Here is a 56,471-nt window from a genome sequence, read left to right as displayed (position 1 = left end):
GATTTTTGCAAAATTTCTTCGCCAAGGCCTACCTGGCTGATAGCGATCCTTGCCCTTTCCTTTGCCTCGTCTTCCGATACGCCAAAGTTCATTGGCCCGAAGCAGATATCTTTATCGACCGTTTCCTCGAATAGCTGATGTTCAGGGAATTGGAAGACAATCCCGACCTTTTGGCGCACTGCCTTCAAGTTCTTTTCTTTTTTTCCACCCTGAATGGTTCGGTCTCCGATTGTGACTCTCCCCGATGTAGGTTGAAGCAGGCCGTTTAAATGCTGAAGGACAGTTGATTTGCCGGAGCCCGTATGGCCAATGATCGCCAAATAAGTGCCCGAGGGAATATCAAGCGTGACATCACTTACAGCCAGCTTTTCAAACGGGGTGCCTGCCTGGTACTTATACTCTATATCTTTGAGCGAGATGTCCATAATTCCGTCACCAACTCTTCTTCAGACAAATAATTTTTCGGCAGTTTTATCCCTCTTTCGGCTAACGCCTTCCCCATTTTAACAGCAAACGGAATATCGAGGCCGAGGGAAATAAGTTCTTCATCCAGCGCGAAGATTTCTTCCGGCGTACCTTCTCGGTAAACCGATCCCTTATTCATGACGATAATTCGGTCAGCTTTAGCGGCTTCATCAAGATCATGGGTTATTGAGATGACTGTCAAGGCTTTCTCCTCTTTCAACAGCCTCACGGTTTCAAGCACTTCTTCCCGTCCTCTTGGGTCAAGCATCGAGGTCGCTTCATCGAGAATAATAATCGATGGCCTGAGCGCCAAAACTCCGGCGATCGCTACCCGCTGCTTTTGCCCGCCGGAAAGATGGTGCGGCTCTTGGTTAAGAAATTGTTCCATTTTTACCTTTTCCAAAGCTTCCGGGACACGGACGGCCATCTCTTCCTGAGGGATGCCGTTGTTTTCCAAACCAAAAGCCACATCATCTTTTACTGTCGTCCCGACAAATTGGTTGTCCGGGTTTTGGAATACCATCCCTAGCATTTTTCGAATATCCCAGACAGTTTGTTCGCTGAGCGCCACTCCTCCTACCACAATGGTTCCGTTTTGCGGATATTGCAGCCCGTTCAATAGCCTGGCCAATGTGGACTTTCCAGATCCGTTATGCCCAACAATCGCCAGCCATTCTCCCTCGTAAACGTCAAAACTGACATCCTTGATGGCATATCGATCTGCATTGGTGTATTGAAACGACACATTCTCAAGGCTAATAATCGGTTTTTTCACCGGGCCTTCCTCCTCTCGGCTCACCTTTTCTCTCTCTGCTCTTTTTCTTTCCGTAAAAGCAAAAAAAGCCTGCACCCCGCCCCCCTTCAGATTAAAATCTGATGTACTACAGGGTTTCTTTTTGAGAAACGGGAGGGGTGCATGAGCTAGACGGGACAGGAAAAGAATGCAGCAGATTTTGCAAAGGGTTGTTGCATTCTTCCGTGAGTATAGGCCAATCCTGGCCATCCGGTTATCTTTTTGATATTCCTGCCCATCGTAACGCTCTTTTTGGCTTGTGCGGTTAAACTATTCATTTCCAACAGAAAGCGGGCACTACCGCTTTTCTTCTGTCCAGCTTCAGCGCCCAGCGGCTAGTGGACTTCGGTCTCCTCCTTACGATAAGTCAACATCGAATCGCTAGCGCTCTTCGTGTTTCCTTTATCTCGATCGGAGCCCTCCAGTCCATACGCCGCTGAACGGGCGCCTCAGCTTTTCTTTTAAAAAAGGCAAGAAACAAGTTTCATGAAACTGTCCCTTGCCTTCTACGCGGTGTATTAAACTAGCTCGATGATGACCATTGGTGCACCGTCGCCGCGGCGAGGACCAACTTTCATGATGCGAGTGTATCCACCTTGACGCTCTGTGTAACGAGGAGCGATATCAGCAAACAATTTTTGTAATGCATCTGTGTTGTTTTCAGCATCAGCTACTTCGTTACGGATGTAAGATGCTGCCTGGCGGCGTGCATGCAAATCTCCGCGCTTTCCAAGAGTGATCATCTTTTCTACAACAGAACGCAGTTCCTTCGCACGTGTTTCAGTAGTCTGGATACGTTCGTTAATGATTAGGTCAGTTGTAAGGTCACGAAGCATCGCTTTACGCTGTGCGCTTGTGCGGCCTAATTTCCTGTATGCCATGAAGGGTTCCCTCCTTTGTTGAAGTCAGTAAAGGCTTTGGTGGCTTTGCCGGACTAGTCGTCCTTACGCAATCCCAATCCAAGCTCTTCTAGTTTCGCTTTTACTTCCTCTAGCGATTTACGTCCCAGGTTGCGCACCTTCATCATATCTTCCTCGGTCTTGTTGGCAAGCTCCTGGACAGTATTGATTCCTGCGCGCTTGAGGCAGTTGTAAGAACGTACCGAAAGGTCGAGTTCTTCAATCGTCATTTCGAGGACTTTTTCTTTTTGGTCTTCTTCTTTTTCAATCATGATTTCGGCATTTTGGGCTTCATCGGTCAATCCGACAAAGATATTCAAATGCTCGGTCAAAATCTTCGCTCCGAATGCGATAGCTTCCTGGGGACCTGTGCTGCCGTCTGTCCATACATCCAATGTCAATTTATCGTAGTTGGTCATTTGCCCAACACGTGTATTTTCCACTTGGTAGGACACACGGGAAACCGGAGTATAGATCGAGTCAATCGGAATAACGCCGATCGGCTGGTCTTCTCTCTTATTCTGGTCAGCTGGCGTATAACCGCGTCCGCGCTTTGCAGTCAGCCTCATGCGAAGATGCCCGTTTGAACCTAATGTAGCAATATGGAGATCCGGGTTAAGGATTTCAACATCACTGTCATGGGTGATATCGCCCGCTTTGACCTGGCCCTCGCCTTTTACATCGATTTCAAGCGTTTTTTCTTCATCGGAGTATATTTTCAATGCGATTTTCTTAATGTTTAAGATAATGGATGTAACATCCTCAACGACGCCTTCAATTGTTGAAAACTCATGAAGTACACCATCTACCTGGATCGATGTAACCGCGGCACCTGGGAGTGATGATAGTAGGATACGACGTAAGGAGTTACCCAGAGTTGTACCATATCCACGCTCAAGTGGCTCTACGACGAACTTCCCGTATTTGGCATCATCGCTGATCTCAACCGTTTCGATTTTTGGTTTTTCTATTTCGATCATCAAATATACCCTCCTTCAAAACGTCGAAAACCCGGCCGGTCATTTCCCAACCGAAATTCCCCCTGTATTCGTCCCTGTTTGTGCACAACAATTGGAATATTGATTCTGCATGAACGAAAAATGGTATCATATCCCATTATAGACAGGGATACAATTTCTATACAGAAAAATTATACACGACGGCGTTTTGGCGGACGGCAACCATTATGCGGAACTGGAGTAACGTCTTTGATTGCTGTAACTTCAAGACCTGCAGCCTGAAGTGCGCGGATGGCAGCTTCACGTCCGGCGCCTGGGCCTTTTACAGTTACTTCAAGAGTTTTCAAACCATGCTCCATTGATGTTTTGGCAGCAGTTTCAGCAGCCATTTGCGCAGCGTATGGAGTGGATTTACGGGAACCCTTAAATCCAAGCGCACCTGCACTTGACCAGGAAATAGCATTACCATGAACATCAGTGATGGTAACAATCGTATTGTTGAATGTAGAGCGAATATGAGCGATACCGGATTCAATATTCTTTCTCACACGGCGTTTGCGAGTATTAGTTTTACGTGCCATTTGTAAGTACCTCCTTTACTGATTACTTCTTCTTGTTCGCTACAGTTTTACGTGGGCCTTTACGCGTACGGGCATTGTTCTTCGTGTTTTGTCCACGAACAGGCAGCCCACGGCGGTGGCGCAAACCACGGTAGCTTCCGATTTCCATCAGACGCTTAATGTTAAGGGAAACTTCACGGCGAAGATCGCCTTCTACCTTCAGCTTGTCGACGATTTCACGGATTTTGTTTAGTTCATCTTCTGTAAGATCGCGTACACGAGTGTTTTCAGAAACGCCCGCTTCAGCAAGGACCTTTTGTGCTGTATTTTTACCAATTCCATAGATGTAAGTTAAAGAGATAACCACACGCTTTTCACGCGGAATATCTACACCAGCAATACGTGCCATAAATATGGAGCACCTCCTTTATTATTAACCTTGTTTTTGTTTATGTTTAGGGTTTTCACAAATAACCATAACTTTTCCGCGTCTGCGGATAACTTTGCACTTTTCGCAGATCGGTTTTACAGATGGTCTGACTTTCATTATCCTAACCTCCTTAGCAGTACGGAGTGCAATCGGCTTATTTGAAGCGGTAGGTAATCCTGCCGCGAGTTAAGTCGTATGGGGATAGCTCCACTGTTACTTTATCGCCAGGCAGAATCCTGATGAAGTGCATACGGATCTTGCCTGATACGTGGGCAAGGATCGTATGGCCATTTTCCAATTCTACCTTAAACATGGCGTTCGGCAAAGTTTCAATTACCTTGCCTTCAATTTCAATTACATCATCTTTAGCCATCGAATTCGTCTCCCTTCTCTTCATCTGTCAGGCGTTCGTTAAAAAACCTTGTAAGTACGAAACGCAGCTTTCCGTTCGTCACGCTGCCTGTTTCCATGATACTGTCATAAACCTCCGGAGCTATGCGGTCCATCAGCTGGAGATGACGGAGATTCTTCCTCTTTGGACGGGTGTTTTTTCAGCTTCCCGCCATCAGCAACAAGAACAGAATGTTCATCAGCCAACTTTATAATTATAACATAATGGCCTGCGCAGCGTCCGCTTTTAACAAGAGCGATTTGCCCGGGAACAGGACGGGGATTTTCATCACAGTTTAGTGAGAATTTCAAAACCTTCCTCCGTAATGGCAATCGTATGTTCAAAATGGGCGCAGTTTTTGCCATCAGCAGTTACAACTGTCCAGTTATCAGCCAGTGTTTTTACATACCGGCTGCCCGCATTTACCATCGGTTCAACTGCCAGCACCATGCCAGGCTTGAGCCGAGGGCCTTTGTTAGGCGGTCCGTAATGCGGAACATGTGGTTCCTCATGTAAGTCTTGCCCGACACCGTGGCCTACATACTCGCGCACGACTGAAAAACCGTTTGCTTCCACATACACCTGAATTGCATGTGAGATATTTGTGAGACGTTCGCCTGGCTTAGCCTCTTCCAGCCCTGTATACAGGGACTGTTCCGTCACTTCCAACAGACGGGCGGTTTCCCCGTCTACTTCGCCGACCGGATAGGTCCAGGCTGAGTCACCGTGATAGCCGTTGTATTTGGCTCCGATATCGATGCTGATAATATCGCCCTCTTTTAAAATACGGCCTCCAGGTATTCCGTGCACAAGCTCCTCATTGACTGAAGCGCAAATGCTGCCAGTAAACCCATTGTAGCCTTTAAACGAAGGTATCGCATCGTGCCTCCGGATTACTTGTTCTGCAATGCGGTCCAACTCATTTGTGGTAATCCCCGGAACGATATGTTTCTTCAGTTCTTCATGGGTCAAAGCCACAATCCTGCCCGCTTCTCGCATGATTTTCAGCTCACGGGGCGTTTTGCAAATGATCATTACTTCAAGCCCCCAAGCAATGTCTGGATGTCAGCGAAAACCTCGGAGATATCACGCTGGCCATCGATATTGCGCAAGTACCCTTTTTCAATGTAAAAATCAAGCAGTGGCTTCGATTGCTTCATGTTCACGTCCAGCCTGTTCTGTACGGTTTCGGCATTGTCATCCGCCCTTTGGTACAATTCACCGCCACAGCGGTCGCACACTCCCTCAACTGCAGGAGGATTGAAAACAAGATGGTAGGTCGCTCCGCAGTTTTTACAAATGCGGCGTCCTGTCAGGCGTTCCATCAAAATGGACTTATCCACATCTATGTTGAGGACATAGTCAATTTTTTTGTTCAGACCATCCAGAATGCTTTCAAGCGCTTCAGCCTGGGGAACCGTCCTTGGGAACCCGTCGAGAAGAAAGCCTTTTTCACAGTCTTCCTTGCTTAGCCTTTCGCGAACAATGCCAATCGTCACTTCATCTGGGACAAGCGCCCCTTCATCCATGAATGCCTTTGCTTTCAGCCCCAATTCCGTACCTTCTTTCATTGCGGCACGGAACATATCTCCGGTTGAGATATGGGGGATTCCATACTGTTCTACGATTTTTTCCGCCTGAGTGCCTTTACCGGCACCAGGTAGACCCATTAACACTAAGTTCATGCAATTACCCCCTTGGGGATTAAGTGGTTTTAGGGAACGTATCGTCCCCAAAACCAACCTTACTTGATAAAGCCTTTGTAATGGCGTTTGACCAGCTGGGCTTCAAGTTGTTTCATTGTTTCAAGCGCGACGCCGACTACGATCAGCAGGCTTGTTCCGCCAATATGTGCGGACTGCGGCAGGTTTGCCACTTCAATGAAAACAATTGGAAGGACAGCGATCACTGCCAGGAAGATCGCTCCGACAAATGTCAGTCGATAGAGCACCCGCGTGAAGTATTCCTGTGTTGGCTTTCCAGGGCGGATTCCAGGGATATAGCCGCTTTGCTTTTGCAGGTTTTCAGCTGCCTGTTCCGGATTCACCTGGATAAACGCATAGAAATACGTAAACGCGATGATCAATCCTGCATATAGCGTCATCCCGATAGGATGGTTATAATCAAACACTCTCGTTATCCAAAGAGTCACGTCATTCGTTGGGAAGAATTGAGCGATTGTCCTTGGAGTAATGATGAATGATACTGCAAAAATGACCGGGATAACCCCTGCTGCGTTCACTTTCAATGGCATGTGGGTGGATTGGCCGCCAACCGGCATCCGTCCCGCAGTCATCCTTTTTGCGTATTGGATTGGAATTTTCCTTGTTGCCTGTTGGATGAAGATAACGCCAACAACGATGGCGATAACAGCCAGGGCAATAAGGATGACAGTTAGAATGCGGATGAACAGATCATCTTTCACATCCTGGAACTGTTGAATGTAAATTTGGTTGACAGTAGTCGGAATTCCGGCTGCAATTCCTGCGAAGATGATGATTGAGATCCCGTTACCGACMCCTTTTGCCGTGATTTGCTCACCGAGCCACATTAGAAAGGCTGTACCAGCTGTCAGGACTGTCGCGATCAGCAAGTACGTTCCGATTCCTGAGCTTTGAATCAACTGGCCTTGGGCCATGTTGTTAAACCCGTAAGACATGCCTAATGCCTGGATAAATCCAAGCACAATCGTGAAATAACGGGTGAATTGGGCAAGCTTCCTTCTTCCCGCATCTCCCTGCTTTGACCACTCTGTGAACTTCGGTACAACATCCATCTGCAAAAGCTGGATGATGATCGAAGCCGTGATATATGGCATAATGCCCATTGCGAGGATGGAGAAGTTTTGCAGAGCCCCGCCGCCAAATGTATTCAGCACGCCGAATACACTGAACTGGTCCTGGGCTTTTAGAATATCAGCATTGACATTTGGAACCGGAATAAAAGTTCCGATACGGAAGATTACTAACATCAAAAGGGTGAATAGAATTTTGCTCCTTATTTCACCCACGCGCATAAAATTGGAGATTGTCCGGAACATTAGATCACCTCAGTGTTTCCACCGGCAGCTTCGATTGCTTCCTTGGCAGCAGAGGAAAATTTATGAGCTTTTACAGTCAACTTTTTCTCAACGTTCCCTTTTGCAAGAATCTTGATTCCTGCTTTTTCGTTCTTAACCAAGCCTGCTTCGATAAGAAGTTCTGGAGTAACTTCTGTACCGTCTTCAAAGCTGTTAAGGACATCAAGGTTTACAATCGCGTATTCCTTGCGGTTGATGTTCGTGAAACCGCGTTTTGGCAAACGACGGAATAAAGGCGTTTGGCCACCTTCAAAACCTACACGCACACCGCCACCGGAACGGGCTTGTTGACCCTTGTGACCCTTACCTGCAGTTTTTCCGTTGCCGGATCCGATACCGCGGCCTTTACGCTTGCGGTCTTTGCGGGAGCCTTCTGCTGGCATTAATTCATGAAGTTTCATTTGGGCACCTCCTTAAGAAAGAATGAATCGTTTATTGTTCTTTAACCGAGACAAGGTGGGCAACCTTATTAAGCATTCCGCGGATAGCGGCGTTGTCCTGTTGCTCAACTGTCTGGTTCACTTTTCGCAAGCCAAGGGCCTTAACTGTTTCGCGCTGGTCCTCTGGACGGCCGATCACGCTTTTAGTGAGGGTAATTTGCAATTTGTTAGCCATTTGATTTCCCTCCCTTATCCTAGCAGTTCTTCTACTGATTTTCCGCGCAGCTTCGCAACATCTTCGGCACGCTTAAGTTGCTTGATGCCGTCAATAGTAGCGCGAACTACGTTGATTGGTGTATTTGTCCCAAGCGACTTGGAAAGAATGTCGGAAATCCCGGCAAGCTCAAGTACCGCACGGACAGGTCCGCCAGCGATAACTCCTGTACCTTCATATGCAGGCTTCAAAAGGATTTCACCAGCACCGAAGCGGCCGATAACCTGATGTGGAATAGTCGTTCCAACCATCGGTACGGCAACCAGGTTTTTCTTTGCATCTTCAATTGCTTTACGGATCGCATCAGGTACTTCCTGTGCTTTACCTGTGCCAAAGCCGACATGGCCATTTTTATCTCCTACTACGACAAGAGCAGTGAAACGGAAACGGCGTCCGCCTTTAACAACCTTCGCAACACGGTTGACCGTTACTACGCGTTCTTCAAGTTCAAGTTTGTTTGGATCAATGCGACGCATCTTTGTGTGTCCCTCCTTTGTCTATTAAAATTGCAAGCCGTTCTCGCGGGCAGCATCTGCAAGAGCCTGGACGCGGCCATGGTAGAGGTACCCTCCGCGGTCGAAGACTACCGAAGTGATGCCTTTTTCGACTCCGCGCTTCGCAATAAGTTCTCCGACTTTTTGCGCAGCTTCTGTGTTTCCGGTAACTTCAGTTCCGAAATCTTTATCCATTGTCGAAGCACTAGCGAGAGTAACTCCGTTCACATCGTCGATTAACTGAGCGTAAATGTGTTTGTTCGAACGAAACACATTCAGACGGGGACGGGCAGCTGTTCCGCTAAGCTTTGAACGGACGCGTGCATGTCTTTTCTTACGGCTCATGTTTTTATCAAGCTTCGTAATCATTTACGTCACTCCTTTCGTATTACTATGCGGCATTACTTACCTTTTTTACCTTCCTTACGGCGGACAACTTCGCCTTCATAGCGAATCCCTTTGCCTTTGTAAGGCTCTGGAGGACGGACGCCACGGATGTTTGCAGCAAGAGCTCCAACACGTTCTTTGTCGTAGCCTTTCACAATTACCTTTGTATTGGCAGGCACTTCAATTTCAAGTCCTTTTTCAGGCTCGATTTCGACCGGGTGGGAATATCCAACGTTAAGTACAAGCTTGCTACCTTGCTTGGAAGCACGGTAACCAACCCCTACAAGCTCCAATCCCTTTTCGAAGCCTTTGGAAACACCTTCAACCATGTTGGCGAGTACAGCGCGTGTAGTACCATGTAAGGCACGGATTTCCTTTGCATCGGAAGGGCGTGTAATCGTAACGGTGTTATCTTCTACAAGGATGCTGATTTCAGGGCTGAAAGAACGAACCAATTCGCCTTTAGGGCCCTTTACTGTAACAGTGTTATTATCTAGAGCAACCGTAACTCCTGCTGGAATTTCGATTGGTTTTTTTCCTATGCGAGACATTTAGTGCACCTCCATTCATTCAAAAACTTCTTACCAGACGTATGCGAGTACTTCTCCGCCGATTTGCTTTGCGCGGGCTTCTTTATCAGTAACGACACCTTGTGAAGTTGAAACAAGGGCGATTCCAAGGCCGTTCAGTACGCGAGGCACTTCTGTTGATTTTGCATAAACACGAAGGCCAGGCTTGGAAATCCTTTTAAGGCCGGTAATAACGCGCTCGTTGTTTGCACCGTACTTAAGGAAGATACGGATGATGCCCTGCTTATTGTCTTCAATCAGCTCAACATCACGCACGAAACCTTCACGCTTAAGGATTTCAGCGATTTCTTTCTTGATATTGGAAGCAGGTACTTCCAGCTTTTCATGGCGAACCATGTTCGCATTACGAATGCGGGTAAGCATATCTGCAATTGGATCTGTCATGACCATTATTTTTACCTCCTTCCCAGACTTGGGGTTTACCAGCTAGCTTTTTTAACACCAGGAATCTGGCCTTTGTATGCTAATTCACGGAAACAAATACGGCAAAGCTTAAATTTGCGGTATACAGAGTGTGGACGGCCACAACGTTCGCAGCGGGTATACTCTTGCACCTTATATTTAGGCGTGCGTTTTTGCTTCGCAATCATTGACTTTTTAGCCACGTTTTCGCCTCCCTTATTAATAGATTACTTCTGGAACGGCATTCCAAACTGAGTTAAAAGTTCACGTGCTTCTTCGTCAGTGTTGGCTGTCGTTACAATAACGATATCCATTCCACGGACCTTGCTTACTTTATCGTAATCAATTTCAGGGAAGATCAATTGTTCTTTCACACCAAGAGTGTAGTTGCCGCGGCCATCGAATGCTTTCTTGGAAATACCGCGGAAGTCGCGCACCCGTGGCAGAGAGACTGAAATTAATTTGTCCAGGAATTCGTACATACGCTCACCGCGCAAAGTAACTTTCGCTCCGATTGGCATACCTTCACGAAGGCGGAAGCCAGCGATAGACTTTTTAGCGCGAGTAACGACCGGCTTTTGGCCAGTAATGCTTGTAAGTTCTTCAACAGCATTGTCCAAGGCTTTTGCGTTTGCGACTGCATCGCCAACACCCATGTTAACAACGATTTTTTCTACTTTAGGAACCTGCATAACAGATTTATAGTTAAACTTGCTCACTAGAGCAGGAGTAATTTCTTTAACAAACTTTTCCTTTAGGCGGTTCATCTATTGTACCTCCCTTCTTTATGAACTATTTATCTAATACTTCACCGGATTTTGTTACGCGTACTTTTTTACCGTCAACAACTTTGTAGCCAACACGGCTAGGCTTTCCGGACTTGTCGATAGGCATAACGTTTGATACGTGTACAGGTGCTTCCTGGCTGCTGATGCCGCCCTGGGGATTCGCCTGGGAAGGTTTTGAATGCTTCTTGACGATATTGACTCCCTCTACGAGGACACGGTTTTGCTTCGGATAAGCTTCGAGGATTGTTCCTGTCTTGCCTTTATCCTTGCCAGAGATGACCATTACTTTGTCACCTTTTTTTACATGCATCTGTGCGCACCTCCTTAAAGGCATTTAAGATTGGTTTATTGCAAGTACTGCTAATTAAAGTACTTCTGGAGCAAGGGAAATGATTTTCATGAAATTGCTGTCGCGCAGTTCACGTGCAACCGGCCCAAATATACGCGTTCCGCGTGGGCTTTTGTCATCACGGATAATTACACATGCGTTTTCGTCAAACTTAATGTAAGTTCCGTCTGCACGGCGTGCACCGCTCTTAGTGCGTACGATAACTGCTTTAACAATATCACCTTTTTTAACAACGCCACCTGGTGTTGCTTGTTTCACTGTGCAGACGATCACATCGCCAATGCCGGCAGTTTTGCGGCCGGAGCCACCAAGCACTTTAATTGTCAGAACTTCACGGGCACCAGAGTTGTCAGCAACTTTTAAACGTGTTTCCTGTTGAATCATGCGTGTAACCTCCCTTCGGATGAAAGCTTATCCGAACAATTAAATAATAACTGCTTTTTCAATCACTTCTACAAGTCGGAAGCGTTTTGTAGCCGAAAGCGGGCGAGTTTCCATGATGCGTACAACATCACCAATCTTTGCTTGGTTCTGCTCATCATGCGCCTTAAACTTTTTAGAGTATTTAACGCGTTTACCATAAAGAGGATGCTTTTTGTGTGTCTCGACAAGAACAGTAACAGTCTTATCCATTTTGTCGGAAACCACGCGTCCGGTGTAAACTTTGCGTTGGTTGCGTTCGCTCATTAGGCGGACCTCCTCTCAATTATCGATTGTTAACGCCGATTTCTCTTTCACGGACAACAGTTTTCATGCGGGCGATCGACTTGCGCACTTCCCTGATGCGGGCAGTGTTTTCAAGCTGTCCAGTCGCCAATTGAAAGCGAAGGTTGAATAGTTCTTCTTTTAATGACTTGACTTTTTGTTCTAGTTCGGCAGTGGTTAGGTCACGAAGTTCATTAGCTTTCATTTGATTCACCACCAATTTCTTCTCGTTTTACAAACTTGCACTTAACAGGAAGTTTGTGCGCGGCAAGGCGAAGTGCCTCACGTGCGATCTCTTCTGAGACGCCGGCAATTTCGAACATGATCTTGCCAGGCTTTACAACTGCTACCCAGCCTTCAGGAGCACCTTTACCGGAACCCATCCGTACTTCAAGGGGCTTTGCAGTATATGGCTTGTGCGGGAAAATTTTGATCCAAACTTTACCGCCACGCTTCATGTAACGAGTCATCGCGATACGGGCAGATTCGATCTGGCGGTTCGTGATCCAGGAGGCTTCAGTTGCCTGCAAACCGAATTCACCAAAAGTTACTTCAGTTCCGCCTTTTGCTTGACCGCGCATTTTTCCACGGTGCACACGGCGGTATTTTACACGCTTAGGCAATAACATGATTATTTGCCTCCTTCCTCAGTTTTCTTCTTAGTTGGAAGGACCTCACCCTTGTAAATCCATACTTTTACGCCAAGCTTGCCGTAAGTAGTATCTGCTTCGGCAGTTGCATAGTCGATGTCTGCACGAAGTGTATGAAGGGGAACAGTTCCTTCGCTGTAGTGTTCAGAACGAGCGATATCTGCACCGCCAAGACGGCCGGATACCATTGTTTTGATACCTTTTGCTCCTGCACGCATAGCACGTTGGATAACTTGCTTCTGTGCACGGCGGAAAGATACACGGTTTTCTAGCTGGCGAGCGATGTTTTCGGCAACAAGCTTCGCATCGATGTCAGCTTTCTTGATTTCAAGGATATTAATGTGGACACGCTTGCCAGTAAGCTGGTTCAACGCTTTACGGAGCGCTTCAACTTCTGTACCGCCTTTACCGATTACCATACCTGGCTTCGCAGTGTGTACAGTAACGTTAACACGGTTTGCAGCGCGTTCGATTTCAACTTTGGATACAGACGCGTCTTTCAGGCGCTTCTGGATGTATTCACGAACTTTCAAGTCTTCATGAAGAAGATCTGCAAAGTCTTTACCTGCGTACCATTTGGATTCCCAATCACGAATGATGCCGATACGCAAACCAATTGGATTTACTTTTTGACCCACTAATTATCCCTCCTTCTTTTCTGATAGAACGATTGTGATGTGGCTCGTACGCTTGTTAATCGCGCTGGCACGGCCTTGTGCACGCGGGCGGAAACGCTTCAGTGTCGGCCCTTCGTCAACGTATGCTTGCTCAACCACAAGATTGTTAACGTCCATTTCATAGTTGTGTTCTGCATTTGCCATAGCAGACTTCAATACTTTTTCAACGATTGGAGAAGCAGCCTTTGGAGTCAAAGTTAAAATGGCTACCGCTTCGCCAACTTGCTTTCCTCGAATTAAATCTACGACTAAACGAGCTTTACGAGGAGCAATACGGACTGTTCTTGCAACAGCTTTAGCTTGCATGATGTGATGCCCTCCTCTCATTAACGTCTGGTTTTCTTATCGTCATTGCCATGGCCTTTATAAGCACGTGTCGGAGCGAATTCTCCAAGCTTGTGTCCTACCATGTCTTCAGTGACATATACTGGTACATGTTTCCGTCCATCGTACACAGCGATTGTGTGGCCAATGAATTGTGGGAAAATTGTTGAACGGCGTGACCAAGTTTTGATTACATGCTTGCTGTCAGCACCAAGGTTTTCGACCTTTTTAAGTAGATGATCATCAACAAAAGGTCCTTTTTTCAAACTGCGACCCATGTGGGTACCTCCCTTCGAGACCGTTCTACGGTTCGGTTTCTGAACCGTAGTTCAATCACGTTATTTTTTACGGCGTCGTACAATGAATTTATCGGACTTGTTCTTCTTTTTACGCGTTTTGCGTCCAAGAGTTGGCTTGCCCCATGGTGATACAGGTGATTTACGTCCGATTGGGGAACGTCCTTCACCACCACCGTGTGGGTGATCATTCGGGTTCATAACAGATCCGCGGACAGTTGGGCGCTTGCCTAACCAGCGGGAGCGTCCAGCTTTACCGATGTTGATCAGTTCATGCTGCTCGTTTCCAACCTGGCCGATAGAAGCACGGCATGTCGCAAGGATCATGCGGACTTCACCGGAGTTCAAACGTACAAGTACGTATTTGCCTTCTTTACCGAGAACCTGTGCAGATGTACCTGCGGAACGAACCAATTGTCCGCCTTTTCCAGGCTTAAGCTCGATGTTGTGGACAACTGTACCAACCGGGATATTAGCAAGTGGAAGTGCGTTCCCTATTTTGATATCAGCTTCTGGGCCGGACATTACTTCCATGCCAACCTTAAGGTTTTTAGGAGCAAGGATGTAACGCTTTTCCCCATCCACATAGTTGATTAGTGCAATGTTTGCTGAACGGTTTGGATCATATTCGATAGTGGCAACGCGTCCTGGAATGCCATCTTTATCGCGTTTAAAGTCGATTAGACGGTATTGACGCTTATGGCCGCCACCTTGATGACGAACAGTTAACTTACCTTGGTTATTACGGCCGCCCTTTCTTGTCAGCGGAGCCAACAAGGATTTCTCCGGGGTGCTAGTTGTGATTTCCGCGAAATCAGAAACTGTCATGCCGCGACGACCGTTAGAGGTAGGTTTGTACTTTTTAATCGCCATTTCTATTCCCTCCTCTTCTAGTTAAATTCTAGGATTCAAAAATTTCGATTTCTTTGCTGTCGGCAGTCAGCTTAACAATAGCCTTGCGGCGTTTGTTTGTGTATCCGCCAAACTTGCCCATGCGCTTGAATTTACCTTTGTAGTTCATGATGTTTACTTTCTCAACATCAACGCCAAAGATTTTTTCCACAGCGTCTTTTACTTGTGTTTTATTGGCTCTAACGTCAACTTCGAACGTGTATTTCTTCTCAGCCATCAAATCAGTAGAACGTTCGGTGATAACGGGGCGCTTAATAACATCGCGTGCATCCATTATGCAAGCACCTCCTCTACTTTTTCAACCGCTGCTTTGGTGATGATTAGCTTGTCATGGTTAAGGACATCCACGACATTGATGCCGTTGGCCGCTACTACAGTAACGCCAGGAATGTTCCTTGCAGACAATGCTACGTTTTCATCAAGGTCAGCAGTTACAACAAGTGCTTTCTTTTCTACGGAAAGTCCTTTTAGGACGTTCACGAAATCTTTTGTTTTTGGCCCTTCGAAAGCAAGGCTTTCAAGTACCACGATGTTTTCTTCAAGTACCTTTGTGGAAAGGGCTGACTTAATCGCAAGCCTGCGTACTTTCCTTGGCAATTTGTAGCTGTAGCTGCGTGGCACCGGACCGAAAACTGTACCGCCGCCTTTCCATTGTGGTGAGCGGATTGATCCCTGGCGCGCACGGCCTGTTCCTTTTTGTCTCCACGGCTTGCGTCCGCCGCCGGCTACTTCAGAACGAATTTTTGTTTTGTGTGTTCCCTGGCGCATTGAAGCCCTTTGCATCAGAATAGCTTCGAAAAGCACATGCTGGTTTGGCTCAATGCCGAAAACTGTATCATTAAGTTCGATTTCCCCAACTTGGGAACCGTTTTGGTTAAATAATGCTACTTTTGGCATTCCTTTGTTCCTCCTTTCTTAAGAAGTCCTATGCTTTTACCGCACTTTTAATTTTGATCATTGCTTTCCTGGCTCCAGGCACGTTGCCCTTTACAAGAAGCAGATTGCGCTCTGTATCTACTTTTACAATTTCAAGGTTTTGAACTGTAATTACTTCTCCACCCATGCGTCCTGGCAATGCTTTGCCTTTGAATACGCGGTTCGGGGCAACTGGTCCCATGGAACCTGGGCGGCGATGGTAGCGGGAACCGTGGGACATTGGGCCGCGGGATTGACCGTGGCGCTTGATAGAGCCCTGGAATCCTTTACCTTTCGATACTCCGGTAACATCCACGATGTCGCCTTCTGCAAAAATATCAACTTTGACTTCCTGACCAACTTCATATGCTGCCAAGTCTACTCCGCGGAATTCGCGAATGAAGCGCTTAGGAGCAGTGTTCGCTTTGGCAACATGCCCTTTTTCAGGCTTATTGGCAAGCTTTTCACGTTTGTCTTCAAAACCGATCTGGACAGCCTCATAACCGTCGTTTTCAACAGTCTTCTTTTGAAGGACAACGTTGGCAGCCGCCTCAATAACTGTTACAGGAATTAAATCGCCGTTTTCAGCAAACACTTGAGTCATACCAATCTTTCTTCCTAAGATTCCTTTGGTCATTCGTCACACCTCCTGAATAAGTTTATTTATGATGTTTATAGTTTGATTTCGATGTCTACGCCGGATGGCAGGTCTAAACGCATAAGTGAATCAACTGTTTGTGGAGTTGGGTTCACAATGTCGATCAGACGCTTGTGTGTTCGCATCTCGAATTGCTCACGGGAATCCTTGTACTTGTGGACCGCACGAAGGATCGTGTAAACCGTCTTTTCAGTCGGAAGCGGAATCGGGCCAGACACTGCAGCACCTGAACGCTTGGCTGTTTCAACGATTTTCTCTGCGGACTGATCCAGAATCCTGTGATCATACGCTTTTAAACGGATACGAATTTTTTGTTTTGCCATTATTTTTCCCTCCTTTTCGCCTATTTTGAAAATAGACATTCTCCGTGAAAATCTCCTGCACACTCGCCATGGCAAAGCGGCCGGGTGTGTCAGCAACCTCTCACATCATCGCAGTCAAAGACCAACATTGTCTATTATACATAAAACATCACTCAAACGCAATAACATTCAAGTGTTTTTTATGTTTTGCGCACTTTTACTATTATAGCGGCATGGTACGGTGATTGCAATGTTTTCTTTTATTTTATAGTCCGTTGTAAAACTGAAAGTTATTTTGGAAAGTTCCAGCTTTTTCTCGTTTCCTGTTTACATTATTATAGAAGGAACTCGATTTTTGTCGGCAATCGTTTATCAAATACAGCTTTTTAAAAACAATAAAAAACGGATGGGTCGTCACCCATCCGTTTTTTTACAGAAAAATTATTCAACGATAGAAGCAACTACGCCAGCGCCTACTGTACGGCCGCCTTCACGAATAGAGAACTTAGTTCCTTCTTCGATCGCGACTGGAGCGATAAGCTCAACTGACATTTCGATGTTATCGCCAGGCATAACCATTTCTACGCCTTCTGGAAGGTTACAGATGCCTGTAATGTCAGAAGTACGGAAGTAGAATTGTGGGCGGTAGTTAGAGAAGAATGGAGTATGGCGTCCACCTTCTTCTTTTGACAAAACGTAAACTTCAGCTTTGAACTTTGTGTGCGGAGTGATGGACTTTGGCTTAGCCAAAACTTGTCCACGCTCGATATCTTCGCGCGCTACGCCACGAAGAAGCGCACCGATGTTGTCTCCAGCTTCTGCATAGTCAAGAAGCTTACGGAACATTTCTACACCAGTTACAGTTGTAGATTTTGGCTCTTCAGTGAAACCAACGATTTCAACAATGTCACCAACTTTTACTTGTCCGCGCTCTACGCGTCCAGTAGCAACTGTTCCACGGCCAGTGATGGAGAATACATCCTCAACAGGCATCATGAAAGGCTTCTCAGTGTCACGTGCTGGATTTGGGATATAGCTGTCAACAGCATCCATAAGCTCGATGATTTTTGCTTCCCATGCAGCATCGCCTTCAAGAGCTTTAAGAGCAGAACCTTTGATAACTGGAGTGTCATCGCCAGGGAACTCGTATTCAGATAGAAGGTCACGGATTTCCATTTCAACTAGTTCAAGAAGTTCTTCGTCGTCAACCATGTCGCACTTGTTCATGAATACAACAAGGTAAGGAACGCCTACCTGACGGGAAAGAAGGATATGCTCACGAGTTTGTGGCATTGGGCCGTCAGTTGCGGATACTACTAGGATACCGCCGTCCATTTGAGCAGCGCCAGTGATCATGTTTTTAACATAGTCAGCGTGCCCTGGGCAGTCAACGTGTGCATAGTGGCGGTTAGCAGTTTCATACTCAACGTGAGAAGTTGAGATTGTGATTCCACGCTCTTTTTCTTCTGGAGCGTTGTCGATTTGATCATAACCGCGTGCTTCCCCACCGCCAGCTTTTGAAAGGACAGTTGTGATTGCAGCAGTCAAAGTAGTTTTACCATGGTCAACGTGACCGATTGTTCCAATGTTAACGTGTGGCTTGGAACGGTCGAATTTAGCTTTACCCATTAGGATTTCCTCCTTTAATTTTAAAAAGTTAAGTATTATTTGGGGCTGGGAATGGCAAGCCATACCCAGCCTATGCTTACATAGTAGTTATACTTGATTGAAAGGTGAAAATCAATTATTCACCTTTATTTTTTTTGATGATTTCCTCAGAGATGGATTTCGGTACTTCTTCATAATGGTCAAAGTGCATGGAGAACACTCCACGGCCTTGTGTGCCAGAACGAAGGGCAGTTGCATAACCAAACATTTCTGATAGGGGAACCATCGCGCGGACTACCTGTGCATTTCCTCTTGCATCCATTCCTTCAACACGGCCGCGGCGGGAAGTGATTTGTCCCATGATATCTCCAAGATATTCTTCTGGGATTACTACTTCTACCTTCATGACCGGCTCAAGGATTACAGGGCTACATTTCGAAGCAGCATTCTTAAGTGCCATGGAAGCGGCAATCTTAAACGCCATTTCGGAAGAGTCAACATCATGATAAGAACCGTCGAAAAGCCTAGCTTTGATGTCTACCAACGGGTAACCGGCAAGTACGCCTCTATCAAGCGCGTCTTCAAGCCCAGCTTGTACAGCAGGGATGTATTCACGTGGAACGACACCGCCTACGATTCCGTTTTCGAACTCAAAGCCTTTTCCTTCTTCGTTTGGTGAGAACTCGATCCAAACGTGGCCGTATTGTCCGCGTCCACCAGACTGACGGGCAAATTTCCCTTCAACCTGAGCTGATCCGCGGAATGTTTCGCGGTAGGCAACCTGAGGAGCACCCACGTTTGCTTCTACCTTGAATTCACGGCGCATCCTGTCAATCAGGACATCCAGGTGAAGCTCACCCATACCCGCGATAATAACCTGTCCAGTTTCCTGGTCAGTATGGGCGCGGAATGTAGGATCCTCTTCCTGGAGCTTTTGCAACGCAGTCGCCATTTTGTCCTGGTCTGCTTTTGACTTAGGTTCAACAGAAAGCTGGATAACTGGCTCAGGGAACTTCATGGACTCAAGAATAACAGGGTTCTTTTCGTCACAAAGTGTATCGCCTGTAGTGGTATCCTTCAAACCTACTGCAGCAGCAATATCTCCGGAATATACCTTCGAGATTTCCTGGCGGCTGTTTGCATGCATTTGCAGGATACGTCCAATCCGCTCACGTTTACCTTTAGTTGAGTTCTGGACATAGGATCCAGATTCCAAAGTACCGGAGTATACACGGAAGAACGTTAGTTTACCGACATAAGGGTCAGTCATAACCTTAAATGCAAGAGCAGCGAATGGCTCTTCATCGCTTGAGTGCTTTTCAACAACTGTTTCTTCATCGCCTGGCAGATGCCCTTTAATTGCCGCAACATCAGTCGGTGCCGGAAGATAGTCGATTACCGCGTCAAGCATTAATTGAACACCCTTGTTTTTAAATGCGGTACCGCAAAGAACAGGGTAGAATTCAACAGAAAGTGTGCCCTTACGGATGGCAGCTTTGATTTCTTCATTCGTAAGCTCTTCTCCGCCAAGGTATTTTTCCATAAGCTCTTCATCAAGCTCAGCAACCGCTTCAATTAACTTCTCACGGTATTCTTCAGCCTGTGGAAGGTATTCTTCTGGAATATCACTGACTTCAATGTCAGTTCCAAGATCATTGCCGTAGAAAGTAGCTTTCATTTCTACAAGGTCGATGATGCCTGTGAATTGGTCTTCAGCACCAATCGGAAGTTGGATTGGATGTGCATTTGCTTGCAGGCGGTCACGCAATGTGCCTACAGAGTAAAGGAAGTCCGCACCGATTTTATCCATTTTGTTAACAAATACGATCCTAGGAACGCCATAGGTAGTTGCCTGGCGCCATACAGTTTCGGTTTGAGGCTCAACGCCCGACTGGGCATCAAGGACAGTAACCGCACCATCAAGTACGCGCAGTGAACGTTCTACCTCAACTGTGAAGTCTACGTGCCCTGGTGTGTCAATGATGTTTACACGGTGGTCCTTCCATGATGCGGTTGTTGCAGCGGAAGTGATTGTGATCCCACGCTCTTGCTCCTGCTCCATCCAGTCCATCTGGGCTGCACCTTCGTGAGTTTCACCCAGTTTATGAATACGCCCTGTATAGTAAAGGATACGTTCAGTGGTGGTTGTCTTCCCCGCATCGATATGGGCCATAATCCCGATATTACGAGTTTTTTCCAAGGAGAACTCTCTTGCCATTGGGTCTTTCTCCTTCCTTGTATGAGTGTTTTAAAGATTCGTCTGCAAGCTTGCACCAACCGTGCCTGAAGCCGGGAAGATTCCCCGGCCAGGTAAGGTTCTATATAGCTTGTCTGGTTTAAGGGCCCATCGCGGGCGCTTAAACTTTTTTATTCTACCAGCGGTAGTGTGCGAATGCTTTGTTGGCTTCAGCCATTTTATGTGTGTCTTCACGCTTCTTGACAGATGCGCCAGTGTTGTTTGCTGCATCAAGGATTTCATTGGCAAGACGCTGTTCCATTGTCTTTTCGCCACGAAGCCTTGCGTAGTTCACCAACCAGCGGAGTCCAAGTGTAGTGCGTCGGTCTGGGCGCACCTCAACTGGAACCTGGTAGTTCGCACCACCAACACGGCGTGCTCTTACTTCAAGTACAGGCATGATATTCTTTAGTGCAGCATCAAATACTTCCATTGGTTCTTTTCCAGAACGTTCACGGATGATATCGAATGCGTTGTAAAGAATTGCCTGGGATGTACCTCTCTTACCGTCGATCATCATTTTGTTGATCAGGCGGGTAACTAGCTTAGAATTGTAAAGCGGATCTGGCAAAACGTCTCTTTTTGCAACAGGACCTTTACGAGGCATATTTTTTCCTCCTTTCAGAAAATCTTCTATTTAGTGTTCAACGATTATTTTTTAGCTGCTTTCGGACGCTTGGTGCCGTATTTTGAACGGCCTTGCATACGGTTGTTTACACCAGCTGTATCAAGAGCGCCACGTACAATGTGGTAACGAACACCCGGTAAGTCTTTTACACGACCGCCACGGATAAGAACAACACTGTGCTCTTGAAGGTTGTGGCCGATACCAGGGATGTAGGCAGTTACCTCGATTCCGTTAGTCAGACGCACACGGGCATACTTACGAAGCGCTGAGTTCGGTTTCTTCGGAGTCATCGTACCAACACGGGTGCAAACACCGCGTTTTTGTGGAGATGATACGTTTGTTTGTGATTTTTTAAAGCTGTTGTAACCTTTGTTAAGCGCAGGGGACTTCGAAGTTTCCTCAACGGATTTACGAGGCTTGCGCACTAATTGGTTAATTGTAGGCATGTTTTTTCCTCCCTTCACGACATTTGTAGACCCACACATCCAGGTGGTTCTTTTTTGAGCAAAAACAAAGTTCTTGCAGCAGCATCTGCAAAAACAGTTTTCAACGGATTATGGCGACAGCAGAAGTTCCCACTTTAATGCCGCTGGCCTTGCCGAGTTTTTTCATCGAATCGACCCGCAGCACAGGTATGCCATGTCTTCCGGCTGCTTCAACGGCTGCTTCCGTCAATTTCGGATCAGCATCCTCCGCAATAACCAGTTCACTGGCGGTACCTTCTTCAAGCGCTCTGACTGCCTGCTTTGTTCCTATCAGGATTTTCCTTGCCTGCAGAACTTTTTCATAAGACATCGTTCATATCCTCCAAAGTTACAGGGTGAATAGGAGCACCTTTGCTATATTACCATCATAAAAAATGGATGTCAACTAATCTTGCTGTATTTTTTATAAAATAAATCTTTAAAAACGGCACCAGGCTTTCGACTGGTGCCGTCTTTGGAAATAATGAGGCACTGGGCCTTCTTATTCGATTGTAATACCTTCTTCTTCCTCTTGGATCACCGGTTCCGCCTTACGGTAACGCTGCATTCCTGTTCCAGCAGGGATGAGCTTTCCGATAATGACGTTTTCCTTCAAGCCGAGAAGCTCATCACGCTTGCCCTTGATGGCAGCGTCGGTAAGCACCCGTGTTGTTTCCTGGAAGGATGCCGCTGAAAGGAAGGAATCCGTTTCAAGTGAAGCCTTCGTGATACCGAGCAGGACCGGACGGCCGGTTGCCGGCATTTTGCCGTTCGACAACGCCTTTTCATTCGCATCGGTAAACTGATGAATATCGAGAAGCATTCCCGGAAGGACATCTGTTTCACCAGCATCGATGATCCTGATCTTACGAAGCATCTGGCGGACCATCACTTCAATGTGCTTATCGCCGATTTCTACACCCTGCATCCGATATACCTTTTGTACTTCAAGAAGCAGGTACTCCTGCACAGTGCCGACATCGGTTATCTTTAGAAGCTCTTTCGGATCAATCGACCCTTCAGTAAGGTCTTGGCCGCGTTCAACCCTGTCGTTGACTTGGACCTTGAGTCTTGCTGTATAAGGCGCTGTATATGTCCTAGATTCGACTTCGCCCTGGATGACGATTTCCTGCTGGCGGTCACGCCCTTCGTTGATGCCGACTACGACACCCTCCAATTCGGCGATGACTGCCTGCCCTTTCGGATTCCGGGCTTCGAAAAGTTCCTGGATACGCGGCAAACCTTGGGTAATATCGTCCCCTGCTACACCGCCCGTATGGAACGTACGCATTGTAAGCTGGGTTCCTGGTTCTCCAATGGACTGGGCAGCGATAATTCCGACTGCTTCGCCCACTTCGACTTCCTGGCCAGTCGCAAGGTTGCGGCCATAGCACTTTTTACATACTCCGTGACGCGTATTGCACGTAAATGCCGATCGGATCTGGACTTCCTCAACGCCGGCTTTTGTAACTTCGACAGCTAGGTCTTCCGTAATCAGGCCGTTTTCCGGAACAATGATCTCCCCGGTTTCAGGATGCTTGATATTCCTTCTAGCATAACGGCCGATCAAGCGTTCTTCGAGTGATTCGATGACTTCGGTGCCATCCTTCAAAGCCCGGATCCTTAAACCACGGTCCGTTCCACAATCGTCATCGCGGACAATGACATCCTGGGCAACATCGACAAGGCGGCGTGTAAGGTAACCGGAGTCAGCCGTTTTAAGGGCCGTATCGGCAAGGCCTTTACGCGCACCGTGCGTCGAAATGAAGTACTCCAATACTGTCAAACCTTCGCGGAAGGATGATTTGATCGGCAATTCGATAATCCGTCCTGCCGGGTTGGCCATCATACCGCGCATACCTGCAAGCTGAGTAAAGTTGGACGCGTTACCACGCGCTCCGGAATCACTCATCATAAAGATTGGGTTTGTCTTATTCAGGGATTGCATCAGCTTGCCCTGGATTGTATCCTTCGCCTGGCTCCATATGGAGATGACACGGTCATAGCGTTCGTCTTCGGTAATCAAACCGCGCCTGAACTGCTTCTGGACATTGTCAACCCTGCTTTGTGCGTCGGCAAGGATTTCTTCTTTTTCACCGAGAACGACGATATCGGCCACACCGACCGTGATTCCAGCCTTTGTCGAATACTTGAAGCCGAGATCCTTCATGCGGTCAAGCATTTTTGAAGTTTCGGTGATTTTAAATCGCTTGAATACCTCAGCAATAATGTTTCCGAGGATTTTCTTTTTAAACGGCTCTACAAGCGGCATTTCCTTGATAAGCGCGCGAACGTCGGCACCCTTTTCCACAAAGTACTTTTCCGGAGTTTTCACTTCGAGGTTGTGCTTTGTCGGTTCATTAATGTAAGGGAACGATTTCGGCAGAATTTCATTGAAAATAAGTTTTCCGACTGTTGTCATCAACAACTGCTTGTTTTGCTCTTCGGTAAACGTTTCATTGTTCAGCGATCCTGCGTTTACGGCAACCCGTGTATGCAAGTGGACATAGCCATTTTGGTAGGCGATGAGTGCTTCGTTCGTATCCTTGAAGACCATCCCTTCACCAATTGCACCTTCGCGCTCCAAGGTCAGGTAATAGTTCCCTAATACCATATCCTGGGAAGGTGTTACAACTGGCTTTCCATCCTTAGGGTTAAGAATGTTTTGAGCCGCAAGCATCAAAAGGCGTGCTTCAGCTTGTGCCTCTGCCGAAAGCGGTACGTGCACGGCCATCTGGTCTCCGTCAAAGTCCGCGTTGTATGCAGTACACACGAGCGGGTGAAGGCGGATTGCCCGTCCTTCGACAAGTGTCGGCTCGAACGCCTGGATGCCGAGCCTGTGAAGCGTCGGCGCGCGGTTAAGAAGGACTGGATGCTCACGGATGACTTCCTCGAGCACATCCCAGACTTCAGGCTGGACGCGTTCAATTTTCCGCTTGGCGGATTTAATGTTATGGGCAAGGCCCTTTTCAACAAGTTCTTTCATGACGAAAGGCTTGAACAATTCGAGTGCCATTTCCTTTGGAAGCCCACATTGATACATTTTCAGGTTCGGGCCTACTACAATAACCGAACGCCCTGAATAGTCAACACGTTTCCCAAGAAGGTTTTGGCGGAAACGTCCCTGTTTACCCTTCAGCATATGGGAAAGGGACTTCAACGGGCGGTTCCCCGGCCCTGTTACAGGTCGGCCGCGGCGGCCGTTGTCAATCAGCGCGTCGACAGCTTCCTGCAGCATCCGCTTTTCGTTTTGGACAATGATGCTTGGAGCGCCAAGGTCAAGCAGGCGCTTCAGGCGGTTGTTTCTGTTGATGACACGGCGGTATAGGTCATTCAGGTCGGATGTCGCAAAACGGCCTCCATCCAGCTGGACCATTGGGCGAAGTTCCGGCGGGATGACAGGAAGTACGTCAAGAACCATCCAGGATGGCTCATTCCCCGATCCACGGAATGCTTCGAGGACTTCAAGGCGCTTGATTGCGCGCGTGCGCCTTTGTCCCTGGGCTGTTTTCAATTCCTCTTTGAGGGAATCGGCCTCTTTATTTAGGTCAATGTCCTGAAGGAGCTTCCGGATTGCTTCGGCGCCCATGGAAGCCTGAAATTTATTGCCATACTTTTCACGGTATGCGCGGTACTCTTTTTCAGATAAAAGCTGTTTCTTTTCAAGGGCTGTATCCCCGGATTCCGTTACCACATAGGAAGCGAAATAGATGACTTCCTCAAGGGCGCGCGGGGACATGTCAAGGACGAGCCCCATTCTGCTCGGAATTCCTTTGAAGTACCAAATATGGGAAACAGGTGCTGCAAGCTCGATATGGCCCATCCGTTCACGGCGCACTTTTGCGCGTGTCACTTCAACACCACATCGGTCACAGACGACTCCCTTATATCGGACTCGCTTATACTTTCCGCAATGGCACTCCCAGTCCTTCGTTGGACCAAAAATCCTTTCGCAGAAAAGGCCGTCTTTCTCTGGCTTTAATGTACGATAGTTGATTGTTTCCGGCTTCTTGACCTCACCGAAAGACCAGGAACGAATCTTGTCCGGTGATGCAAGGCCGATTTTCATATACTCAAAATTATTAACATCCAGCAAGGGGCCTACCTCCCTTTTAATCTCCAGGTTTTACCCTGTAGCTGACACAACCGGCTCCCGGACGCGTGCATGGCGCCCGGGCGGTTATGGTTAAAACCAGAAAAGCTTCTTTTCCGCTTTTCTATGTTACTCTTTTGAACCTACTTTTTCAGACTCGATGCTTTGTGTTTCAGGAGCAATGGTCAATGTGTCAACCTGCTGCATATCATCTTCGTCTTCAAGGTCGCGCATTTCTATTTCCTCTTCATCACCGGACAAGATTTTCACATCAAGCCCTAGGCTCTGAAGTTCTTTAATCAATACTTTGAACGACTCAGGAACACCTGGTTCTGGTACGTTTTCGCCTTTTACAATTGCTTCGTACGTTTTTACACGGCCGACCACATCATCGGATTTGACAGTAAGGATTTCCTGAAGGGTATAGGCAGCGCCATACGCTTCAAGCGCCCAAACCTCCATCTCCCCGAAACGCTGTCCACCAAACTGGGCTTTTCCGCCAAGCGGCTGCTGCGTAACGAGAGAATACGGTCCAGTGGAACGGGCATGCAGCTTATCGTCTACCATGTGGGCAAGCTTGATCATGTACATGACGCCGACAGAAACCCGGTTGTCAAATGGCTCGCCCGTCCGGCCGTCATATAGGACAGTCTTCGCGTCGCGGGCCATGCCGGCTTCTTCAATCGTCGCCCATACATCTTCCTCGGTCGCACCGTCGAATACCGGCGATGCTACATGGATGCCAAGCGCCCTGGCGGCCATTCCGAGATGGAGCTCAAGCACCTGCCCAATGTTCATACGTGAAGGTACGCCCAGTGGGTTAAGCATGATGTCGACAGGTGTGCCGTCCGGAAGATACGGCATATCTTCTTCCGGTAGAATTCGGGAAATAACCCCTTTGTTTCCGTGGCGTCCGGCCATTTTATCCCCTTCGGAGATTTTACGTTTTTGGACGATGTATACCCGGACGAGCTGGTTTACGCCTGGAGGAAGCTCATCGCCGTCTTCGCGGTTGAACACTTTAACATCCAGCACAATTCCGCCGCCGCCGTGTGGAACACGGAGTGAAGTATCCCTTACTTCACGGGCCTTTTCACCAAAAATCGCATGAAGCAGACGCTCTTCGGCAGTCAGCTCTGTTACCCCTTTAGGCGTAACTTTACCAACAAGCAAATCGCCGTCCTTGACTTCCGCACCTGTACGGATGATTCCTCGCTCATCAAGGTTGCGCAGCGCATCTTCCCCAACGTTCGGGATATCGCGTGTTATTTCTTCAGGGCCGAGCTTTGTATCGCGGGACTCTGATTCATATTCTTCAATATGGATGGATGTATACACATCATCCTTGACGAGGCGCTCACTCATGATGATCGCATCTTCGTAGTTATATCCATCCCAGTTCAGGAAAGCAACCAGTACGTTCCGGCCAAGTGCCAGTTCACCCTTTTCCATGGATGGCCCATCGGCAAGTATTTCACCTTTGGTTACCCTGTCGCCTACGGAAACGATTGGGCGCTGGTTGTAACAGGTTCCCTGGTTTGAGCGGATGAATTTAAGCATCCTGTATTTATCCAGGTCTCCTTTTACTTCCTGGCCATCGATTTCTTTAACGCGGCGAACCCACACTTCGCGGGCCTCAACGTGTTCAACAATCCCTTCATGTTTGCAAATGACTGCGGCACCGGAGTCTTTCGCAGAAACGTGTTCCATACCGGTACCTACCCTTGGCGCTTCAGGCTGCATCAACGGAACAGCCTGGCGTTGCATGTTCGCTCCCATCAAGGCACGGTTGGAGTCGTCGTTTTCAAGGAACGGGATGCAGGCAGTCGCAGCGGATACAACCTGCTTTGGCGATACATCCATGTAGTCAACGCGTTCCCTTGGCACAACCGTATTATCGCTTCGGAAGCGAGCAACGATGTCGGCATCAACGAACGAGCCGTCCTCATCAAGCCTTGCGTTCGCCTGTGCGACCACATAAAGGTCCTCTTCATCCGCGGTCAAGTAATCAATTCGGTCCGTCACTTTTCCTGTTTCCGGGTCTACCCTGCGGTAAGGTGTTTCAATAAAACCGAAGCGGTTGACTTTCGCGTAGGAAGAAAGTGAGTTAATCAACCCGATGTTCGGTCCTTCCGGCGTTTCAATCGGACACATGCGCCCATAGTGGGAATAGTGAACGTCACGAACTTCGAAGCCTGCGCGCTCACGGGTCAAACCACCTGGCCCTAGTGCGGAAAGACGGCGTTTATGCGTCAATTCAGCAAGCGGGTTCGTCTGATCCATGAACTGCGAAAGCTGGGAGCTTCCGAAGAACTCTTTAATCGAGGCGATAACCGGACGGATATTGATCAGCTGCTGCGGAGTGATGGTGGCAGTGTCTTGGATGGACATCCTTTCACGTACCACACGCTCCATTCTGGAAAGCCCGATACGGAACTGATTTTGGAGCAGTTCCCCTACAGAACGCAGGCGGCGGTTTCCAAGGTGGTCGATATCATCAGTGTCGCCTACTCCATGAAGCAGGTTGAAGAAATAGCTGATTGAAGCAATGATATCTGCCGGGGTAATGTTCTTTACCTGTTCCGGAACATAAGCATTGCTCAAAACATTAATTACTTTTTCGTTATCATCGGTTGGTGCGAATATCTTAATTCCCTGAAGGACGATTTCACCATCCACAACCCCGCCCCCTGGCTCGTAGCCGTACATGTTGATGTTTTTTTCCAGGTGGGGAATGATCCTGTCCAGATTCCTCCGGTCGAGCAACGTACCAACTTCAGCGATAATCTCGCCAGTTTCCGGATCAACCAAAGCTTCTGCAAGCCGCTGTCCAAACAGACGGTTTTTAATATGAAGCTTTTTGTTTATTTTATAGCGCCCTACACTTGCCAGGTCATATCGCTTCGGATCGAAGAAACGCGAAATGAGCAGGCTTTTGGCATTTTCCACCGTTGGCGGTTCGCCCGGGCGAAGCCTCTCATAGATTTCAAGCAACGCTTTTTCGATGCTGTCGGTATTGTCCTTTTCGAGAGTATTGCGGATATACTCATTGTCGCCAATGAGATCGATGATTTCTTGATCAGAGCCGAACCCGAGTGCACGCAAAAGAACCGTAACTGGCAGCTTCCGGGTACGATCTATCCTTACGTATACGACATCCTTGGCATCTGTTTCATATTCAAGCCATGCGCCGCGGTTCGGTATAACGGTGGCTGTAAAACCTTTTTTCCCGTTTTTGTCCACTTTCCCGCTGTAGTAAACGCTCGGGGAGCGCACCAGCTGAGAAACAATGACGCGTTCCGCACCATTTATAACAAAGGTGCCTGTTTCTGTCATTAGCGGGAAATCGCCCATGAAAACATCCTGGTCCTTTACTTCCCCTGTTTCTTTGTTGACGAGACGCACTTTTACACGCAGCGGTGCCGCATATGTTACATCCCGTTCCTTCGATTCCTCAACGGAATATTTCGGATCGCCAAGGCTATAATCAATAAATTCTAGAGATAGGTTACCAGTAAAGTCTTCAATCGGTGAAATATCCTGGAACATTTCACGCAGTCCCTCATCAAGAAACCATTGATAAGAAGAGGTTTGGATTTCAATAAGATTTGGTAATTCTAAAACTTCACTGATTCGCGCGTAACTTCTTCGTTGGCGGTGTCGTCCATACTGAACTAGTTGACCTGTCAACTGATTCACCCCTCAAATCAAGAGTTGTATTGTAAATCTATTTGGAGCCTGAAGCCGGACAGTTGTCCTGCATCAGACAAAAAAGAAAAAGGGTTTTTTGACTCAAAAACCGCAATTTTCACATTTTAACCTATTATTTTGTCATCTTTTCCTTCCTATACCATTTTTATACAAAAAGTTTCCTTTCTTTATTCACAGAAAGTTTTATCCTTTTTGCAAAAAAAGCTTGACATTTTGGGATAGTATTAGAAATAAGATGATGGCATTTTATAATATTAACATAGTGGCATTTTCGAGTCAAACATTTTTCGCCCTGATAATAAAGTATCCCTTTTCCTTATCGACTACTTCCACTTCCCCGAATAGTTCTTTCAGCTTATCCAGGGCTGATGGCGCACCTTGCTTTTTCTGAATGACCACCCAAAGCTCACCATCATTCACAAGCTTTTCCTTCGCCTCGGTAAAAATATCATGGACGGTTTTTTTGCCCGCTCGGATTGGGGGATTTGTTAGGATCGCGGAAAAGCCTCCCACTTCTACCCCAGTAAGCCTGTCACTTTCATAAACAAGGGCATTCTCCACTCCATTCGCCTTCGCGTTTTCCCTCGCCAGCTCAAGAGCGCGTTCATTTACATCCACCATATGCACGGATCGCTCAGGGTATTGTTTGGCTATCGCAAGCCCGATTGGACCATATCCGCAGCCCACATCAAGGATCGGCCCTGAAATTTCAGGCAACTCGAACGTTTCGATCAACAACCTTGATCCAAAGTCGACTTCATTTTTTGAAAAAACACCGGTATCGGACTTGAACCGGAAACGAACGTTCCTCAGTGTATACTCCCAATGCTTTGGCGCGCTCTCAACATGCGGCTTTTTTGTATAATAATGATCCGCCATCATTCCACCTCCAAGGAAAGCAGAAAAAAGCCCGCTTAGGCAGCGAGCTTTCTTATTGGTTGATTACTTAACTTCGACGTTAGCTCCAACTTCATCAAGCTTAGCTTTGATAGCTTCAGCATCTTCTTTAGAAACGCCTTCTTTGATTGGCTTCGGAGTGTTGTCAACAAGGTCTTTTGCTTCTTTAAGGCCAAGTCCAGTGATTTCACGAACAACCTTGATAACCTTGATTTTTTGGTCGCCTGCAGATGCAAGGATTACATCAAATTCAGTTTGCTCTTCAGCAACTGGGCCAGCGCCGCCGCCAACCATAGCTACAGGAGCAGCTGCAGTTACGCCGAATTCTTCTTCGATTGCTTTTACTAGGTCGTTAAGTTCTAGAACAGTCATGGATTTGACTGCTTCAATGATTTGTTCTTTAGTCATTGTTTATTTCCTCCTCAAATTGTTTGTTTTTTATGGTAAAGCGAAAACGGTCAGCTTACGCGCCCTGTTCTTCTTTCTGTTCTGCAACAGCTTTTGTTGCAAGAGCAAGGTTGCGGATAGGAGCCTGCAGTACGCTGAGAAGCATGGAAAGCAAGCCTTCGCGTGATGGAAGTTCTGCAAGTGCCTTGATTTCCTCAGCAGTTGCGACATTCCCTTCAATTACACCCGCTTTGATTTCCAAAGCGTCGTTCTTCTTCGCGAAATCATTGATGATTTTCGCTGGAGCAACTACATCTTCCGCACTGAACGCAATTGCGTTAGGGCCAGTCAACGATTCGTTAAGGCCAGCAAGTTCGGAAGCCTCTGCCGCACGGCGGGTCATCGAGTTTTTGTAAACCTTGAACTCAATCCCAGCTTCACGAAGCTGCTTACGAAGCTCGGTTACTTGGGCAACATTCAATCCGCGGTAGTCAACAACTACGGATGTTACGCTGTTCTTTAATTTACCGGCGATTTCATCGACGATTAATTTCTTTTGTTCGATAACGCTGCTCATAATTACACCTCCTATAGATTTCTGCATTTATACCGGGCAAATAAAAGCCTCCATATCCAGAAGACATGGAGGCATAATACAACAAGCCGTTTTACAGGCTAATTCTATCGCATTCCCTCGGCAGGCTAATTTAAGCTGGTCAGCACCTGCTGTCTTCGGTACAAATGTATTCATTTTCAAACAACAGAAGTAATATTAACACACTTTATTGCTGTTGTCAATAATTATTTCGCTGTTACGGAAGATGGATCAATTTTCACGCCAGGACCCATTGTAGAAGAAACTGTTACACTCTTCATGTAAGTTCCTTTTGCGGCAGCCGGCTTGACTTTAACCATTGTGTCGAAAATGGTCTTGAAGTTTTCAACAAGCTTTTCATCTTCGAAAGAAACCTTGCCGATTGGAACATGGATGATACCAGCCCTGTCAACGCGGTATTCTACTTTACCAGCCTTGATTTCGTTAACTGCTTTAGTTACATCGAATGTAACTGTGCCAGTTTTAGGGTTTGGCATTAAGCCTTTTGGTCCAAGCGTACGGCCAAGCTTACCAACTTCACCCATCATGTCCGGTGTTGCGACGATTACATCGAATTCAAACCAGCCTTGTTGGATTTTGTTGATATACTCTGCATCGCCAACATAATCAGCGCCGGCAGCTTCGGCTTCCTTCGCCTTTTCGCCTTTCGCGAAAACGAGGACGCGCTGGGTTTTACCAGTTCCGTTTGGAAGAACTACAGCTCCACGGATTTGCTGGTCAGCTTTTTTCGGATCTACTCCAAGACGGAAAGCAACTTCGACAGTCGCATCGAATTTTGCGTAGTTTGTTTTCTTTGCAAGCTCAATCGCTTCATTTACCGGATAAGCTTTCGTACGATCGACAAGCTTAGCGGCTTCTTGATACTTTCTGCTTTTCTTAGCCATGTTAAATATCCTCCTTGATTTGTGGTTATAACGGAATGGACCTCCCACGTGAAAAGGCATAAGCGCCTTGTTCCCGGCGTCGGAGCCGGATTTCATCCCGCTCGACTTCCGCCTTACAGAACAAAGGTTGCGTGTGATTATATCAGCTACGCAACCCCATCATACCTTAACAGTCCAGCACGGATTAGTCTTCGATTGAGATACCCATGCTGCGCGCTGTACCTTCAACCATGCGCATTGCTGCTTCAACGCTGGCCGCATTCAGGTCAGGCATTTTCTGTTCAGCAATCTCGCGCACCTTGTCGCGCTTAACCGTTGCTACTTTATTACGGTTAGGCTGGCCTGAACCAGACTGGATTCCGGCTGCTACTTTCAAAAGAACTGCAGCTGGAGGAGTTTTCGTAATAAATGTAAAGGAACGGTCTTCAAAAACCGTAATTTCAACAGGAATGATCAGACCTGCCTGGTCCGCTGTACGTGCGTTAAATTCCTTACAGAATCCCATGATGTTAACACCCGCCTGACCCAATGCAGGACCAACCGGTGGCGCTGGATTCGCTTTTCCAGCAGGGATTTGTAATTTAACTACCTTAATTACTTTTTTAGCCACGAGACACACCTCCTTAAAAAGTCCGTGATGTGGTAATAGGGGTATCCCCCTCCCACTCATAACAAAAGCCTTTATTTACATAAAGAACTTGACAAATGTCCGGTTTTTTCTGTCCAAGACATACTGACCTTTGAAATGTTACCACTTTTCACGTTCGATTTCAAGCTATTTTACACTATCAGTCAATTTTTTCTTTTATCCTGCGTTGCCGCGGGAGCAGTTATAACTTGTCAATTTGTGAGAAATCGAGTTCAACCGGCGTATCGCGGCCAAACATGTCGACAAGTACACGGAGCTTCGACTTCGTTTTATCCATTTCTTCAATAATGCCTGTCTTATCCGTAAATGGCCCTTCCTTGACCCTGACAGTCTCGCCAATTTCGAAATTGACATCAACCCGTTTCTCTTCCACGCCCATCCTCTTTAAGATGACTGAAACTTCCTCGGGAAGCAGCGGGGTTGGTTTCGAACCAGACCCGGCCGAACCAACAAAACCTGTGACTCCAGGCGTATTCCGTACTACATACCATGAATCGTCGGTCATGACAATCTCGACAAGTACATAGCCTGGGAATACTTTGCGTTTGACTGTTTTCTTTTTGCCATTTTTGAAATCTGTTTCTTCTTCTTCCGGAACGACCACGCGAAAAATTTTATCTTGCATTCCCATTGATTCGACGCGTTTTTCAAGGTTCGCCTTAACCTTATTTTCATATCCGGAATACGTATGGACCACATACCAATTCTTTTCCATTTTAAAGGACTAAAAGTCCGTCCCTCCCTGCATCTTCTTTTTCACCATCAGCGCTAAACGGCTGCTTTCGCTTTTCTCACTGTCTAGCTCCAGCAGCCAGCGCCTAGTGGACTTCAGTCCCCTCGCTACGATAAGTCAACATCGAATCGCTTCGCTCTTCGTGTTTCCTTTATCCCACCGTTAAGGGACAGTAAGCCCTAAAGGGCAACTGTCCCTAAAGGTCCGATTCGTTCAACTAACCATCAGCGGAAAACCACCGCTGATGGAAGTTTCACTTTATCTCCATCGGGGCCCTCCAGTCCATACGGCGCTAAACGGCTGCTTTCGCTTTTCTCACACCAAATGAAAAAACCCGTTAAACCGGGCTTTGTAGAAATTTCCTTGATTATTTCCCATTATACCATGAACGGGTTATGTTTATTCAAGAATTAATCGAATCAGTTTTGAAATGCCAAGGTCGACCACCGCAAAGAATACGGCGAAAATCGCCACAGTCGTGATAACAGTTATCGTATAACGGGTAAGTTCTTCCTTCTTCGGCCAGCTGACTTTTCTCATTTCACGAGCTATATCGCGAAAAAAATTCGTTATGCGCTGCATTGTTCGTGACCTCCATCTATATACAATTCCTGCCTTCCTACCGGGTTTCTTTGTGAACCGTGGAAGCATTACAGGTTTTACAGTACTTTTTTAGTTCCAGACGTTCGTCCCTGGCCTGGTTGCTTGCTGTTGAGTAATTCCGTGAACCGCAAACAGAACAGGCAAGGACTGCTTTTTTTGTCATTTCGTCACCTGCTGCCAGTTTTTTGTCCTTAAAACTGTATCACGCCCACCAAGAACTGTCAATAAGCACTGTAAAGGGTTTCATGGAAAAGACAAATCTCCAGAACGCCTAATGGGAATATTCGCGGATTTCCAGATAACGCTCCAATTTCCGCTTTACCCGCTGGAGAGCATTATCAATCGACTTCACATGGCGGTTCAGCTCTTCGGAAATTTCCTGGTACGATTGGCCGTCCAGGTAAAGAGCAAGGACTTTCCGCTCCAGGTCGCTTAGGAGTTCGCTCATTTTTATTTCGATATGGTCGAATTCCTCCTGGTTTATGATAAGCTGTTCCGGGTCCGTCGCCTTCGTTCCGCTCAGGACATCCATAAGAGTCCGGTCGGATTCGTCATCGAATATCGGCTTGTCCAACGAAACATAGGAATTCAGCGGTATATGCTTTTGCCTGGTGGCTGTTTTGATCGCCGTAATGATTTGCCGCGTAATGCAAAGCTCGGCGAATGCCTTGAAGGAAGTGAGTTTGTCGTCACGAAAATCCCGGATTGCCTTATACAGCCCGATCATGCCTTCCTGGACAATATCTTCCTTGTCGGCACCAATCAGGAAATAGGACCTGGCTTTGGCCCTGACAAAATTGCGATACTTGTGGATCAGGTAGTCCAGGGCCTCGCTATTGCCGCTGTGCACCAAAAACACGATCTCCTCATCTTCCATAATCAGAAACTCATCGCCTGCCCTCGACCTTACATCCACACTCACTGAGATCCCCCTCGCATGCACATGCATAGTTAGAAATATTATACAGTAGGTATTTTTTAAGCGTCAATGTTCATTTTTCGCCTCTGCGCCACTTTTCGAAAATTTCTGCCAAATCTTCACTTATCTGAATTCGGGTTACAGGCTTCTTTTCCTGGATTTTCTTTACGCTTTTTTCAATTTTTCTTTCGATTCCTGCCATTTCGATAAGAAGCTCCCTGGCTGACTTTCGCAATGCGCCTTGTCCAAAAATGACCCATTGTTCTGTAAAATCGGACGTAGCTACATGGATTTGTGTTTTTCTATTGCCCAGTTTGACAGCCAGCTTTTCAATCCTTTCATCAGCGGATTCATTCTCGCGAGTGAAAATGACTTCGACTTGATGGTTTTTAAATTTCTTTTCTATCCCTTGCACATAATGGGCATCAAAAACAACTATTACACGATAGCCGGAGTATCCTTGGTATTCCGCCATCAACTCAATCAGCCTGTCCCTGGCGGCGGCCAGGTCCCGGGCCTTCAATTCCCTAAGTTCCGGCCAGGCGCCGATAATGTTGTAGCCGTCAACTAAAAGGATATCCATCCTTATCCCTCGAGCGGGTGGCGCCTGCGGTATACCTCGTACATCAGCAATGCCGCAGCCACTGACGCATTCAGTGAAGTTACCTTCCCAGCCATAGGCAAATGAACGAGGAAATCGCATTTTTCACGAATCAACCTGCCCATTCCCTTTCCTTCACTGCCAATGACGAGCCCAAGCGGCATAGTAAAATCCTGTTTCCGGTAATCCACGCTTCCTTTCGCATCCGTCCCCGCGATCCAGACGCCGCGCTCTTTCAATTCATCAATTGTCCGGGCAAGGTTTGTAACCCGGGCAACAGGGATGTATTCAATCGCCCCGGTCGATGCTTTTGCAACTGTTGATGTAAGTCCTACTGCCCTCCGCTTCGGGATGATGATGCCGTGGGCGCCCACCGCATCGGCTGTCCTCATGATGGAGCCAAGATTATGAGGATCCTCGATTTCATCAAGAATCAGAAAAAACGGCTCCTCGCTTCTCTTCTTTGCCGCATCAAAAAGGTCATCCAGCTCGGCATATTGGTATGCGGCCACATAGGCCAGCACCCCTTGATGGTTTCCTTCGGCCAGCTGGTCGATTTTCTTCTTTGGCACATATTGGACAATGACATTCGCTTCCTTGGCCAATTCTGTAATTTGTTGCATTTGGCCGCGCTGCGAACCTTCAGCGATCAGGATTTTATTGATATCCCGTTTTGACCTTAATGCTTCCAGCACGGGGTTTTTTCCAACGATTGTATCCTCACTCATCCTTAATCCTTCCTTTCGTGCCCTCAACATACGCAAATGCTTTTTCAACAAGCTCTTCAAGCCGCTCATTATTGCCCGCTAAATAGAGAGTTCCTATCAGTGCCTCGAAGGCAGTGCTGTGCCTGTAGGTTACCACATCTGTATTTTTTGGCACCGAACCGGATTTCGCATTCCTGCCCCTTTTCACTACAGCCATTTCATTTTCGGAAAGCAGGCCTTCATCCATAAAGCTAAAAAGTATTTGTGACTGGGCTTTCGCAGATACGTATTTTGTCGCTTCCACATGGAGACGGTGCGGCTTGACCGTACCTTTTTGCAGAAGGTGGCGCCGGACATAGACTTCAAGCACCGCATCCCCCATATAGGCAAGCGCAAGGCTGTTCAGCTGTTTTTCGTCAATGGTTGTTTCGTATTGGAGCATACTCAGCCTCTTTTCCATCTTGTACCCTGAGGCGTGTCTTCGAGAATGATATTCATGTCCTTCAGCTGGTCCCTAATTTCATCGGACAGCTTGAAGTCCCTGTCTTTCCTGGCCTGGTTCCTCTTCTCAATCAGGGCTTCGATTTCTTCATCAAGCAGTTCTTCAGCGCCAACATTCAAACCGAGCACATCAAAAAGTTCCTCGAATTCCTTTGTAAAACGGTCAATGACTTCGACAGCTGTCGTCTTTTCCAAGAGATATTGATTGGCCAATTTCGATAGGTCAAACAGGACTGAAACAGCATTGGCTGTATTAAAATCGTCGTCCATTTCCTTAATGAATCGTTCCCTAAGCGCCTCGACTTCCGTAATCCATTGGCCATTGTCTTCCGTCAGCCCCGTACTTGATTCCTTCCTGTGTTTCAGGTTTTGGTAAGAGGTCTTCAGCCTTTCCAATGCGGCTATTGTGTTTTCAAGCAGCTCTTCGCTGTAATTTATCGGATTCCGGTAATGGACCGATAGCATAAAGAAACGGAGAACCTGCGGATCATGTTTTTTAATGATGTCATGGACGAGGACGAAATTTCCGAGTGATTTCGACATTTTTTCATTGTCAATGTTAATATATCCGTTATGCATCCAGTAGCGGGCAAATGTCTTTCCGGTCAGCGCCTCCGACTGTGCGATTTCGTTTTCATGATGCGGAAACGCCAAGTCCTGTCCGCCCGCATGGATGTCAATTGTGTCGCCAAGATATTTCTTCGCCATTGCCGAGCATTCAATATGCCAGCCCGGACGGCCTTTGCCCCAAGGGCTTTCCCAGTAAATTTCGCCTTCCTTCGCTGCTTTCCAGAGAGCAAAATCAAGCGCGTCCTGTTTCTTCTCACCCCGCTCAATCCTGGCGCCAACTTTCAACTCATCAATCGATTGATGTGAAAGTTTTCCATAACCATCAAATTTCCTCGTCCGGAAATAAACATCTCCATTGGATTCGTATGCGTAGCCTTTGTCGATTAATGACGAAATAAATTCAATGATAATGTCCATGCTTTCCGTAACCCTTGGGTGAGCGTCCGCCCTTTTGCACCCGAGAGCGGTTACGTCCTCGAAATAGGCGTCGATGAATCGTTCGGCGATTGCAGGAACGTCCTCGCCAAGTTCCTTTGCCGCCCGTATAAGCTTGTCGTCAACGTCGGTGAAATTTGAGATATAGTTCACATCATAGCCGCGGAATTCGAAATACCGCCTGACCGTGTCGAACACAATGGCAGGACGGGCGTTTCCAATATGGATATAGTTGTATACGGTTGGTCCGCACACATACATTTTTACCTTTCCTTCTTCAAGCGGAACAAACTCCTCTTTTTTCCTTGTCAATGTATTATAAATCTGAATGGCCATCTCACCTGGCTCCCTTCATTTTGATTGCTTCCAATTCTTCTTTCAGCATTGCAATTTCCTTCTCAAGCTCTTTGAAACGGTCGCCGGTTGGATCCGGCAAGTCCGTATGATCCAGCCTCGTGCCGACTTTAATGCCGTTTTGGATGACAATTTTACCGGGAATGCCGACAACAGTTGAATGTGCCGGAACATCCTTCAAAACAACCGAGCCCGCACCCACTTTTGCATGTTCGCCAATTGTAATTGAACCGAGTACCTTTGCACCCGCGGCAATCAGGGCATTGTCATGGATGGTCGGATGGCGTTTGCCTTTTTCTTTTCCTGTGCCGCCTAGAGTAACCCCCTGATATACAGTTACATTATCCCCGATTTCACATGTTTCACCTATGACCACGCCCATTCCGTGGTCAATAAAGAAGCGGCGTCCTATCCTCGCGCCAGGATGTATTTCAATTCCGGTAAAAAAACGGCTTATTTGTGAAATCAAACGAGCCAAAAAGAAGAACTTCCGCTTGAATAGTGCGTGGGCAATTCGATGAGCCCAAATGGCATGCAATCCGGAATACGTGAGCACAACCTCGAATGTGCTTCTTGCGGCCGGATCCTGTTCGAACACAACATCGATGTCTTCTTTCAACGTTTTGAACATTTCTCTCCCTCCCTGCCAAGGAAAATAAGTGTGAATCTTCCGGATAAATAAAAAACGCCCCTGTCATAAAGACAGAGACGCTTGTGCGCGGTTCCACTCTGTTTGGGCTTCGCACCCCTCCTTTTAAAGGAGGTCCGGCCCCAACTTAAGCCTGGTAACGGCAGGTTCCGCCCTGCTCCTACTGCGGACTGCGCCGGTTCGGGAGGGACTCTGGGGTGCATTTCAAAAAAGCGAGAGGCTTAAACCACTTTCAGCCGGTGATGGTTCTCTCTTTCAAGCTTCGTTCTTTTACTTTTCCCCGTCTTTGATTTACTGATATAGAATTATTGTTTATTATATACCATTTTAGACCAATTGTTAACTAATTAAATCGCTCAATCTCTTTTGAATCTTTTCCCTGCCTAATAATTCAATCGTTTTTGGCAGGTCCGGCCCATGTGTTTGGCCGGTTACAGCAGCGCGGATTGGCATGAAAAGCTTCTTCCCTTTATGGCCTGTCGATTTCTGCACGGCCTTCATTGCAGCCTGGATTCCTTCCGCTTTGAATTCTTCAAGCTTTGTGATTTCATCAAGGAACGCCTTCAGCACCTCAGGGACCTGTTCCTCGGCAAGAACAGATTTTGCTTCCTCGTCCGGATTGATGTCTTCACGGAAGAAAATATCCGACATTTCGACAATTTCGGCGCCAAAGTTCATTTTTTCCTGGAAAAGGGCAATCAGGCTGACAACCCATTCTCTTTCCTGGCCAGTCAATTCCTCTTTAACAAGCCCCGCTTTGACAAGGTGAGGAAGCGAAATTGCCACAAGCCTGTGAAGATCGGCTTTTTTTATATACTGGTTGTTCATCCAGGCAAGCTTTTGCTTATCAAAAAGAGCCGGGGATTTCGACAGTCTTGCAGAATCAAATATCTCAATGAACTCTTCTTTTGAGAATATTTCCTCTTCCCCTGCCGGAGACCAGCCAAGCAGGGCGATGAAGTTGAACAGCGCTTCCGGCAAATAGCCAAGCTCATCGTACTGTTCAATGAATTGGATGATGGATTCATCCCGCTTGCTAAGTTTTTTACGGCTTTCATTTACAATGAGGGTCATATGGCCAAAAATCGGCGCATCCCAGCCAAGTGCTTCATAGACCATCAATTGCTTTGGCGTATTGGAAATATGGTCATCACCACGAAGGACGTGAGTGATTTCCATCAAGTGATCGTCAATTGCCACAGCAAAATTGTATGTCGGTGTACCGTCTTTTTTAATCATGACCCAATCGCCCATGCCTTCGGACTCAAAGGTTACTTCTCCCTTTACAATGTCATTGAAGGTATAAACTTTTCCGGCAGGAACTTTCAGGCGGATACTCGGCTGTCTTCCTTCACTTTCGAGGCGGCTCCGTTCTTCATCCGTTAAATGGCGGCACTTTCCCGAATAATGAGGGGTTTCGCCGCGGGCTGACTGCTCCTCACGCTCAGCTTCCAGCTCTTCTTCAGTGCAGTAGCATTTATAAGCATGGCCTTCTTCTATAAGCCGCGTATAATATTTCCTGTAAATATCAATCCGTTCGGACTGTCTGTAAGGGCCGTATCCGCCATCTTTATCGACGCTCTCATCCCAATCGATGCCGAGCCAGTTTAAATATTTCAGCTGGCTTTCTTCTCCGCCCTCAATGTTACGCTTCTTGTCCGTATCCTCGATGCGGATAATAAATTTACCGCCCTGGCTTCGTGCAAACAAGTAGTTGAATAATGCTGTACGGGCGTTTCCAATATGTAAATGTCCTGTCGGGCTTGGCGCGTACCGCACTCGAACTGTGTTTGACATAAAAATCCTCCTAAACGTGCTGCTCTATTTTCTTTAAGCTTCATTTTACCATTGTCGCTTAAATGCTGGAAGACCAGACGGGCTTTATCCTTCTCTTTTTTGAAGCAGGACGGCCMCCTGGGAAGCAATTCCCTCGCCCCTGCCGGTAAAACCAAGCTTCTCGGTCGTTGTGGCTTTTACATTGACTTGGCTTGGATCGGCTTCAAGCAGCTCGGCAATCCTCTTTTTCATCTCGCCAACATAGGGAGCCATTTTCGGCTTTTGGGCGATAATAGTGCAGTCGGCATTGCCCAGTTCATAACCGCGTTCCTTTACCAGCTTCCAAACTTGTTCAAGCAATTTCGCGGAGTCGGCATCCTTGAACGCATCGTCCGTATCCGGAAAATGCCTTCCGATATCTCCTTCACCGATTGCCCCAAGGCATGCATCCGCCACGGTATGCAAAAGAACATCCGCATCCGAATGGCCCAATAGCCCTTTTTCATAGGGAATCGTTATCCCCCCAATGATGAGCGGCCGGCCTTCCACAAGCTGATGCACATCAAATCCTTGTCCAATCCGAAACATATCTCTATCTCCTTTACGTTAAATACTTGTTGTTGCCGTAACTATTTATTGTCCCGGTAGTTGCGCTGTTTCAATATCGCTTCTGCAAAAACAAGGTCTTCCCTCGTTGTCAACTTTATATTGTTGTAGTCACCGTGAACGACAGCAACGGGATGCGGCAGCCGCTCCACAAGGCTCGCATCGTCCGTCCCGAGGAAATCATCACGCTCGGCCTTTTCATGCGCCTGAAGCAGCACCGAAATGCGAAAAGCTTGTGGGGTTTGGACCGCCCACAAGCTGGAACGTTCAATCGTTTCCGCAACATGATTTTCAATTACCTTTTTCACCGTATCCTTTACCGGGACTGCCAAAACGGCAGCGCCCTCCCGTTCTGCCGCTTCGACCAGGCTGCTGATCAGGCCAGTTGTAATAAATGGACGGGCAGCATCATGGACAAGAACAATTCCTTCACTGCCTGCTTCCTTTAATCCACTGTAAACACTTTGTTGGCGTTCTGCCCCCCCTTGGGCAAACTTGATCGGCTTTTTAATATTATAGCGCTGCAGGAGGCTAGCCATCTCATCCTGCTCTTCCGGATTAACCGCCAGGACCATGCCTTGGCAATTTACATCCCCGTCGAATACCAAAAGTGTATGAACGAGGACCGGAATTCCATCAAGTTCTAGCAAGAGCTTATTGATTCCGGCTCCCATTCGTTTCCCCCGGCCGGCTGCCGGCAGAATCACTTTATATTTCATAAGAAAAAACCCCAGACATTTATAGTAGTCCATTTATGCATTAGGCTGCACGGCTTTATAATGCTTTTTCGAATAGCTTTGGCTTTGCAAAAATCATCCGTCCAGCAGAAGTTTGCAGGACGCTGGTAACCATGACATCAATCCGTTTGCCGATATATTCACGGCCTTCCTCGACGACAATCATCGTACCATCATCGAGATACGCAACACCCTGGTGATGCTCCTTCCCGTCCTTTATGACTTGGACGCTTAGTTCTTCACCCGGCAGAACAACCGGCTTGACCGCGTTGGCAAGGTCATTGATATTAAGGACCGAAACATTTTGGAACTCGCTCACCTTGTTCAGGTTGAAATCATTTGTAACCAAAATCCCGCCTGTTTTTTTCGCGAGTTTCACGAGTTTGCTGTCAACTTCCTGGATATCATCAAAATCGGTTTCACTGATTTCAACATTAATGGCAATTTCCTTTTGGATACGGTTCAGGATATCAAGGCCGCGCCGTCCCCTGTTCCGTTTCAGTACATCCGATGAATCGGCGATATGCTGGAGTTCTTCAAGGACGAAGCGCGGAATCACAATCGTTCCTTCAAGAAAGCCGGTCTGGCAAATATCAGCAATTCTCCCATCAATAATAACGCTCGTATCCAATATTTTAAGAGAGTGGGCAGGGATCTTTTCCTGTTCCTCCTCCGCCGCCTTTTTCTTCTTGCTTGAAAAAAGATTCATCATCTCATCGCGCTTTTTGAAGCCCACCTGGAAACCCAAATACCCAAAAAGAAGGGTAAGAAGAATAGGGGCTACCGTATTGAGGACAGGCACTTCAATTGCATTCAGGGCAAAGCCGATCAGGAATGCGACTATCAGGCCAAATATTAGGCCGAGACTGCCAAAGAGAACATCGGTAACCGGAACTCTGACAAGGGTATCTTCAACCCATTTAACAAAGTCTATTACATACTCAATTGCCCAAAAAGTTAGAAGATAAAATATAAGTGCGCCTATAATGGCTGCCATATAGGAATTATTTAAAAATGTAATTCCTTCAGCCCCGATAATTTTCAATAATGGTGGAATTAAAAAGATCCCAAGCGTCCCCCCGGTAATAAGAAAACACGCCTGAACGATTCGTTTTAACATTCCTTCACCTCCTTTTAATCATTATAAACAAAAACCCGTAAATGAAACCTTAATAAACCCTACAATTTTCCGAATTGGAAGATTTCCCCGCTCGAGCATCCCTGATTTAAGGGCACTCCTTTTAAGGTATGGAGGCAACTTTATTCCCCCAGTGCGGCTATCAGCGCTTCGCTTACAGTGGAAACCCCAATCAGCTCCAGGCCTTTCGGACCTGTCCAGCCGCCGAGGTTATTTGCGGGAAGAATGACACGCTCAAAACCAAGCTTAGCCGCTTCCTGGACCCGCTGCTCGATCCTTGAAACCCGCCTAACCTCGCCAGTGAGCCCAACCTCACCTATTATGCAGTCTGTCGGCCTTGTCGGTTTATCACGGAAGCTGGATGCAATGCTAACTGCAACCGCCAGATCTATGGCCGGTTCATCCAATTTGACGCCGCCAGCCACCTTCAAATAGGCATCCTGGTTTTGGAGGAGCATCCCAACCCGTTTTTCAAGGACAGCCATCAAAAGCGGAACCCTATTATGATCAATTCCTGTTGCCATTCTCCTTGGATTCCCAAAGCTTGTCGGTGAAATGAGCGCCTGTATTTCAACAAGGACCGGCCTTGTCCCTTCCATTGATGCAACAACAGTAGAGCCCGCCGCACCGCGCGAACGTTCCTCGAGAAAAATTTCAGACGGGTTCTCGACTTCCTCCAGGCCGGCTTCCTTCATTTCAAAAATGCCCATTTCATTCGTCGAACCAAAGCGGTTTTTGACAGCACGGAGAATCCTGTACGTATGGTGCCGCTCCCCTTCAAAATAAAGGACGGTATCGACCATATGCTCCAGCAGCCGAGGTCCGGCGATATTGCCTTCCTTTGTGACGTGTCCGACAATAAAGATGGCTATCCCCTTTGTTTTCCCGATTCTCATTAGCTCCGCTGTACATTCCCTAACCTGTGAAACGCTACCGGGTGCCGAAGTAACCTCCGGATGGAAAACGGTCTGAATCGAATCCACTATGACAAATTCAGGATTTGATTGTTCAATTGTCCTGCTGATTTCTTCGAGATTGGTTTCAGAGTACACCAGAAGATTATCTGAAGCAACTCCAAGCCTCTCCGCCCGCAGCTTTGTTTGGCGGAGCGACTCTTCCCCTGAGATATATAGGACTTTATGGCTTTTATTCGCCAGTTGGGAGGATACTTGTAGGAGAAGGGTCGATTTCCCAATCCCCGGATCGCCTCCTATAAGAACAAGCGACCCTTTGACAACCCCACCGCCAAGCACTCTGTTCAGTTCGGCCATTTCGGTATAAATCCTTGGTTCACTGACTGTTTCAACTGCAGTAATCGGCATGGCTTTTGAGGCAACTGCTGAGCCTTCGGAATGGGCAAATGCGCCTCTCCTGCCTGTCGAGGCTGGTTCCACTTCTTCGACCATCTTGTTCCATTCCCCGCAGCCGGGGCACTTTCCCATCCATTTGGGCGATTCATATCCGCAACTTGTGCACATAAATTTCGTTTTACGTTTGGCCATCGCTTGCCTCTCCCGCTTCTAATTCTATATTTTTTACGCAAGGCACTGGACGTTGAAAAAAACAAGGAGGTACCGCCAGATAAATAAGCGTGAACCTCCTTGATCGATGCTATCCTAAACGGCAGAATTATCCTACTGGATCCTTGGCCGCCGTTTTCACAGTGAACTCGCCATTATCTACATCAATTATAACATGCTGGCCGGTCAACAATGTACCTTTAAGCAGTTCTTCCGACAGCCGGTCTTCGATATGCTTCTGGATTGCCCTGCGCAGCGGGCGGGCTCCATATTCAGGATCATACCCTTCCTGGGAAATTTTCTCCTTGGCCGAATCCGTTAGCACGAGTGTAATATCCTGTTCTTTCAGCCGCTTCACGAGCTGGTCGGATAGGAGGGTAACAATTTCCTGAAGATGTTTCCGTTCAAGTGAGTGGAAGACGATGATTTCATCAATCCTGTTAAGGAATTCAGGACGGAACGCTTTTTTGAGCTCTTCCATTACCTTACTCTTCATATCCTTGTAATCCTGTTCCCCATCCTGGATATTAAAGCCTACATATTTGTTTCTCTTCAACGCTTCCGCACCGACATTGGACGTCATTATAAGCACGGTATTCCTGAAGTCGACTGTCCTTCCTTTCGAATCGGTCAGACGCCCATCCTCCAATACTTGGAGCAAAATATTGAAGACATCAGGATGCGCTTTTTCAATTTCGTCCAGGAGAACAACAGAATACGGTTTGCGGCGAACCTTTTCAGTAAGCTGCCCGCCTTCCTCATATCCAACATATCCTGGAGGTGAGCCGACCAGCCTTGATGTTGAGTGCTTCTCCATGTACTCGGACATATCGATCCGAATCATTGCATCTTCATCCCCAAACATTGCTTCCGCGAGAGCTCGGGCAAGCTCGGTCTTACCTACCCCTGTTGGGCCAAGGAAAATGAATGAGCCAATTGGGCGTTTCGGATCTTTCAAACCTGCCCGTGCGCGGCGGACGGCTTTCGAAACGGCTTTAACCGCCTCTTCCTGGCCAATGACCCTCGAGTGGAGAATTTCCTCAAGATTCAAAAGCTTTTGCGTTTCTGTTTGCGCGAGTTTTGAAACCGGAATTCCCGTCCAGCTTGACACTACATCCGCAATATCTTCTACGGTAACTTCACTGTTTTCCTTACCTTGCTGCTCTTTCCAGCTTTTCTTTGTCTCTTCAAGCTGTTCGCGCAGCCGCTGTTCCGAATCTCTAAGGGAAGCCGCTTTTTCAAACTCCTGGCTTTGTACGGCCGCATCCTTTTCCTTTCTTACTTCCTCAAGCTTCAATTCCAGTTCCTTTAGATTAGGAGGCGTTGTGTAGGAACGGAGCCTTACCTTTGAACCAGCTTCATCAATTAAATCAATAGCCTTATCAGGAAGGAACCGGTCTGAAATATACCGATCGGATAGCTTAACCGCTGCTTCAATCGCCTCATCTGTAATTGTCACCCTGTGATGGGCTTCATAGCGGTCACGCAGCCCCTGAAGAATTTGGACGGACTCATCCGCGGTCGGTTCATCGACACGGATTGGCTGAAAGCGTCTTTCAAGCGCTGCATCCTTCTCGATGTATTTCCGGTATTCATCAAGAGTGGTCGCGCCAATGCATTGCAATTCCCCTCTGGCCAACGATGGCTTCAGGATATTTGAAGCGTCAATAGCACCCTCCGCACCGCCTGCGCCAATCAATGTATGCAATTCATCAATAAACAAAATGATATTTCCTGCTTGCCTTATTTCGTCCATAACCTTTTTCAAACGATCCTCAAATTCACCGCGATATTTTGTGCCGGCAACAACCGTTCCCATGTCGAGAGTCATGACACGCTTATCACGGAGGATTTCGGGTACTTCATTATTCACAATTTGTTGTGCGAGTCCTTCTGCGATAGCCGTCTTCCCGACTCCGGGTTCCCCAATTAAAACAGGGTTATTCTTCGTCCTGCGGCTAAGCACTTCAATTACACGCTGAATTTCCTTGCTTCGCCCGATTACCGGGTCAAGGCTTCCATCCCTCGCTACGACCGTCAAATCCCTTGCCAGGCTGTCGAGCGTCGGTGTGTTGGCACTGACGGAAGTACTGCCGGGATGGCCCCCGGATTCATTGCTTCCCAGAAGCTGGAGAACTTGCTGCCGCGCTTTGTTAAGGCTTACTCCTAGATTGTTTAGTACCCTTGCCGCAACACCTTCGCCTTCACGGATAAGCCCTAGCAGGATGTGCTCTGTACCAACGTAGGAATGGCCGAGTTTTCTCGCTTCATCCATAGAAAGCTCAATTACCTTTTTCGCCCTTGGAGTGTAATGAATGGTCTGGGGAACTTCCTGTCCTCTGCCGATGAGCGTTTCAACCTCATTTTGAATCTTTTCCGCTCCCAGACCCAGCCCATAGAGAGCCTTGGCGGCAATTCCATCCCCCTCACGGACGAGGCCGAGCAAAATATGTTCGGTTCCAATATTATTGTGGCCAAGGCGAATTGCCTCTTCCTGGGCCAAAGCAAGTACTTTCTGAGCTCTTTCTGTAAATCGCCCAAACATCATTGTCGTTTCCTCCTCATCTATTATCCTTTTCCAGTTTTAGTCGCTCCCTGATAAGTCCGGCACGCCGGATGTCCCTTTCTTCCGGCCTCAATGGCCCACCCGCATATTGCTGGAGGAACCCTTGCTGCGTCAAAATCATGAGTTCGTTCAATATTGACCTGGATATATTTTTTATATACCCCATATCAATCCCTAGCCTAACATCGGATAAACATCGGGCCGCCTCTTTTGTTTCAATAATCCTGCAATTTGACAGAATTCCGAAAGACCTGAATACCCTATCTTCCAATTGTATGCGGGAAGTCTTTTCCAAAGCTTCACGAGCCGACCTTTCTTGCTCAATTAATTGACTGACAACACTGTTCAAATCCTCCACAATATCTTCTTCGGATTTTCCCAGGGTAATTTGGTTGGATATTTGAAAAATATTGCCGAGCGCTTCGCTGCCTTCCCCATAAATCCCCCTTACTACAAGCCCAAGTTGATTTATTGCAGGGATAATGGCATTTATTTTCTGTGTCAAAATAAGGCCGGGGAGATGCATCATCACCGAAGCCCTAAGTCCGGTTCCAACATTCGTAGGGCAGCTAGTCAAATAACCCAGGTTTTCATTGAAAGCATATTTTATATTCCCTTCCAGCCAATCATCAATTACATTTGCCGCCTCAAGCGCTTTTGTCAGCTGAAGACCGGGGAATAGGCATTGTATCCTGATATGATCCTCTTCATTCACCATTACGCTTATCTCTTCGTTTTCTGAAAGAAGGCATGCCCCGAAAGGAGAATCCTCGGAAAGGTGTGGGCTGATTAAATGCTTTTCGACTAACACCCTCTTTTGCAATGGCTGAAGCTCATGCATCGTAAGAAGTTCAAGATTGCCAAAAGCTGTGAACCCCGGACCTTCGACCATTTCCTTTAGCTTTGAAATAATTTCCTGGCCTTCTTCATTTGTTATAAGCGCTGGGAATTTATATTCTTCAAGATTTCGCGCAAGCCTGATTCTTGAACTGAGGACAATATCGGCTTCCGGTCCTTCATTGTTCATCCAGGAACTGACGGCATTGTTTAGAAAATTCTCCAAAGACACTTTACTTCCCCCCTCCGGCTGTTCCTCCCATCATGTTTTCAAGCATCCGGATTTCATCGCGGATTTCAGCAGCCTTTTCAAATTCCTCTCTCGAAATAAGCTCCTTTAGCATCCGTTTGGACTCGTCAAGCTTTTTCCTAATATGAAGTGTTCCGCCAACCCGTTTCGGTATTTTGCCGTTGTGGGTCCAGTTTCCTCCGTGGAGCCTCCTTAATATTGGCTGCAGCTGGCTGGAAAACGTTCTGTAACAATGTGCGCAGCCAAACCTGCCAACCTTGACGAACTGAGGAAACGTCATTCTGCAATTAGGGCATTGCAGGACTTCTTCCTGCTTATATGCATCCTTCCCTGATTGCTGGTGGCCTTTGTCAAAATTAAGAAGGCCGGCAAGTAAATTGTTAATAGTAAAACCCGCTCCTCCATTCATCATAAACAAATCGCCCTTTTCCCGTGCGCAATGTTCACAAAGATGAATTTCAGTTTTCTTGCCATTCAGGATTTTTGTGAAGTGCATGGTCGCCGGCCTTTTATTGCACTCTTCGCAAATCATTTTCTCACCTTCTTTAAAACGTTTATGAAGGGAACCTTCTTTTCCCTATTTATATTTCAGTGTCGTCAGCATTGCCTTAAGCATCCGCGCCCGCAATTCATCCCTATAGGGAAGATCGATAAACAAAATGGATCTGTCAATAACACTCAGCATAATTTTTGCCTCGCGTTCAGAAATCACTTGTTCATCTATCAAACGGAGAATAATGCCTTCTGCTTTACTTTGGCTAACTTGGTCCTGAATAAGGGAAAGCACATGGTCGAGCAAGTGGGCATGGTCATTCGACTGAACTTTCATTATTCGAATGTAGCCCCCTCCCCCCCGTTTGCTTTCCACTAAATATCCTCTCTCAATGGTAAATCTCGTATTGATTACGTAATTAATTTGGGAAGGGACGCATTGAAATTTATCTGCTATCTCACTCCTCCTTATTTCAACAAGATCTTCTTCACTTAACTCCAGGACCTGTTTCAAGTAGTTTTCAATGATATCAGAGATATTTCTCAACTTGTCACCCCCACTGACTTTGACTATATTTGACTTTAATTATACATGATGGGGTTATGTACGTGCAATTTTTTTAATCATTGATATTTTCTCCAATTAAGGTTCGTACGAAACCTTTAAGGGGGATGTTTTTGGGTGATTTTTTCCTCTACCCCGGATTTGAAAAACTAAACAGGGATGTCTTTCCATTAGGATTTGCCACTTTTAATATATTTCGCTCGTACTGTCGGGAGTGTGGGTCATTTTGGTGGGTTTTAACTTAGATGAGTTATTCAGAAGAAAATGCTGAAGGTTATTAAATGAAGAGAGTTTGTGTAGCATGGGGCATAAATTAAGGTTCATACACAAACAAAATGCGCAAGCGCCTTTGTGACAGGCAAAGAGCGCCTGTCCCTGCAAGGATTATTCTTAGGAGCTTTCCTTAGTGGTCAGCCCCGACCAGCAAAGATAAGGTCCCGCAGGACACTGAAAGGCATCCCTGGATACGCCCACGCACGAAGGAAATACGAGCATTTCCGAGGATGGGCCTGCCCTCCGGAGGGAACCACGAAATGCATAAGCGGCTTGCCCAGGGGCGACAGGCGTAAGACGAGACGGCAGAAGGCGGACTATGCCTTCAGACGGATTGGCTTATGACCCCGAGCCCCTAGCCGCTGAAGCTGGACATGGCTTAGACCATAGAGGGGCTAGGCGCTCCTCGGAAAAGAAGAACACTTTTCCTTCGTGCGATGATATGCTGCCGCAGCTTTCCTTGTGGAGCTGGATTACAATAACTTAATTCGAGTTATCCACAAGGTTCGGTTGTATAATTTCCTATACACCAAAAAAGGCAACCCATTCAAAGGTTGCCTTCCATTTTGTTTGCCCGGCAGCGTCCTACTCTCACAGGGGCAAGGCCCCAACTACCATCGGCGCTGAGAAGCTTAACTTCCGTGNCCCGCCGCCGATATGGACGACACAGCGGTGCACAGGAGGAATTTCCATTTCCTTTAACATGTGGTAATGCATTCCTAGTGTTTGGATGGACGTTTTTAAAATATCCTTCTTATTTGTATTCAGGACAACAAAATGATCCGGATGAAAATCAACGCGCGAAGGATGCTCTTTTAAAAAGGATGCGATATTTTTAAACCCTTCCTCGAGAGGGGTTATGTAATCCCAGCCGGATAATTCCTCATGGTTCGCAAGCGGGATGAGCCGTGAACTGAACCGGAAAAATCGGATGTCATTCGCGAGGTTATGCCGGAGCAGCCGGAGGCAATTCGCAAGGTTGGAAAGGGCAATCCGTTCCAGTTTCCGAATCGCCGCTTCCCTGTCCTTCAGCCTCTTGAATTGGGCGAACGTCATTGTTTGTGACGGGGAGCAATGCTCTACAATTGTGCTCATTGCCACGTATCCGAGCCTGACTACGGTCATTTGGCATCCCTCCAATTAAAGCTTTATTTTTAGGATGCCTTTTGGCCCCGAAAAACATATGCTTGGCTGCTTGGAAATAAAAAGCACAGGCCCCAATCGGGGACCTGCGCTAAAGAGGTTATTATTTATTGTAGCTGCGTGGCTTTCCGCCGGTGCGCTTTTCGTATGGGCGTTTTTCACCGTAACGGCCGGAGCCTTTGCGGCGGTCATAACCACCTTTGGAATCTCCGCGGCCTCCTCTGTTGAAAGGCTTACGATCGCGGTCCCTTCTTTGTGGAAGAGGAGCCTCTTCTGTGAGCTTGACCGGAGTTGTATCAGGCTCCTTCGTCAGCATCTTCAGAACAGCTGCGACCACAGTCGAAGCGTCATTGTTTTCAAGAAGCTCCGCGGCAGCTGCTTTGTAGTATTGGAGATTATTGGACTCAATTGTTTGTTCAATCCGTTCAACAACCGCTTTTTGCTGTCCTTCAAGCGCTTCATCAAGGGTTGGCGGCAGCATCCGTTCCATCTTGCGCTTCGTTGTCCTTTCAACTACTGCAAGATAGGACTTTTCGCGCGGAGTGATGAATGTTAAGGCAACGCCTGTTTTTCCGGCACGGCCTGTTCGTCCGATTCTGTGGACATACGATTCCGGATCCTGCGGGATATCAAAGTTGTAAACGTGGGTTACGCCTGAAATATCCAGTCCGCGCGCGGCAACATCTGTCGCAACAAGGACATCGATGGAACCTTCCTTGAATTTCCTTAACACAGAAATTCGTTTTGCCTGGGTCAAATCCCCGTGGATTCCCTCAGCCGTATAGCCCCTGAGTGTCAGCGCCTCGGCCAGTTCGTCAACGCGGCGCTTCGTACGCCCGAATACAATAGCCAGTTCCGGGGATTGAATATCAAGAAGCCTTGTCAGTACATCAAACTTATTTTTTTCCTGAACTTCAAGATAGTACTGTTCAATTGATGGAACAGTCATTTCCTTCGCTTTTACACGGACAATTTGCGGGTTCTTCATGAACTTTTCGGCCATCCTCTGGATAGGTGCCGGCATAGTGGCAGAGAAAAGCAGCGTTTGGCGTTCAGCTGGAATCGCAGCGAGGATCGCTTCAATATCTTCAATGAAGCCCATGTTCAGCATTTCATCCGCTTCGTCAAGGATAGCTGTATGAACCTGGTCAAGGCGCATAGTCTTTCTGTTGATATGGTCAATGACACGCCCTGGAGTACCGACGATGATATGAGGGCCTTTTTTCAATGAACGGATTTGGCGGCTGATATCCTGCCCCCCATAAATAGGAAGTACTTGAATCCGTTTACCGGCGCCAATTTTATAAAGTTCCTCGGACACCTGGATGGCAAGCTCACGGGTTGGGGCAATGATGATACCCTGGATGGCATGGTTAGAAGGGTTGATTTTTTCAACTAGAGGAATCCCGAAGGCAGCGGTTTTCCCAGTTCCCGTTTGGGCCTGCCCGATAAGGTCTTTATTTTCCATGCTTAATGGAATGGTTTCCGCCTGGATGGGCGTAGCTTCTTCAAAGCCCATTTTAAGGACAGCTTTTAACGTTTGTTGGCTAATGCCTAAATCTTCAAACTTGGTCAATGTTTTCATTCTCCTTCATGTGTTGCTGTTAAATATAGTATGCGTGCAGAAAAACGTCCCGAATCCACATAAGAGCAAGTTCCGTTTTCATTTCTCTATTTTAGCAAAAAAAAGACATTCTCCCAAAGGAGTATGCCCTGTAATGACTACCTTTTAGACACGTTGGTGCCTATCATACCATTTCCGGCCTGATAATGCAATGAAGCAAACCTACGCTAACATGACTCCGGCAGGACAGGTATCCCCTCAAGAAAGTCGTCTACCTGGGAAAAAAGGGCACCTTTTTCCCGGCAATGGCAAATATGGTGGGCTGATTCTTTTATATACGCCAGCTTTTTATGCTCTGCGGGTATCGATTGATACAAAAATTCAGCGCTCTTGGGAGGAACGAGTCCATCGCTCTCTCCCTGGGCAATAAAAGTCGGCGCTTCAATCAACGATAATTGGGGCCTGATAAAAGCAACCAACTTTCTGAATTGGAGCGCTGCGGACAGTGGCGTTTCCGTTATTTTTCGTTTATAGCGTGAAAATAATTCATTTTCCTCCAAGGTTCCGTTAATCAAGTCCCTGGCCATTTCCCTCAATTCTGCAGCCATCTGCTTTGGGTTAAGGTAATAAGCGGCGGCGCTCAGGAGGATGAGCCTATCCACTTTGTAATTTGCGGCCAGGTATCCGGCAATCAGTCCGCCCATCGAAAAACCGATCACATAGATTGTATCGCACTGCTCGGCCAGCTCCATGTATTCCCTTTCAGCATAAGCGATCCATTCCTTGAATTTCACCCCTCTTAGCGAAAGGGTTTCCCCGTGCCCCGGCAAGGTTGGAATCCGAAAGACCCAATCGGGGTGCCTGCTTTTAAGATAGTCGGCAAGCGGTTCGACTTCATATGGTGCACCTGTAAAACCATGGATGCATAAACAGCCTATCATGCTTGATCACCCCGGAAGCTTAAAGTTGAACAATAGTACTTTAATGGCTTTCCTCCTTCTGCAGGAAGGCGACCACTTCTTCCAACTTCATTCCCCTAGAAGCTTTAACCAAAACCAATGTATCGGAATTTGTGTGTTTCTTTAGTTCCTTGCTTAGCTTTTCCTTTTCTTCAAATGCATAAACCCTTTCACGCCCCAATACCTTCCTCGCTCCTTCGGCGATCAGGGAACCAAGCTTCCCGTAGGTAAAGACAAGGTTAATCTTCCCAGGGTCAAGCATTTCACCAATCTTATGGTGGTATTCCTTTTCAAGCGGGCCTAATTCAAGCATATCGCCAAGCACGAGAATTTTTTTCGTATATCCTCCCAGATTGGCGACAAGCTCAATAGCCGCACTCATGGAGGTCGGGCTTGCATTATAGGCATCGTTGATAATTTTTTCGCCATTTAACCCTTCCGACAGCTCCATCCTCATCTGCGTCAGCCTGACCGATTTAAGCCCTTCCGCCATTTCCTCGAATGACAACGAGAAGTGGCGGGCAACCAGCATGGCGGCCATCGCATTCATAATATTATGCGTTCCGAGAACGGGCAGGTAAAAACGCTCATCCGAAAGATTCACCCGGAACTCGTTTCCATGAGTGGATTGGGTAATTTCAACCGGGTACATATCATTCGATTCACCGCGACCGAATGTTTGTAAATGGATCCCAGCGCCAATCCCGGAAACCCTCTCCATTAAAAGCGGCTCGTCCCCATTCAGGACGGCGATTCCGCCTTCCTGCAAACCTTCAAGAATTTCAAGCTTGGCTTCGGCAATTCCTTCCCTAGATCCAAGATCAAGTAAATGGGATTCGCCAATGTTCGTAATAATGACAGCCTCCGGACGTGCCAGCCTCGTCAAAAAGGAAATTTCCCCGCGGCTGCTCATCCCCATTTCAAGGACAGCCATTTCCGTATCCTCATCCAAATTTAAAACGGTGAGCGGAAGGCCGAGATGGTTGTTATAGTTTCCTTCTGTCTTCTGGACTTTGTATTTTGTCGAAAGGAGGCTTGCCGCCATATCCTTTGTCGTTGTTTTTCCGTTGCTGCCAGTAACCCCGACGACTTTAACGCCAATTTGGCTGCGGTAGCTCCTAGCAAGTTCCTGAAGCGCTTCAAGGCAATCGTCCACAATCAGGAGCGGAATGCCTTCGGGTGGATTCGGGGCATCCTTCTGCCAAAGGGCGGCAACTGCGCCATTTTCAATCGCGCTTTCCACAAACTTGTGGCCGTCAACCTTTTCACCCTTAAAGGGAATGAATAAATTGCCCTTCTTTATTTTCCGGGTATCGATACTAACTCCTGTTATCCTGGTTTCTCCAAATGGTGAAACATCATTGAGTACGGGAATCATGTCTATGATTTCGTTAATCGTTTTCCGAATCAATCGGATTACCTCCTAAAAAACAAAATGCGCAAGCGCCTTGGTCAGCCCCGACAAGCAAAGATAAGGTCCCGCAGGATGGGCCTGCCCTCCGGAGGGAACCGGCTTAGACCATAGAGGGGCTAGGCGCTCCTCGGAAAAGAAGAACACTTTTCCTTCGTGCGATGTTATGCTGCCGTAGCTTTCCTTGTGGAGCTGGATTACAATAACTTAATTCGAGTTATCCACAAGGTTCATTTCTATAATTTCCTAGACAAAAACAAAATGCGCAAGCGCCTTCGCGAGGGAAACTGGCTAGGCGCTCCTCGAAAATCCTCAATTATGCCAAGGCATAATTTCTTGACGAATAAGGACCGGGCGATGCAATTTGGCCCAACGATTGGGTAGCCTTAAAAAGGACACCGCTACTGCCGTGTCCCCGCCCGTCTTTTCCTTAAAATGTATATTTAATGCTTTGTTTTTCCGCATGCCTTTCGAGCGCCAGGCTAACCAGCCTCTCAATAAGTTCTGGATATTCCACCCCGGTATGCTTCCAAAGGAGGGGAAACATACTGAACGGCGTGAAACCAGGCATCGTATTTACTTCATTGATTAAAACAGTGCCATTTTCGGTTAAGAAGAAATCCGCTCTAATTAGTCCCGAGCAATCAAGCGACTTGAAGGCCCGGATTGCCATGTCCCTGATACGCTCGTATGTTTCTCCATCAACATCTGCCGGGATGATCAGAGCTGTGTCCCCATCCTCATACTTCGCCTTGTAATCATAGAAATCCGTTTTCGGGACGATTTCACCTGCAACCGATACTTCCGGATGGTCATTGCCAAGAACGCCAACTTCAATTTCCCTGGCGGTTACCCCGACTTCAACGATTACTTTTCTGTCAAAAAGGAACGCTTCCGAAAACGCCTTCTCCAGTTCCCCGCGGTTCCGGCATTTGCTGATCCCGACACTGGAACCAAGATTTGCCGGCTTCACGAAACATGGATAGCCAAGCTTGTTCTCAATCTTTTCATAAGCCCCTGCCTTATCCGCCTCCCATTCACTTCGGATAAAGAAGGTGTAATCGACTTGAGCAAGGCCTGCTTCAGCAAAAATGTTTTTCATGATTACTTTATCCATGCCCGCAGCCGAGGCGAGCACACCATTCCCTACATAAGGAAGGTTCAATAATTCCAACAGCCCCTGAACAGTACCGTCTTCTCCATTCGGCCCGTGCAAAAGCGGGAAGATTACATCAAGTCCGCCATCATTGTCGTTTCCCGCAAAAATGGCGGGAGCAAGCTTTCCTTCTGCCGCTTCCGGGGAAAATTCAAGCTCTCTTACAGAGCTGATCGGCCCTTGAAGCTGCGGGCCTTTCACCCACTTTCCTTCTTCCGTGATATAGATTGGAAAAATATCGAACTTTTCAACATCAAGCGCTTTGATTACAGCCATTGCGGTTTGCAATGAGACTTTATGTTCCGCGGATTTCCCGCCATATAACAATCCTAATTTTGTTTTCATACCGAACCTCCGTAAATTAATGCCATGGGCAAACCCAACTATATAATTTTCGCTATATAGGTTGAATCAAAAATTGTATAGGCTAGTATAACCTTGCTGTTGATTTCCACTCCGGGCACACGCTTTCCGCGGGGCGAAGCAGCTACCTGTATCAACTTCTCGAGAAACATCTGTGAATTGGCTCCGTGCAGCTTTGCGACGAGCTGAAG

At 47.2% G+C, this 56,471-nt stretch carries 66 protein-coding genes, 1 pseudogene and 1 other annotated feature (1 of these 68 running past the window's edge); all 67 genes and pseudogenes read right to left on the bottom strand.

The genetic code is table 11. From position 1 onward, the window contains the following. On the bottom strand, positions 1-425 hold the beginning of the coding sequence (locus ADU24_RS00330) for an energy-coupling factor ABC transporter ATP-binding protein (protein ID WP_053364794.1). Its footprint begins 442 nt before the window's first position; the window shows 425 of its 867 coding nt (coding positions 1-425); the start codon lies at positions 423-425; the stop codon falls past the left edge of the window. Next, a complete protein-coding gene (locus ADU24_RS00325; protein WP_053368706.1) occupies positions 401-1,240 on the bottom strand; it encodes an energy-coupling factor ABC transporter ATP-binding protein in 840 nt (279 codons plus the stop codon). Before ADU24_RS00325 ends, ADU24_RS00330 begins: the two co-directional genes overlap by 25 nt. 536 nt (positions 1,241-1,776) lie before the next feature. Beyond that, positions 1,777-2,139 carry a 50S ribosomal protein L17 gene (gene rplQ, locus ADU24_RS00320; protein ID WP_053364793.1) on the bottom strand — a complete coding sequence of 121 codons (363 nt, stop codon included), beginning with the start codon at positions 2,137-2,139 and terminating at the stop codon, positions 1,777-1,779. 53 nt (positions 2,140-2,192) lie between these two features. Continuing rightward, the gene (locus ADU24_RS00315; protein ID WP_053364792.1) at positions 2,193-3,137 is read right to left on the bottom strand and encodes a DNA-directed RNA polymerase subunit alpha; all 945 of its coding nucleotides are present in this window, start codon (positions 3,135-3,137) and stop codon (positions 2,193-2,195) included. A gap of 170 nt (positions 3,138-3,307) precedes the next feature. Beyond that, positions 3,308-3,697, bottom strand: a complete 390-nt coding sequence (rpsK, locus tag ADU24_RS00310) for a 30S ribosomal protein S11 (RefSeq protein ID WP_053364791.1) — start codon at positions 3,695-3,697, stop codon at positions 3,308-3,310. A 22-nt stretch (positions 3,698-3,719) separates the two neighbouring features. Then, positions 3,720-4,085 carry a 30S ribosomal protein S13 gene (gene rpsM / locus ADU24_RS00305; protein ID WP_053364790.1) on the bottom strand — a complete coding sequence of 122 codons (366 nt, stop codon included), beginning with the start codon at positions 4,083-4,085 and terminating at the stop codon, positions 3,720-3,722. Between the two features lie 24 nt (positions 4,086-4,109). Then, positions 4,110-4,223 (bottom strand): 50S ribosomal protein L36, encoded by a 114-nt coding sequence (rpmJ, locus tag ADU24_RS00300; RefSeq protein WP_000868344.1) that lies wholly within the window; start codon positions 4,221-4,223, stop codon positions 4,110-4,112. A gap of 37 nt (positions 4,224-4,260) precedes the next feature. Next, complete coding sequence (infA, locus tag ADU24_RS00295; protein WP_048823029.1) at positions 4,261-4,479, bottom strand: translation initiation factor IF-1; 219 nt, start codon at positions 4,477-4,479, stop codon at positions 4,261-4,263. A 306-nt stretch (positions 4,480-4,785) separates the two neighbouring features. Continuing rightward, positions 4,786-5,532 carry a type I methionyl aminopeptidase gene (gene map / locus ADU24_RS00285; RefSeq protein WP_053364789.1) on the bottom strand — a complete coding sequence of 249 codons (747 nt, stop codon included), beginning with the start codon at positions 5,530-5,532 and terminating at the stop codon, positions 4,786-4,788. Continuing rightward, positions 5,532-6,182: an adenylate kinase gene (locus ADU24_RS00280; RefSeq protein WP_053364788.1), complete on the bottom strand. Its 651-nt coding sequence runs from the start codon at positions 6,180-6,182 to the stop codon at positions 5,532-5,534. Before ADU24_RS00280 ends, map begins: the two co-directional genes overlap by 1 nt. A gap of 59 nt (positions 6,183-6,241) precedes the next feature. Next, a complete protein-coding gene (secY, locus tag ADU24_RS00275) occupies positions 6,242-7,537 on the bottom strand; it encodes a preprotein translocase subunit SecY (RefSeq protein WP_053364787.1) in 1,296 nt (431 codons plus the stop codon). Further along, positions 7,537-7,977, bottom strand: coding sequence for a 50S ribosomal protein L15 (gene rplO, locus ADU24_RS00270; RefSeq protein ID WP_053364786.1), 441 nt, complete (start codon positions 7,975-7,977; stop codon positions 7,537-7,539). Before rplO ends, secY begins: the two co-directional genes overlap by 1 nt. A gap of 31 nt (positions 7,978-8,008) precedes the next feature. Then, positions 8,009-8,191, bottom strand: coding sequence for a 50S ribosomal protein L30 (rpmD, locus tag ADU24_RS00265; protein WP_053364785.1), 183 nt, complete (start codon positions 8,189-8,191; stop codon positions 8,009-8,011). A gap of 14 nt (positions 8,192-8,205) precedes the next feature. Then, positions 8,206-8,706, bottom strand: a complete 501-nt coding sequence (gene rpsE, locus ADU24_RS00260) for a 30S ribosomal protein S5 (RefSeq protein ID WP_053364784.1) — start codon at positions 8,704-8,706, stop codon at positions 8,206-8,208. Between the two features lie 24 nt (positions 8,707-8,730). Further along, the gene (gene rplR / locus ADU24_RS00255; RefSeq protein ID WP_053364783.1) at positions 8,731-9,093 is read right to left on the bottom strand and encodes a 50S ribosomal protein L18; all 363 of its coding nucleotides are present in this window, start codon (positions 9,091-9,093) and stop codon (positions 8,731-8,733) included. A gap of 32 nt (positions 9,094-9,125) precedes the next feature. Then, the gene (gene rplF, locus ADU24_RS00250; RefSeq protein ID WP_053364782.1) at positions 9,126-9,662 is read right to left on the bottom strand and encodes a 50S ribosomal protein L6; all 537 of its coding nucleotides are present in this window, start codon (positions 9,660-9,662) and stop codon (positions 9,126-9,128) included. Between the two features lie 30 nt (positions 9,663-9,692). Then, positions 9,693-10,091, bottom strand: coding sequence for a 30S ribosomal protein S8 (rpsH, locus tag ADU24_RS00245; RefSeq protein WP_053364781.1), 399 nt, complete (start codon positions 10,089-10,091; stop codon positions 9,693-9,695). Positions 10,092-10,120: 29 nt separating this feature from the next. Further along, a complete protein-coding gene (gene rpsN, locus ADU24_RS22425) occupies positions 10,121-10,306 on the bottom strand; it encodes a 30S ribosomal protein S14 (RefSeq protein ID WP_009499044.1) in 186 nt (61 codons plus the stop codon). A gap of 24 nt (positions 10,307-10,330) precedes the next feature. Beyond that, positions 10,331-10,870 (bottom strand): 50S ribosomal protein L5, encoded by a 540-nt coding sequence (gene rplE, locus ADU24_RS00240; RefSeq protein WP_053364780.1) that lies wholly within the window; start codon positions 10,868-10,870, stop codon positions 10,331-10,333. Between the two features lie 25 nt (positions 10,871-10,895). Next, a complete protein-coding gene (gene rplX, locus ADU24_RS00235; protein ID WP_053364779.1) occupies positions 10,896-11,201 on the bottom strand; it encodes a 50S ribosomal protein L24 in 306 nt (101 codons plus the stop codon). A 54-nt stretch (positions 11,202-11,255) separates the two neighbouring features. Continuing rightward, positions 11,256-11,624 carry a 50S ribosomal protein L14 gene (gene rplN, locus ADU24_RS00230; protein WP_053364778.1) on the bottom strand — a complete coding sequence of 123 codons (369 nt, stop codon included), beginning with the start codon at positions 11,622-11,624 and terminating at the stop codon, positions 11,256-11,258. 39 nt (positions 11,625-11,663) lie between these two features. Further along, a complete protein-coding gene (gene rpsQ, locus ADU24_RS00225) occupies positions 11,664-11,927 on the bottom strand; it encodes a 30S ribosomal protein S17 (RefSeq protein ID WP_053364777.1) in 264 nt (87 codons plus the stop codon). Between the two features lie 19 nt (positions 11,928-11,946). Beyond that, entirely contained in the window at positions 11,947-12,150 is a 204-nt protein-coding gene (rpmC, locus tag ADU24_RS00220; RefSeq protein ID WP_043931561.1) for a 50S ribosomal protein L29, read from the bottom strand. Continuing rightward, positions 12,140-12,574 (bottom strand): 50S ribosomal protein L16, encoded by a 435-nt coding sequence (rplP, locus tag ADU24_RS00215; RefSeq protein WP_053364776.1) that lies wholly within the window; start codon positions 12,572-12,574, stop codon positions 12,140-12,142. Before rplP ends, rpmC begins: the two co-directional genes overlap by 11 nt. Before the next feature lie 2 nt (positions 12,575-12,576). Beyond that, a complete protein-coding gene (rpsC, locus tag ADU24_RS00210) occupies positions 12,577-13,233 on the bottom strand; it encodes a 30S ribosomal protein S3 (RefSeq protein ID WP_053364775.1) in 657 nt (218 codons plus the stop codon). A 3-nt stretch (positions 13,234-13,236) separates the two neighbouring features. Next, positions 13,237-13,578 (bottom strand): 50S ribosomal protein L22, encoded by a 342-nt coding sequence (gene rplV, locus ADU24_RS00205; protein ID WP_053364774.1) that lies wholly within the window; start codon positions 13,576-13,578, stop codon positions 13,237-13,239. Between the two features lie 20 nt (positions 13,579-13,598). After that, positions 13,599-13,874: a 30S ribosomal protein S19 gene (gene rpsS, locus ADU24_RS00200; protein ID WP_053364773.1), complete on the bottom strand. Its 276-nt coding sequence runs from the start codon at positions 13,872-13,874 to the stop codon at positions 13,599-13,601. Positions 13,875-13,934: 60 nt separating this feature from the next. Next, positions 13,935-14,765 carry a 50S ribosomal protein L2 gene (gene rplB, locus ADU24_RS00195; RefSeq protein ID WP_053364772.1) on the bottom strand — a complete coding sequence of 277 codons (831 nt, stop codon included), beginning with the start codon at positions 14,763-14,765 and terminating at the stop codon, positions 13,935-13,937. 28 nt (positions 14,766-14,793) lie between these two features. Beyond that, a complete protein-coding gene (rplW, locus tag ADU24_RS00190; protein WP_172797588.1) occupies positions 14,794-15,081 on the bottom strand; it encodes a 50S ribosomal protein L23 in 288 nt (95 codons plus the stop codon). Beyond that, entirely contained in the window at positions 15,078-15,701 is a 624-nt protein-coding gene (rplD, locus tag ADU24_RS00185; RefSeq protein ID WP_053364770.1) for a 50S ribosomal protein L4, read from the bottom strand. Before rplD ends, rplW begins: the two co-directional genes overlap by 4 nt. A gap of 28 nt (positions 15,702-15,729) precedes the next feature. Beyond that, complete coding sequence (gene rplC / locus ADU24_RS00180; RefSeq protein WP_053364769.1) at positions 15,730-16,356, bottom strand: 50S ribosomal protein L3; 627 nt, start codon at positions 16,354-16,356, stop codon at positions 15,730-15,732. 35 nt (positions 16,357-16,391) lie between these two features. Next, the gene (rpsJ, locus tag ADU24_RS00175) at positions 16,392-16,700 is read right to left on the bottom strand and encodes a 30S ribosomal protein S10 (protein WP_053368705.1); all 309 of its coding nucleotides are present in this window, start codon (positions 16,698-16,700) and stop codon (positions 16,392-16,394) included. A 420-nt stretch (positions 16,701-17,120) separates the two neighbouring features. Beyond that, on the bottom strand, positions 17,121-18,308 hold the full coding sequence (gene tuf / locus ADU24_RS00170) for an elongation factor Tu (protein ID WP_053364768.1): 1,188 nt from the start codon (positions 18,306-18,308) through the stop codon (positions 17,121-17,123). A gap of 115 nt (positions 18,309-18,423) precedes the next feature. After that, positions 18,424-20,505 (bottom strand): elongation factor G, encoded by a 2,082-nt coding sequence (gene fusA, locus ADU24_RS00165; protein ID WP_053364767.1) that lies wholly within the window; start codon positions 20,503-20,505, stop codon positions 18,424-18,426. A 154-nt stretch (positions 20,506-20,659) separates the two neighbouring features. Further along, positions 20,660-21,130, bottom strand: a complete 471-nt coding sequence (gene rpsG / locus ADU24_RS00160; RefSeq protein ID WP_053364766.1) for a 30S ribosomal protein S7 — start codon at positions 21,128-21,130, stop codon at positions 20,660-20,662. Positions 21,131-21,174: 44 nt separating this feature from the next. Continuing rightward, positions 21,175-21,597 carry a 30S ribosomal protein S12 gene (gene rpsL, locus ADU24_RS00155; RefSeq protein ID WP_053364765.1) on the bottom strand — a complete coding sequence of 141 codons (423 nt, stop codon included), beginning with the start codon at positions 21,595-21,597 and terminating at the stop codon, positions 21,175-21,177. A 100-nt stretch (positions 21,598-21,697) separates the two neighbouring features. Beyond that, the gene (locus tag ADU24_RS00150) at positions 21,698-21,946 is read right to left on the bottom strand and encodes a 50S ribosomal protein L7ae-like protein (RefSeq protein ID WP_053364764.1); all 249 of its coding nucleotides are present in this window, start codon (positions 21,944-21,946) and stop codon (positions 21,698-21,700) included. Between the two features lie 171 nt (positions 21,947-22,117). Next, positions 22,118-25,711: a DNA-directed RNA polymerase subunit beta' gene (gene rpoC / locus ADU24_RS00145; RefSeq protein ID WP_053364763.1), complete on the bottom strand. Its 3,594-nt coding sequence runs from the start codon at positions 25,709-25,711 to the stop codon at positions 22,118-22,120. A gap of 126 nt (positions 25,712-25,837) precedes the next feature. Beyond that, complete coding sequence (rpoB, locus tag ADU24_RS00140; RefSeq protein WP_053364762.1) at positions 25,838-29,398, bottom strand: DNA-directed RNA polymerase subunit beta; 3,561 nt, start codon at positions 29,396-29,398, stop codon at positions 25,838-25,840. A gap of 297 nt (positions 29,399-29,695) precedes the next feature. Continuing rightward, on the bottom strand, positions 29,696-30,298 hold the full coding sequence (locus tag ADU24_RS00135) for a class I SAM-dependent methyltransferase (RefSeq protein WP_053364761.1): 603 nt from the start codon (positions 30,296-30,298) through the stop codon (positions 29,696-29,698). 63 nt (positions 30,299-30,361) lie between these two features. Beyond that, positions 30,362-30,724, bottom strand: a complete 363-nt coding sequence (gene rplL / locus ADU24_RS00130) for a 50S ribosomal protein L7/L12 (RefSeq protein WP_053364760.1) — start codon at positions 30,722-30,724, stop codon at positions 30,362-30,364. Positions 30,725-30,779: 55 nt separating this feature from the next. Then, positions 30,780-31,280 carry a 50S ribosomal protein L10 gene (rplJ, locus tag ADU24_RS00125; RefSeq protein WP_053364759.1) on the bottom strand — a complete coding sequence of 167 codons (501 nt, stop codon included), beginning with the start codon at positions 31,278-31,280 and terminating at the stop codon, positions 30,780-30,782. 32 nt (positions 31,281-31,312) lie between these two features. After that, positions 31,313-31,457: a sequence feature (ribosomal protein L10 leader region), on the bottom strand. A 47-nt stretch (positions 31,458-31,504) separates the two neighbouring features. Continuing rightward, positions 31,505-32,203 carry a 50S ribosomal protein L1 gene (gene rplA, locus ADU24_RS00120; RefSeq protein ID WP_053364758.1) on the bottom strand — a complete coding sequence of 233 codons (699 nt, stop codon included), beginning with the start codon at positions 32,201-32,203 and terminating at the stop codon, positions 31,505-31,507. Positions 32,204-32,387: 184 nt separating this feature from the next. Further along, positions 32,388-32,813, bottom strand: coding sequence for a 50S ribosomal protein L11 (rplK, locus tag ADU24_RS00115; protein WP_053364757.1), 426 nt, complete (start codon positions 32,811-32,813; stop codon positions 32,388-32,390). Positions 32,814-33,033: 220 nt separating this feature from the next. Then, a complete protein-coding gene (nusG, locus tag ADU24_RS00110) occupies positions 33,034-33,567 on the bottom strand; it encodes a transcription termination/antitermination protein NusG (protein WP_053364756.1) in 534 nt (177 codons plus the stop codon). Between the two features lie 417 nt (positions 33,568-33,984). Continuing rightward, the gene (gene secE, locus ADU24_RS00105; protein WP_053364755.1) at positions 33,985-34,167 is read right to left on the bottom strand and encodes a preprotein translocase subunit SecE; all 183 of its coding nucleotides are present in this window, start codon (positions 34,165-34,167) and stop codon (positions 33,985-33,987) included. Between the two features lie 37 nt (positions 34,168-34,204). Continuing rightward, positions 34,205-34,351 (bottom strand): 50S ribosomal protein L33, encoded by a 147-nt coding sequence (gene rpmG / locus ADU24_RS22415; RefSeq protein ID WP_082306759.1) that lies wholly within the window; start codon positions 34,349-34,351, stop codon positions 34,205-34,207. 108 nt (positions 34,352-34,459) lie between these two features. Continuing rightward, positions 34,460-35,065 (bottom strand): RNA polymerase sporulation sigma factor SigH, encoded by a 606-nt coding sequence (gene sigH / locus ADU24_RS00100; RefSeq protein ID WP_442853747.1) that lies wholly within the window; start codon positions 35,063-35,065, stop codon positions 34,460-34,462. 115 nt (positions 35,066-35,180) lie between these two features. Next, positions 35,181-35,690 carry an NYN domain-containing protein gene (locus ADU24_RS00095; RefSeq protein ID WP_053364753.1) on the bottom strand — a complete coding sequence of 170 codons (510 nt, stop codon included), beginning with the start codon at positions 35,688-35,690 and terminating at the stop codon, positions 35,181-35,183. 2 nt (positions 35,691-35,692) lie between these two features. Continuing rightward, on the bottom strand, positions 35,693-36,436 hold the full coding sequence (gene rlmB, locus ADU24_RS00090; protein WP_053364752.1) for a 23S rRNA (guanosine(2251)-2'-O)-methyltransferase RlmB: 744 nt from the start codon (positions 36,434-36,436) through the stop codon (positions 35,693-35,695). Further along, positions 36,429-36,857, bottom strand: coding sequence for a Mini-ribonuclease 3 (locus ADU24_RS00085; RefSeq protein ID WP_053364751.1), 429 nt, complete (start codon positions 36,855-36,857; stop codon positions 36,429-36,431). Before ADU24_RS00085 ends, rlmB begins: the two co-directional genes overlap by 8 nt. Positions 36,858-36,859: 2 nt before the next feature. Then, positions 36,860-38,257, bottom strand: coding sequence for a cysteine--tRNA ligase (cysS, locus tag ADU24_RS00080; protein ID WP_053364750.1), 1,398 nt, complete (start codon positions 38,255-38,257; stop codon positions 36,860-36,862). A 1-nt stretch (position 38,258) separates the two neighbouring features. Further along, positions 38,259-38,906, bottom strand: a complete 648-nt coding sequence (gene cysE / locus ADU24_RS00075; protein WP_053364749.1) for a serine O-acetyltransferase — start codon at positions 38,904-38,906, stop codon at positions 38,259-38,261. 357 nt (positions 38,907-39,263) lie between these two features. Beyond that, positions 39,264-40,721, bottom strand: coding sequence for a glutamate--tRNA ligase (gene gltX / locus ADU24_RS00070; protein WP_053364748.1), 1,458 nt, complete (start codon positions 40,719-40,721; stop codon positions 39,264-39,266). 84 nt (positions 40,722-40,805) lie between these two features. Next, positions 40,806-41,288 (bottom strand): 2-C-methyl-D-erythritol 2,4-cyclodiphosphate synthase, encoded by a 483-nt coding sequence (ispF, locus tag ADU24_RS00065; RefSeq protein ID WP_053364747.1) that lies wholly within the window; start codon positions 41,286-41,288, stop codon positions 40,806-40,808. A gap of 41 nt (positions 41,289-41,329) precedes the next feature. Next, the gene (gene ispD, locus ADU24_RS00060; protein ID WP_053364746.1) at positions 41,330-42,025 is read right to left on the bottom strand and encodes a 2-C-methyl-D-erythritol 4-phosphate cytidylyltransferase; all 696 of its coding nucleotides are present in this window, start codon (positions 42,023-42,025) and stop codon (positions 41,330-41,332) included. A 55-nt stretch (positions 42,026-42,080) separates the two neighbouring features. Further along, complete coding sequence (locus ADU24_RS00055) at positions 42,081-43,163, bottom strand: PIN/TRAM domain-containing protein (protein ID WP_053364745.1); 1,083 nt, start codon at positions 43,161-43,163, stop codon at positions 42,081-42,083. Positions 43,164-43,303: 140 nt separating this feature from the next. Then, complete coding sequence (gene radA / locus ADU24_RS00050) at positions 43,304-44,683, bottom strand: DNA repair protein RadA (protein WP_053364744.1); 1,380 nt, start codon at positions 44,681-44,683, stop codon at positions 43,304-43,306. 127 nt (positions 44,684-44,810) lie between these two features. Beyond that, positions 44,811-47,249, bottom strand: coding sequence for an ATP-dependent protease ATP-binding subunit ClpC (gene clpC / locus ADU24_RS00045; RefSeq protein ID WP_053364743.1), 2,439 nt, complete (start codon positions 47,247-47,249; stop codon positions 44,811-44,813). Positions 47,250-47,262: 13 nt separating this feature from the next. Next, the gene (locus ADU24_RS00040) at positions 47,263-48,336 is read right to left on the bottom strand and encodes a protein arginine kinase (protein WP_053364742.1); all 1,074 of its coding nucleotides are present in this window, start codon (positions 48,334-48,336) and stop codon (positions 47,263-47,265) included. A 1-nt stretch (position 48,337) separates the two neighbouring features. Then, positions 48,338-48,886 (bottom strand): UvrB/UvrC motif-containing protein, encoded by a 549-nt coding sequence (locus ADU24_RS00035; protein WP_053364741.1) that lies wholly within the window; start codon positions 48,884-48,886, stop codon positions 48,338-48,340. 45 nt (positions 48,887-48,931) lie between these two features. Continuing rightward, positions 48,932-49,393, bottom strand: coding sequence for a CtsR family transcriptional regulator (locus ADU24_RS00030; protein WP_053364740.1), 462 nt, complete (start codon positions 49,391-49,393; stop codon positions 48,932-48,934). Between the two features lie 936 nt (positions 49,394-50,329). After that, positions 50,330-50,809 (bottom strand): annotated as a pseudogene (locus tag ADU24_RS00025) (UV DNA damage repair endonuclease UvsE); the annotation flags it as partial. Between the two features lie 121 nt (positions 50,810-50,930). After that, the gene (locus ADU24_RS00020) at positions 50,931-52,412 is read right to left on the bottom strand and encodes a DEAD/DEAH box helicase (protein ID WP_197277454.1); all 1,482 of its coding nucleotides are present in this window, start codon (positions 52,410-52,412) and stop codon (positions 50,931-50,933) included. Between the two features lie 206 nt (positions 52,413-52,618). Then, positions 52,619-53,332: an alpha/beta hydrolase gene (locus ADU24_RS00015; RefSeq protein ID WP_053364737.1), complete on the bottom strand. Its 714-nt coding sequence runs from the start codon at positions 53,330-53,332 to the stop codon at positions 52,619-52,621. 40 nt (positions 53,333-53,372) lie between these two features. Further along, entirely contained in the window at positions 53,373-54,761 is a 1,389-nt protein-coding gene (locus ADU24_RS00010; RefSeq protein WP_053364736.1) for a UDP-N-acetylmuramoyl-tripeptide--D-alanyl-D-alanine ligase, read from the bottom strand. Between the two features lie 430 nt (positions 54,762-55,191). Then, the gene (locus ADU24_RS00005; protein WP_053364735.1) at positions 55,192-56,262 is read right to left on the bottom strand and encodes a D-alanine--D-alanine ligase; all 1,071 of its coding nucleotides are present in this window, start codon (positions 56,260-56,262) and stop codon (positions 55,192-55,194) included. Positions 56,263-56,471 lie beyond the last annotated feature (209 nt).

The sequence above is a fragment of the Bacillus sp. FJAT-27245 genome (assembly GCF_001273955.1).
Taxonomy (GTDB): domain Bacteria; phylum Bacillota; class Bacilli; order Bacillales; family Cytobacillaceae; genus Bacillus_D.
The sequence above is the reverse complement of the archived record's forward strand: the minus strand, read 5'-3'. Positions and strand labels throughout refer to the sequence as shown.

Excerpts from the sequence above, each read along its gene's own strand:
- ADU24_RS00020 (WP_197277454.1), bottom strand. The coding sequence starts at position 52,412 with ATGAAAACATTGACCAAGTTTGAAGATTTAGGCATTAGCCAACAAACG.
- rpsG (WP_053364766.1), bottom strand. The coding sequence starts at position 21,130 with ATGCCTCGTAAAGGTCCTGTTGCAAAAAGAGACGTTTTGCCAGATCCG.
- fusA (WP_053364767.1), bottom strand. The coding sequence starts at position 20,505 with ATGGCAAGAGAGTTCTCCTTGGAAAAAACTCGTAATATCGGGATTATG.
- rpsE (WP_053364784.1), bottom strand. The coding sequence starts at position 8,706 with ATGCGTCGCATTGATCCAAACAAACTTGAACTTGAAGAACGCGTAGTA.
- rplX (WP_053364779.1), bottom strand. The coding sequence starts at position 11,201 with ATGCATGTAAAAAAAGGTGACAAAGTAATGGTCATCTCTGGCAAGGAT.
- ADU24_RS00015 (WP_053364737.1), bottom strand. The coding sequence starts at position 53,332 with ATGATAGGCTGTTTATGCATCCATGGTTTTACAGGTGCACCATATGAA.
- ADU24_RS00005 (WP_053364735.1), bottom strand. The coding sequence starts at position 56,262 with ATGAAAACAAAATTAGGATTGTTATATGGCGGGAAATCCGCGGAACAT.
- rpmC (WP_043931561.1), bottom strand. The coding sequence starts at position 12,150 with ATGAAAGCTAATGAACTTCGTGACCTAACCACTGCCGAACTAGAACAA.
- rlmB (WP_053364752.1), bottom strand. The coding sequence starts at position 36,436 with ATGAGTGAGGATACAATCGTTGGAAAAAACCCCGTGCTGGAAGCATTA.
- ADU24_RS00135 (WP_053364761.1), bottom strand. The coding sequence starts at position 30,298 with ATGGCGGATCATTATTATACAAAAAAGCCGCATGTTGAGAGCGCGCCA.
- cysS (WP_053364750.1), bottom strand. The coding sequence starts at position 38,257 with ATGGCCATTCAGATTTATAATACATTGACAAGGAAAAAAGAGGAGTTT.
- rpsS (WP_053364773.1), bottom strand. The coding sequence starts at position 13,874 with ATGGGTCGCAGTTTGAAAAAAGGACCTTTTGTTGATGATCATCTACTT.
- rplB (WP_053364772.1), bottom strand. The coding sequence starts at position 14,765 with ATGGCGATTAAAAAGTACAAACCTACCTCTAACGGTCGTCGCGGCATG.
- rpmJ (WP_000868344.1), bottom strand. The coding sequence starts at position 4,223 with ATGAAAGTCAGACCATCTGTAAAACCGATCTGCGAAAAGTGCAAAGTT.
- rplV (WP_053364774.1), bottom strand. The coding sequence starts at position 13,578 with ATGCAAGCTAAAGCTGTTGCAAGAACAGTCCGTATTGCTCCTCGTAAA.
- rplE (WP_053364780.1), bottom strand. The coding sequence starts at position 10,870 with ATGAACCGCCTAAAGGAAAAGTTTGTTAAAGAAATTACTCCTGCTCTA.
- rplN (WP_053364778.1), bottom strand. The coding sequence starts at position 11,624 with ATGATTCAACAGGAAACACGTTTAAAAGTTGCTGACAACTCTGGTGCC.
- rpsL (WP_053364765.1), bottom strand. The coding sequence starts at position 21,597 with ATGCCTACAATTAACCAATTAGTGCGCAAGCCTCGTAAATCCGTTGAG.
- rplJ (WP_053364759.1), bottom strand. The coding sequence starts at position 31,280 with ATGAGCAGCGTTATCGAACAAAAGAAATTAATCGTCGATGAAATCGCC.
- rpsQ (WP_053364777.1), bottom strand. The coding sequence starts at position 11,927 with ATGAGCGAACGCAACCAACGCAAAGTTTACACCGGACGCGTGGTTTCC.
- rplL (WP_053364760.1), bottom strand. The coding sequence starts at position 30,724 with ATGACTAAAGAACAAATCATTGAAGCAGTCAAATCCATGACTGTTCTA.
- rplP (WP_053364776.1), bottom strand. The coding sequence starts at position 12,574 with ATGTTATTGCCTAAGCGTGTAAAATACCGCCGTGTGCACCGTGGAAAA.
- ADU24_RS00055 (WP_053364745.1), bottom strand. The coding sequence starts at position 43,163 with ATGTTAAAACGAATCGTTCAGGCGTGTTTTCTTATTACCGGGGGGACG.
- sigH (WP_442853747.1), bottom strand. The coding sequence starts at position 35,065 with ATGGAAGATGAGGAGATCGTGTTTTTGGTGCACAGCGGCAATAGCGAG.
- radA (WP_053364744.1), bottom strand. The coding sequence starts at position 44,683 with ATGGCCAAACGTAAAACGAAATTTATGTGCACAAGTTGCGGATATGAA.
- rplD (WP_053364770.1), bottom strand. The coding sequence starts at position 15,701 with ATGCCAAAAGTAGCATTATTTAACCAAAACGGTTCCCAAGTTGGGGAA.
- rplA (WP_053364758.1), bottom strand. The coding sequence starts at position 32,203 with ATGGCTAAGAAAAGCAGAAAGTATCAAGAAGCCGCTAAGCTTGTCGAT.
- rplR (WP_053364783.1), bottom strand. The coding sequence starts at position 9,093 with ATGATTACGAAGCTTGATAAAAACATGAGCCGTAAGAAAAGACATGCA.
- rpmD (WP_053364785.1), bottom strand. The coding sequence starts at position 8,191 with ATGGCTAACAAATTGCAAATTACCCTCACTAAAAGCGTGATCGGCCGT.
- rplO (WP_053364786.1), bottom strand. The coding sequence starts at position 7,977 with ATGAAACTTCATGAATTAATGCCAGCAGAAGGCTCCCGCAAAGACCGC.
- ADU24_RS00085 (WP_053364751.1), bottom strand. The coding sequence starts at position 36,857 with ATGCTCCAATACGAAACAACCATTGACGAAAAACAGCTGAACAGCCTT.
- map (WP_053364789.1), bottom strand. The coding sequence starts at position 5,532 with ATGATCATTTGCAAAACGCCCCGTGAGCTGAAAATCATGCGAGAAGCG.
- rpsM (WP_053364790.1), bottom strand. The coding sequence starts at position 4,085 with ATGGCACGTATTGCTGGTGTAGATATTCCGCGTGAAAAGCGTGTGGTT.
- cysE (WP_053364749.1), bottom strand. The coding sequence starts at position 38,906 with ATGTTCAAAACGTTGAAAGAAGACATCGATGTTGTGTTCGAACAGGAT.
- rplQ (WP_053364793.1), bottom strand. The coding sequence starts at position 2,139 with ATGGCATACAGGAAATTAGGCCGCACAAGCGCACAGCGTAAAGCGATG.
- rplF (WP_053364782.1), bottom strand. The coding sequence starts at position 9,662 with ATGTCTCGCATAGGAAAAAAACCAATCGAAATTCCAGCAGGAGTTACG.
- ADU24_RS00150 (WP_053364764.1), bottom strand. The coding sequence starts at position 21,946 with ATGTCTTATGAAAAAGTTCTGCAGGCAAGGAAAATCCTGATAGGAACA.
- rpmG (WP_082306759.1), bottom strand. The coding sequence starts at position 34,351 with ATGACAAAAAAAGCAGTCCTTGCCTGTTCTGTTTGCGGTTCACGGAAT.
- rplC (WP_053364769.1), bottom strand. The coding sequence starts at position 16,356 with ATGACCAAAGGAATCTTAGGAAGAAAGATTGGTATGACTCAAGTGTTT.
- clpC (WP_053364743.1), bottom strand. The coding sequence starts at position 47,249 with ATGATGTTTGGGCGATTTACAGAAAGAGCTCAGAAAGTACTTGCTTTG.
- ADU24_RS00315 (WP_053364792.1), bottom strand. The coding sequence starts at position 3,137 with ATGATCGAAATAGAAAAACCAAAAATCGAAACGGTTGAGATCAGCGAT.
- rpsH (WP_053364781.1), bottom strand. The coding sequence starts at position 10,091 with ATGGTCATGACAGATCCAATTGCAGATATGCTTACCCGCATTCGTAAT.
- nusG (WP_053364756.1), bottom strand. The coding sequence starts at position 33,567 with ATGGAAAAGAATTGGTATGTGGTCCATACGTATTCCGGATATGAAAAT.
- ADU24_RS00095 (WP_053364753.1), bottom strand. The coding sequence starts at position 35,690 with ATGGATATCCTTTTAGTTGACGGCTACAACATTATCGGCGCCTGGCCG.
- ADU24_RS00280 (WP_053364788.1), bottom strand. The coding sequence starts at position 6,182 with ATGAACTTAGTGTTAATGGGTCTACCTGGTGCCGGTAAAGGCACTCAG.
- ADU24_RS00035 (WP_053364741.1), bottom strand. The coding sequence starts at position 48,886 with ATGATTTGCGAAGAGTGCAATAAAAGGCCGGCGACCATGCACTTCACA.
- gltX (WP_053364748.1), bottom strand. The coding sequence starts at position 40,721 with ATGTCAAACACAGTTCGAGTGCGGTACGCGCCAAGCCCGACAGGACAT.
- tuf (WP_053364768.1), bottom strand. The coding sequence starts at position 18,308 with ATGGGTAAAGCTAAATTCGACCGTTCCAAGCCACACGTTAACATTGGA.
- infA (WP_048823029.1), bottom strand. The coding sequence starts at position 4,479 with ATGGCTAAAGATGATGTAATTGAAATTGAAGGCAAGGTAATTGAAACT.
- secE (WP_053364755.1), bottom strand. The coding sequence starts at position 34,167 with ATGCAGCGCATAACGAATTTTTTTCGCGATATAGCTCGTGAAATGAGA.
- ispD (WP_053364746.1), bottom strand. The coding sequence starts at position 42,025 with ATGAAATATAAAGTGATTCTGCCGGCAGCCGGCCGGGGGAAACGAATG.
- rpsK (WP_053364791.1), bottom strand. The coding sequence starts at position 3,697 with ATGGCACGTAAAACTAATACTCGCAAACGCCGTGTGAGAAAGAATATT.
- rpsJ (WP_053368705.1), bottom strand. The coding sequence starts at position 16,700 with ATGGCAAAACAAAAAATTCGTATCCGTTTAAAAGCGTATGATCACAGG.